This is a genomic window from Pseudomonas sp. ArH3a (genome assembly GCF_022648765.1).
GTDB lineage: Bacteria > Pseudomonadota > Gammaproteobacteria > Pseudomonadales > Pseudomonadaceae > Aquipseudomonas.
In genome coordinates this window covers 3,048,527-3,104,421 of the sequence record NZ_CP080330.1, presented here as the reverse complement: position 1 = coordinate 3,104,421, position 55,895 = coordinate 3,048,527, and the positions used below count along the sequence as shown (strand labels likewise).

Here is a 55,895-nt window from a genome sequence, read left to right as displayed (position 1 = left end):
ACCGCAAAGGCCGGGGCCAATGCCCAGGCGGCGTGTTTTGCCGATGCTGCCACTTACTTGACCTCGTTCAGGTAACGGGCGGCGAAGGCTTCCTGCACAGCGGCCATTTTTTCGTAGTCCACCACGCCGGCACGGGCGTAGTCGCTGTCGGGCAGGAACTGCGCGGCGACGTCGGCCGGCATTTTCATTGGGCGCACCGGGCGCAGGTAGGCCTTGGCCCAGAGGGCCTGGCCTTGCTCGGAAAGCACGAAATCGAGGACCTTTTCAGCGTTGGCGCGGTGCGGCGCATTGGCCACCGCGCTCATCACGTACGGCACGCTGATGCTGCCTTCTTTGGGGATCACGAACGCGACGTTGGCGTTGTCCTTGTAGCGCGCGCGGTAGGCGTTGAAGTCGTAGTCCACCAGGATCGGCAATTCACCGGACAGCACCCGCGCATAGGCGGTTTGCTTGGGCACGATGGGCGCGTTTTTCGCCAGCTTCTGGAAGTAGTCGATGGCCGGGGCAAAGTTATCCAGGTCGCCGCCCAGGGCACGGTTGATCGCCACGGCGCAGACGTAGCCGACGAACGCGCTGGACGGGTCGAGGTAACCGACCATGCCTTTGTATTCAGGCTTGAGCAGGTCGGCCCAGCTTTGCGGCACCGGCAAACCGCCCAGCGCATCGACGTTGACCATGATGCCCAAGGTGCCGGTGTGGATCGCGAACCAATGGCCGGTCGGGTCTTTCAAACCAGCGGGAATCTGCTCCCAGCCTTTGGGTTTGTAGGTGCCGACCACGTCGGCTTTTTGCGCCTGCAAGCCGAAGGTCACGCCGTAATACACCACGTCAGCCACCGGCGCGGCCTTCTCCGCCACCAACTGCGCCAGGGACTGCCCGGAGTTCTTGTTGTCCAGTGGCACTTGCACGCCTGTGTTGGCGGCGATGGCCTTGAGTTGGCTGCCCCAATCAGCCCAGTCGGGTGGGCAGTTGTAGCAAATCGCCGTTTCGGCCGCCTGGGCCAGGTGGGCCATGCCGCACAGCAGCACGGCTGCCAGGGTTTTACTGAACGCGCGCATCAAGTGTCTCCTCAAGGGGTTGAGTGCTTTCGCCGGGCCGGATATGGCACGGCAGGCAATGGGAAATCGGAGCGTTACCGGCAATTTGCGCCAGCAGTTGATCAATCACGGTGCTGGCCAGCAGCCCGATGGGCTGCACCACGCTGCACAGGGTCGGGTGCATCTGGGTGCCGAGGGCGATGCCGTCAAAGCCCATTACCGAGAGTTGCTCGGGCACATTCCAGGCGTTGCGGCGCAGCTCAGCGATCAAGCTGATCGCCAGGAAATCGTTGGAGCACACCAGCGCGGTGGGCGCGTGGGGGCCTTGGAGGAACGGCTCGATCACCTTGAACTCGGCCTGGGTGTGGGCCGGCATTTCGATCACCGGGCGGCTGTCCACACCGAACTCGCGCATCGCGTCGCAATAGCCGGCGTAACGCAGGCGGGCCCGGTCGGACTGCAACGCGGGGCCGGCGACCATGCTGATGCGCCGGTGCCCCGCTTCCAGCAAATAACGTGTGGCCAGGGCCATACCTGCACGGTTGTCGACCGACACGGCGCTGTAGTTGGGGTTGCTCGGTTGGTGATAAGCCAGCACGAACGGCGTTTGTTCGCTGGCGAGGCTGTTCAGCACGCTATTGCTTTCGGCATCGGTCACCGTCAGCACCAAACCGTCGACGCGCTGGCGCAGCAGTTCCTCCACCACGATGCTCTCGCGTTCGCTGCTGTAGTCGGTGGTCGCCAGCACCAGGCTGTAGCCGCGCAGCCGGGCGGCACGTTCCATGGCCTGGAACTGTTCGGCGAACACCGGGTTGAGCAGGTTGGGCACCACCACGCCAATCAGCTGGGTGGTTTGCAGGCGCAGTTGGCGGCCGAGCAGATTCGGTCGAAAGCCCAGCTCGCGGGCGGCGGCGAACACCTGCTCACGGGTGGCCGGGCGCACTTGGTCGGGGGAAGCAAAGGTGCGGGCGGCGGTGGCGCGGGATACGCCGGCCAGCTGCGCAACGTCTTTCAGGTCAGTCATTGTCACTCGCTTGAGATCGATCTCATTGGCGAGGACAGTAACGGCGGAATATGGCAGCAAAGTGGTGGACAGATGACGGTTTGATGTCGGCCGAATGTGCTGCCGCGCTAGCGCCCCGCAGATCATCTGCCTTTATACTGCGCACCCTGCCCTATTGCTCAAGGATGAATCATGCGTGTCATCGTCATTGGAGGCCTGGGCAACTTCGGGCTGCGTATCTGTCGGCGTCTGGCCTCGGAGCCTGGCATTGAAGTGATTGCGGCCAGCCGCCGCTCACACTCAGGCCTGCACACCCTCAGCGACGGCCAACAGGTCGCGACCCTGCCCCTGGACATTGGCGCCGCCGACTTCGAACAGCGCCTGGCGGGCGCCAAACCTGATCTGGTGATTCACTGCGCGGGGCCCTTTCAAGGCCAGGATTATCGCGTCGCCAAGGCAGCCTGCGCGGCCGGGGCGCATTACCTGGACCTGGCCGATGGCCGCGCGTTTGTCGCCGAGTTCGCCGCCAATGTCGATGCCGAAGCGAAAGCCGCCGGCGTGCTGGCCATTTCCGGTGCCAGCAGCGTGCCGGGGTTGTCCTCGGCGGTGGTCGATCAGTTGGCCCAATCCTTTACGCGCATCGACAGTATCCAGACCGTGATCGCCCCCGGCCAACAAGCCGTGCGTGGGGTTGCGACCATCCAGGCGGTGTTTGGCTATGCCGGCCTTGGGTTCGAACGCTGGAATGGCGGCGCCTGGACACGACAATTTGGTTGGCAAAACCTGCGTCGCTTTCACTTCGAAAGCATCGGTAAGCGCTGGGGCGCGGCGTGTGATGTGCCGGACTTGGCGCTGTTCCCAGAGCGCTATCCCGGCGTACGCGACGTGGCCTTTCATGCGGCGCTGGAACTGCCCGTCCAACACGTAGCGCTGTGGTTCGCCGCCGCGCTGCGCCGCCTCGGCGTGCCCTTGCCGATCAGCCGTTACGCCGCACAGCTTGATGCATTTTCCAGCCGTTTTCTCGACCGCTTCGGCAGCCCGACCGGCGCCATGCAAGTGCGCGTGCAGGGCCTGCGGAGCAACGGCCAGTTGGGTACCCTGACCTGGCACCTGACCGCGCCGGGCGGTGACGGCCCGGAGATCCCGTGCATGGCGGCCTTGCTGATCGCGCTCAAGCTGGCAAAAAAACAGCTGCCGCAAACCGGCGCGTTCGCGTGCCTGGGCTTTTTGCAGTTGGATGAGTTCACCGCCGAGTTCGAGCGCTGGGGCTTCACCACCGCCATCATCGAGGACGCGCCATGAGCCAACGCCGCATCACCTTGGTCATGCCGGCCAGCGCCGCCGACGCCTTCGAGGCGTTCCACAACCACAGCGTGCGTATGCAATGGGACACGCTGCTGTCGCGCGCCGGTGTCGAAGGCGGTGGCAGCCATCCCTATAAAGGCGCGATCACCTTCAACCAGGGGCGTGGCTGGAAGCGCTATTTCGCCCTGCGCACGCGCTTCGTCAACTACGTGCCGGGCAAGGTGGCTGCCGCGGTATTGGTGGAACCTGCCGGCTGGTTCGACCAGTGGTCGGCGTCCATGCGCCATCGCGACCTGGATGGCGCCACCTCGGAGCTGATCTATACCTTTAACGTCGGCCTGCGCCCGCGCTGGCTCGGCTGGCTGCTGAACCCGTTGGCCAACCGCCTGTTCGAGCACGAAACCCGTCAACGCTTCGCCGCCATGGCGGCGTATTTGCGCAGCCATACGTTAAACAGTCACGAAGTTTCGCCAGAGTCACCGGCGACCGTGAATCGAATCGCGGCAAAATCCGCCCGCTAACCTTTCGATCTGATCCAAGTGCGGGCACAATGCGTGTCCTTTTTTGGCAGGCACCGCCGCAGGCTCTCAAAAATGATCAAAACGCCGTACTACCTCATCGATAAACAGAAACTTCTGGTCAACATGCAGAAGATTGCTTACGTGCGCGAACAGTCCGGCGCCAAGGCTCTGCTGGCGCTCAAGTGCTTCGCCACCTGGTCGGTCTTCGACCTGATGCAGCAATACATGGACGGCACCACCTCGTCGTCGCTGTATGAGTTGAAGCTCGGCCGCCAGAAGTTCGAAGGCGAAGCGCACGCCTACAGCGTGGCCTGGGCCGACGATGAAATCGAAGAGATGCTGGATAACTGCGACAAGATCATTTTCAACTCGATCAGCCAGCTGCAGCGTTTTGCCGAGCGCTCCGAGGGCAAGACCCGTGGCCTGCGTGTGAACCCACAGGTGAGCAGCTCCGACTACTTGCTGGCCGACCCGGCGCGCCCGTTCAGCCGTTTGGGCGAGTGGGACCCGGTGAAGATCGAAGGCGTGATCGAACAGATCTCCGGCTTCATGTTCCACAACAACTGCGAGAACGGCGACTTCAGCCTGTTCGACAAGATGCTGGGCACCATCGAAGAACGCTTCGGTGAGTTGCTGCACAAGGTCAAGTGGGTCAGCCTCGGCGGCGGCATTCACTTTACCGGTGAAGGCTACGCAATCGACGCGTTCTGCGCCCGTTTGAAGGCGTTCTCCGAGAAGTACGGCGTGCAGGTCTACCTGGAACCCGGCGAAGCGGCGATCACCAACAGTGCGTCCCTGGAAGTCACCGTGCTCGACACCCTCTACAACGGCAAAAACCTCGCCGTGGTCGACAGCTCCATCGAAGCCCACTTGCTGGACCTGCTGATCTACCGCCTCAACGCCAAGCTGGCTCCGAGCGAGGGCGAACACACCTACATGGTGTGCGGCAAATCCTGCCTGGCCGGGGACATCTTCGGCGAGTATCAATTTGATCGTCCGCTGGCCATCGGCGATCGGCTGTCGTTCATCGACACCGCAGGCTACACCATGGTCAAGAAAAACTGGTTCAACGGCCTGAAAATGCCGTCCATCGTAGTGAAACAACTCGACGGTACAGTCGAGGTGGTTCGTGAATTTGGTTACGACGACTACCTGTCCAGCCTTTCGTAAGCTGGCGGATATAGGAGAAATAAAGCAATTGAAAAAGAACGTTCTTATCATTGGTGCAGGAGGTGTCGCCAAGGTGGTGGCCCACAAGTGCGCGCAGCACAACGACGAACTCGGTCGTATTGCTATCGCGTCGCGCAACATCTCCAAATGCCAGGCCATCATCGACAGCGTCAAGGCCAAGGGTAGCCTCAAGGTTCCCGCCGACATCCAAGCCTTCGCGCTGAACGCCCTGGACGTGGAAGCGACCAAGGCCCTGATCCGCGAGACCGACTCGCAGATCGTCATCAACGTAGGTTCCGCCTTCCTCAACATGTCGGTGCTACGCGCCTGCATCGATACTGGCGTTGCGTACCTCGACACCGCCATCCACGAAGAGCCGGGCAAAGTCTGCGAGACCCCGCCGTGGTACGGCAACTACGAGTGGAACCACCTGCAAGAGTGCAAACAGAAGAACATCACCGCCATCCTTGGCGTGGGCTTCGACCCGGGTGTCGTCAACGCGTATGCCGCGCTGGCGCAGCAACAGCATTTCGACCGCATTGATTCGATCGACATTCTCGACGTCAATGCCGGCTCCCACGGCAAATACTTCGCCACCAACTTCGACCCGGAAATCAACTTCCGCGAATTCACCGGGCAGGTGTGGAGCTGGCAGAACAGCCAGTGGACCAGTAACACCATGTTCGAAGTCAAACGTACCGACGACCTGCCGGTAGTCGGTTCGCAAAACCTGTACCTGACCGGCCACGATGAAGTGCACTCGCTGTCGAAAAACCTCGACGTGCCCAACGTGCGTTTCTGGATGAGCTTCGGCGAACACTACATCAACGTGTTCACCGTGCTGAAAAACCTCGGCCTGCTCTCCGAAAAACCGGTCACCACCGCCGAAGGCCTGGAAGTGGTGCCGTTGAAAGTGGTCAAGGCCGTACTGCCCGACCCGTCTTCGCTCGCCCCAGGCTACACCGGCAAGACCTGCATCGGCGACCTGGTCAAAGGCACCAAAGATGGCCAGCCACGTGAGATGTTCATCTACAACGTGGCTGATCACGAAGAAGCCTTTGCCGAAACCGACAGCCAGGGCATCTCCTACACCGCAGGCGTACCACCGGTGGCCGCAGCGCTGCTGGTTGCACGTGGCGAGTGGGATGTGAAACACATGGCCAACGTCGAGGAACTGCCAGCGGAGCCGTTCCTCAAAGCGCTGGACGTGATGGGGCTGCCGACTCGAATTAAAGACGAGAACGGTGACCGTGCTTGGGATGCGATTGCCTAAAAGGCCGTGGCTGACTGAACAAAAAAATGCGCCCTCAGGGGCGCATTTTTTGTTTGGGCACAGAGAGATTCGTCAGCACACTGAGGATCTAAATGTCGAATCGTCGCACCGCAGCTCCCACATTTGGATCTCTTGCGTCACTGCTGCTCAACCGCCCGGCTTGAAGCGACGTCCTGCGGCGGCAGTAACCAATGCCGCGTGGTGGTCCACCCCAGAAAGACTCTCGCGCCGTCCTCAGTTGGCGCGTGTTGAGGCAACACTTCGCCGGCGCAAGCCTTGCGCAAGCCGCTCATCAGCGGCAGGAATGTTTCTCGAAAAGCCACTGGCTGCGCGGCGAAACAAGCCTCGACTGACGCCAGGGCATCTCTGCACTCATGCTCATCAAGCATAGCCAGATAGAACACCATCTGGCGCCAGGCATAGGCCGTATTTTTGAGCATTATCAACCGAGCATGATAGTGCTCAATCCGCATCTGCTGCCGTTTGCAGATCCACTCAAAACACGCCTGCACCATGCGGCCTAGTCTCGGCCGCAGCAAAACCTTCAACCCAAGTTCTTCAAACAGTAACGCGAGGTTTTGCGTGGTTAAAATCTGCTGCTGCTCAAGAATGGTGCCGTTGGTCGCCGGGTGCCACGTACCCAACTCGGCCCCTGCACGCTTTGCGCACAACGTCGCGAAAGCATCGCTTGCCACTCGCGCACGTCGCCGACCTCGGGTAACAAGGCTCGCCAGCTCATCGGTATCAATGTCGTAATAGCGTGCGTAAAGGGAGCCTGCTAACACCCGGCCTGCTCGCCTGGCGGCATCGGCAAACTTATCGGAAAACTTACCCATGAAGATATCTGCTGCGACCTCTTCCACAAAGGGCAAGTCCAGTTCCGCAGTGTCCGCCAGTGCTGAAAACTCCTGGAGAAGCTTGTTAGGCAGAATGGCGTATGGGAAAGCAGAAAGCGTCAACGCCGATGACTCAACCAGCGCCTGCTTGGCAGATCCCGCCACCACAGCACCGGCCTGGCGGTCGCCTTCAATGACGGCAACCCAAGGCAACTCACTGAGGCCAACCTGACGCTGAAGGTTCAGCAGTAATAACGAACGCCGTCGACGGAACGCGCGATAGGTAGAGGCGTATACCCCTCTCAGCGCTTCATCGCGCAACCCTGAGCTACTCAGTTGCGCTGTCATCGCGGGCAGCACCCGCGCGACGGTATCACCTGAAGTAATCAGCCCATGCTCGATCAATTCGCTGATCGTCCCACTCCGGCATCGCTGAAGACGGCGCTGGATCGCTGGTGGAATGGCAACGCCCTCGCCTTGCCCAAACGCCGATGCCTCCTCAGCAGTGATCGGTGCTGCCAAATCAGCAAAATCCGAGAGACCACCTTGCGCGGGATACGTTGAGAGCCGATTCGCCACAATACGAGCGATGAGGTGATGCTCTGGCCCCGCCACCTGACTAAGTTGATTCGCACGCAACGCACGGTGAGAGGCTGAACCCGGATCGCCATGCTTACGCACAAAATCATCGACGATTTGCCGTATGCGACCGACTTGACGCCCGGTGAGTGATTGCGCGTCGCGGGCGCATTGCCCAAGTAAAGAAAACAGTTCCTCCACGCGATCCGAAGAGCGCCTGTCGATACCGAGCCGCTTAAAATCCAGCTCTAACTCGGCCGCCTGCTCGCGCCACCCACTCGGGTAATTACGGCACGGCCAGCCAGCCTCATAGGTCAGGAGGAAATGCGAAACAGCTGAATCATAAAGCGGTAAACGCGTTTCTATCGTGTGTTTCTGCACAACGATCTGAGCCTGGGAAGGCAAGTTTGAAAGCAACTGCTTGATATCGCCAGCGTCCACAATATGAACCTGCGCGGCAGAGATCGGCAACTGCGTAGAGATCGATGGGAAGAAACGCAGTCGGTCAAAGAACGGCCCAATCACGTCTATCAGCGCCCGAGCCTGCTCGGTGCGCTGCTGCCCGACTAGCCAAGCTACTGTCAGTAACGCGGCCTCTTCCGGCACATCGACCGCATAATCACAACGGGCTAAACGTGAGTGCAGCGCCTCAAGGCCGTCATCCGTGAGATGCCAGGCATTGATATCGAGCCGTTCAAAGCCTGGACGAATACCTGGAATAGAGGCGGCCAGTTCACGCTCATAGTCCGTCAGTTCGCCACCTGCCAACAGATTGCCGGTAGCAAAACCGCCCGTAACGACCTCTAGCGTAACCCAGGCTGGAATCTCAGCAATCGGTGTGCGCGAGCCATACTCGACGGAGCCTTGCAGCAGGTTCCCAATGACCTGCTGCCAGCGTGAGATACGTCTGCGGGCGTTAAAGCGAGCGACTGGACCGCAATCCACATCGTGCGCGAGCAGCGCTTTCGACAGTTGGAAAACTGCATAACCTGCGTCCATGCTAGTCACTCTGTGTGATCTGGAGGTCTGCCCAGATTGCTGTGTATGTGATGGGTCCGGAGGCTGGATTCGAACCAGCGCCCACCCGGTTAAGAGCCGAGTGTTCTACCGCTGAACTACTCCGGAACAGAGGGCGCATTGTCGAGCAACGCCTGAAAAATGTGAAGGGCCACGAGCTTCATTAAGATTTAACTCAAAAAAATGCGCATTCTTCCTACCTGCACCCTCGAAGCCATCTCTGAATGACTCCAGGTTTCGTTGTTGCATGGAGTGCAGCGGTTATAAATCGGCGCCGTGGCGCAACACAGCCTGCTGGATAAGTTGAAGACCAAAACAGTCTAAAGAACTGTCAATTCTCACAGGTTACTTAATCCACAAACTGCGCTAGCTTAGCCGGTCCAGAGGTCAATCATCGATTGGCTTACCCATTCAGCATGAGCGAAAGGACTCGTCCATGAACCGGAAAAAAGATCCAAACAGCCTTGCGGCACGCGCCGCCGGGCTGGTCTACAGCACCGGCTGCTACCTGATCTTCCTATGCACCATTCTCTATTTGATAGGGTTTGTAGGCGGCGTAGTCGTGCCCAAACACCTCGACTCCGGCCCTCTTGTCGATTGGCCACTGGCAGCCACGGTCAACTGCTTGCTGATCATTCTGTTCAGCGTCCAGCACACCGTAATGGCGCGTAAAAGCTTCAAGCACTGGTTGGCAGCATTCGTCCCCGCAGCGGCTGAACGCTCAACGTATGTATTGCTGAGCAGCCTGATGCTCACGTTGATGTTCTGGCTGTGGCAACCGCTCACGCTCACGGTGTGGCAGGTGGAGCCCACCTGGGCCACAGCATTGTTGACCGTGCTGTTCTGGCTGGGCTGGGGCCTTGTGGCGTTGGCAACCTTGCTGATCAGTCACTTCGAACTGTTCGGACTCAAGCAAGCCATCGACCGCTGGCGCAACACGCCACAACAAGCGCCGGTGTTCAGAACGCCATGGTTCTACAAGGTCGTGCGCCATCCGCTGTACCTGGGGTTTCTGATCGCCTTCTGGGCCACGCCACATATGACGGCGGGCCATCTGCTATTTGCGGTGGGCATGACGATCTATATCTTTATCGGCGCCTACTTTGAAGAAAAAGACTTGGTGGTGCTGTTTGGTGAACGGTACCGGCGCTACCAGCAAGAAGTCAGCATGGTATTGCCCCTGCCGAAGAGCAGCGTCGCGGCACAGAGAAAAGAGCATGAGTAAGCACAAGCCCAGCCCAGCAAAGAAGCCGTCCGAGAGTTCATCAGAAGAGGCAGCCCACACGCCACGAGCACGAAACCGTTTAGGCATCACCGCCCACCTGCCCAGCTGGGTGTTCGCGCTGCTCATCGCACTCTGCGCCATCGGCGCACTGCAAGACCGCATCCGCCGCGTACGGCCGGCGTACGCCGCGCTGCTGTGCGTCGGGGTACTCTTGCTGTTATTGGCGGGCTGGGTACAGTGGTTTGCGCCTGGCTCATAGCTCGCAGGCGTCACCCTCGCCATCAAAAAAATAGATGCTTTCGTGCTTGTAACCCCAGCGGCCTGCGCGCTCACGGATATGCGGCTCGAAGGTAAAACACGCTACTTTGCTGCGGTTTGGACGACATGATTAGGCGGTTTGGGCATGGTCGGCATCTTCCTTGAGTCGGTGCAGCTTACGCGGTTGCAGAGCGCTCGACGCCGGGGGCTCTCGGACATTTCCCACAGTGGTTTCAGGTTGTCGCTCGGAAGTGCGCTGACTAACCTCTTCGACGTCGCTGCCGATTCAGCGACCGGATTTGACCGTCCGACTCCAAAAGAGCAAATGCGCTAACACCGATCTTGGGCGTTTTTTTTACGCCTGATGTATCGTGTCGCGGCAGCTGTGCGCGGGATACCTTCGGGTATGCCGGTGTTGCTCTTTTGGCCGGTCGGTCAACCCGCGTATAGCTGCCACCCTATTTCGTTTGACCGCGAATTGTGGCAGTTCCATTTATAAAGGAGCTTGACCATGATTAAAGACAGCCCAAATCCCCCAGGCCAGCAAGACTTCGACACCAGCACCCTGCACGAAGTGGCCTACCGCGCGATCAGCCACTACCTCAACCCCGGCAAACCCATTCCCGAACCCAGCGAAGGTATCTTCACCGTGCGCGCCGACCTGGGCACCGAAACCTTGCTGGTCAATGCTTCCCAGGACCTGGCGTCCGTCTGCGAAATCGCCAACCATATGGCCTTTGAAATCGAGGGTTCGCAACGCAATGTCGCGCTGGGCATTTGCAGGATGCTGGAAGGCGTGCAGTTGCTGGTAGACAAGGCCTTGAACATAGCCCACCCAGCCGCATAAAGATCGTCCCCCTGCGCAGCTAGGGAATGCCGCCCCGGACGCTTTCATCGATGCATAACAACGTGACGCGCAGCGTCACAGGATGCATGCCCACGCAGAGCGTGGGCACGATCACTCGGTGGCCTGAGATGGACGAGATAAAGCGCCTGAGCTATCTTCTGGCGCTCTATCGAAAGCCCGAAACAGGAAGTTACCGCTTGAGCACGTCACCCCGACTGCGAGGCCGCACCTTCGCCCTCCTCGCCGGCATCGCCTTTATTGCCGTCGACCAGTTGGTAAAGCTACTGGCCCTGGTTTCACTGCAAGCCAGCAGTTTTAAAATCGGCCCCAACCCAATCAACCTGGCGCTGGAGCTGAGCCTTAACCCCGGCGCATTCCTCAGCCTGGGCGCCGCTTTGCCGCCGCAGGTTAAACAGCTGATCTTTATCGCAGGCGTGGCCATCGTGGTCGCGTGGGCTACGTGGTGGTCGCTTTCCAATTGGAACCAGCCGCTGCGTAAGGTCTTGCCGCTTTATGCGATTGCCTTGGGCGGTATTGCCAACTTGATCGACCGCGTATTTCGGGACGGTCATGTGGTTGACTACATGGTGCTGAACGTCGGGCCAACGCATACCGGCGTGTTCAATATTGCCGATATTGCGATTACTGCTGGGGCGTTGTTCTTGATGTTCGATCTGTTCGTGAAACCGCATAAAGCTTAGGTATCCATGGGGATCTACGGCCCCCGCCGTCAATCCCCAGCCCCTCAAAACACCGACCACCCAATCCGCTCACTCAACAACTCCAACGCCTTCATCCCCGCCAGCGAATTCCCCGCTGCGTTCAACTCCGGCGACCACACGCACACCGTAAACTGCCCCGGCACCACCGCGACAATCCCGCCGCCTACCCCGCTCTTGCCCGGCAAGCCCACGCGATAAGCAAAGTTGCCCGCCTCGTCATACAGCCCGCTGGTGGCCATGATCGAGTTGACTTGCTTGGTCTGGCGCGCGGTCAGGATCTGTTCGCCGCTGTGGGCGCTTACGCCCTCGTTGGCGAGGAAGCTGAAGGCGCGGGCCAAGTCCAGGCAGCTCATCTGCAGCGCGCAGTAGTTGAAGTAGCTGTGCAGTACCGCATCCACGTCATTATGAAAATTGCCGAAGGACTTCATCAGGTACGCCATGGCCGCGTTGCGCGCACCGTGTTGGGCTTCGGAGTCGGCGACGACGCTGTTGACCAGAATGTGCGGGTTACCAGACAGGCGCCGTACGAAGTCGCGCATCGACAGGATCGGCACGGCGAAGCGCGATTGGTTGATGTCGCAAATCACCAGCGCGCCAGCATTGATGAAGGGGTTGCGCGGGCGGCCGCGCTCGAACTCCAGCTGCACCATGGAGTTGAACGGTTGCCCCGACGGCTCGTGGCCCAGGCGTTCCCAGATGGTTTCGCCACCGTGGTCGATGGCCTGCACCAGGCTGAACACCTTGGAAATGCTCTGCACCGAAAACAGGGTATCGGCATCCCCGGCGCAATAGGCCGAGCCATCGTTGCCGTACACGGCGATGCCGAGTTGGTTGGCGGGCACGTCGGCCAGCGCGGGGATGTAGTCGGCGACTTTGCCCTGGCCGATCAGTGGACGAACTTCGTCGAGGATCGACTCGAGCAGCGCCTGCATGTCTTGTCCGGTCATGTTTCTTTGAATCAGTGATAGCGGGGCGCGGAGGATACTTCAATGCGCCCGAAAGCCCCAGACTATCTCCACCACCCGCTCGGCAATCACCAGGTAAACCAGGATCAGCAACAGTTGCAGCGCCAGGTGATACCGCAGCTTGGCCAGCCGGCGAATGCCGTCGCTGATGTTCAACACCATCAACACGGCGGACAAAATAATCAGGCCCCAGCCCGCCACGCTGGAGGCGAACACGCCGATAAACAGTTCACGTTGCCCGAGCAAGGTATTGGTCCCCGCCGCAAACAGCAGCGCGCACACCAGCAGGTTTTTTACGTTGTCGAAAATCTGCGTGCTCAGGTCGTTTTCCAGCAAAGCTAAATAGCGTTTCCATAAGGTGTGCATGGGTCAGTTCCAGGTAGGGATCGCTCGCCAATCAAAGTAGTCCAATCGCCCGTACACTGCACTACTGCGCTGACTCCATGAGGATTTTTGCATGAAATTGATGATTGGCTTGGCCGCCCTGCTGTTGGTATCGGCCTGCTCCACCCACTCGCCCACCGCTGCACCGGCACAGGACGCCGCCGCGTCCACCTGCCTGGCGGGCGGTGGCACGATGAGGCAGGTCGGCAAGTTGCAGAGCTGGAAGTGCATCACGCCATACAAGGACGCGGGCAAGGCCTGCACTGATTCGAGCCAGTGTGAGGGTGAGTGCCAGACCAGCGTGACCACGCAATCGGGTAACGGCCCTGTAGCGGGCACGTGCCAGGTGGACAACAGTCACTTCGGCTGCTCGGCGACGGTGGAGAAAGGCAAGCTGGGCCGGGCGATTTGCGTGGGCTGATGGGCGCCACCTGACGCAGGTGGGAGCGGGCTTGCCTGCGATGAGGCCGTGCCAGCTGGCATTAGTGTTGCTGACCCACCGCCATCGCAGGCAAGCCAGCTCCCACAAGGTTTCTGCGGTGCAGCTTGGAGGTGCGCCACATCGGAGGGCCGGTTGGTTTGCGTGGACTAATGGGCGCCACCTAACCCATGTGGGAGCGGGCTTGCTCGCGAATACGGTGAGTCAGCCAATGAATCTGTTGACTGATACGCCGCATTCGCGAGCAAGCCCGCTCCCACATTTTTTACCGAGTGCACTTCAAAAGTGAAGTGCGCCCCAAAAGTTGGACAGCTAATGGTTAGGCGACCGCGGACCGGGTTATGAAAACGCAAGCGCGTTACCTGGCGGACCGCGCCGGAGCGGCGAATGCCACGCCAGCCGCCATTTCACTGCACTCAGGCACCTGATCAGCGCTGCACCGGGATGCGAATATCACCGCCACGGCACTGGCTCTTCACGCTCTTGGGGCAACCGGCAAAGCGCAGTTCCTTGCTCAGGCACACGCGCACTTCAGACAACTCCTTGCCCTTGCAGATCACCGCCATGCCATGGTCGCCCATGGCCGGGTTGCTCTTACGGAACAGCGCCGCGATTTCCCCAGCTTCCAGGTAATTCGGTACGTTGAATGGCTGCAATTGCTGCGGAATCTGCACCGCCGCCAATGCCTTATCGGTCGCCTCCAGGTAACCCGAAGCGTCCAGCCCGCTGCACGTGCCGTGCTTGGTCCATTCATGCTTGAGCAAGGCCTGGGTGGGAAACATCAACGCGCCTTTGGCCAAGTCCTCTGTCGACAGTCGCGATTGCGCATCACACGACGCCGGCCAGCCGCCTTTGGCGTATTGCGGCCATAACCCATGCAGCACAAACCCATAGCCTTTGCCTGTGCACTGTTCGTTGCCGGGGTGCGTCAGGCAGAAGGTCGGCGACCACGACAACGACAGCACATAAAAATCAAAATCCCCCGCCGGCCGCTGCTCCCGGGGTGCCGCTTGCGTCGCCATACTGGCCAGCACCAGGCAAATTGCCATCCATGTTGTTTTGTAGTTCATCCCTCTAATCCTTGAAAAAAGTAAGCCGCTATTGTTGAAACCGGCGGCCATAAACGATAGTGGCCAAAGCAACACAACGAGTTGGAAATCTACTCAGGACGGTTGGGATTGCGCTGCAATACTTTGTCCAGAATTCGATCGGTCTTCAACGCCTCGATCGCCAGCGAAGGATGCTCGGCTTCGCCACGAATGTGCGCGTTCATCGCCAGCACATGATGCCACTGGATATGTTCGTGGTGAGGCACTTCGAGCACTTCGTTAACCTCGCCCTCAAGGCGCAACGGCTGGTTTTCGAATACCGCAAAGGTGATGCGGCCACGGCTGCCGATCAGCTCGACGCGGTCTTCGCGACGGTCCGCGACGAAGTTCCAGCACCCCATGCCCAGCGCACCTGAGCCGAAGGTCCAGCAGGCCGTCACTGCATCTTCCGCCGCATACAGCCCGGCCTGGCGCGCGGTGAACCCGGTGACTTCGACGATATCGCCGGCCAGGTACTGCAACAGGTCAAACCCGTGGCTGGCCAGGTCGGCAAAGTAGCCACCGCCGGCGATCGTCGGGTCAGTGCGCCAGTTGGCGGCGCTGGTGTCGGCGGCGGCTGGCGGCTTGGTAAACGTCCAAATCACTTGGCGCAACTCACCGATGCGCCCGTCGCGCAGCCAGTCACGTACTTGCTGGAAACGCGGCAACGAGCGGCGGTAGTAGGACACAAACAAGTGCAGCCCGGCGCGCTCGAAGGTGCGCTGCATCAACGCGCTTTGCTCGGCGTTGAGGGCCATGGGTTTCTCGACGCAGCAATGCTTGCCGGCCGCGGCCACCATCAAGCTGTATTCGAGGTGGCTGTCAGGCGGTGTGGCGATGTACACCGCGTCTACTTCGGGGTCGTCAATCAGTGCCTGGGCGTCGGTATAGAAACGCGCAATGCCATGGCGTGCCGCATAATCGCGCACGGCCGCCTCACGGCGCCCCATCACCGCCACCAGGGCCGAGCCTGGCGCTTTGTAGAAAGCGGGTCCACTCTTCAACTCAGTTACATCACCACAGCCGATCATGCCCCAACGTACGGTAGTCATCTGTTGTCCTCGTCCGTTTTCATCAATCGGTCAGTATCCACATCCCCACCCCTGTGCGCCATAAGCACTTAGCATGACAATTGCATTACACTTTTATGACACTCATCCCGCGCGGGGGCACACTCGATGAAAATAAGAGCCACGGTCATTTGCGAACACGAGGGGCATATCCTCTTCGTGCGCAAGGCCAGATCAAAATGGGCACTGCCCGGCGGCAAGGTCGAGCGTGATGAGCGCCCGGTCGGTGCAGCCGAGCGCGAGCTGGAAGAAGAAACCGGGTTAAACGTGGACGGCTTGCTGTACTTGCAGGAACTTAAGGCCCGCGACACCGTGCACCACGTGTTCGAAGCCTCGGTGGTAAACATTGCCGACGCGCGGCCGCGCAACGAGATCGTCGCTTGCCGGTGGCACGCCTATGGCGCCCTGGACGAACTGGACACCACCGACGCCACCCGGCACATCATCAGATCCTTCCTACGTCGCCTGTAATTGCGCGCTCTACACGCTGCTCAGCAAACCTCGCTTCATTACCTCACTTGCTTTCTGCCGTTCGACAAAGGATTTGACGAACGCGGCAGCGGCTGAAGATTTCGTCTTCGCTCGTCCAGCCTGTTTAATCGGGTCATCGCCGATATTTCCCTTTCCCTCGCAGGACGTTTCCGAGAAAACCCCAACCGCTTGCGCCTCCCAAATCAGCTAGCTAGTCTCCACCCGTCACTGCCAATTCAGTGACCGGGTTTAGCAGCCTGTAAATGACTAGTCGCGACGCTTCATTTTTTTGCAGCGTTTTTAACTGACTAGAGGTACTTCATGATGAACACAGGAAACGCGGATCAACCGTTCAGAGACAGTGACCAAACACTAAAGTACGCCGCGTATAAGCGCGCCCTGGATCACTATCTCTCCCCTGCTCCCTCACCCGACACGGTAGAACCGATGCTGTTCACCGTTGACCCTGAAACCAGTTTTGAAAGTGCTTGGGTGCATGCCAGCAGCTTGTTGTGCTGTGCGTCTGCCACAGCGCAAGAGGCTGGCGAGCGATTGGACGGGACGTCGCAAACACTGGTGATTTCGGTGCTGCATCTGGTGGATATGGCGAGGGCTTTGGTGGATCGAGCGGTGGAGTGTGTAGAACCGGGTTGAGGTAAGGTAGACCGAGGCGCCTGTATCGCAGGCAAGCCAGCTCCCACAGAAAAGCAGAGCATTGAGTGGTGACAGCTAAACTCGGTCAAAATTGTGGGAGCAGCAGTGCGCCGATTCGACTTGCTCGCGAATGCAGTGGGTCAGTCAGCTTATTTGTAACTGAACCACCGCATTCGCGAGCAAGCCCGCTCCCACAGTTGGATCCCAGTACATCAGACAGAGTGTGTGTTGCTGTGCTTCTGCTTCTACCACTCAGGTGGTTGAGACGAGTATTACTCAGGGGATGGCGGCGCTTGATGAAATGTTTGAAAGCATTGCGACGGGTTTTTACAGGTGGCGGCGTTCAAGGAGTAACGCCGTACACACACTGAGGAAATATCATGACCCGTCGCCTTTATAGGCTGGTTGCCGCCCTGTTGATCGTCAGCCTCAGCGGCTGCGTAATCCTGCCGGAACACCGGCATTGCTGCTGGTGCTACTACGGCGCAATCACTGCCCCAACCAGCACCGTCAATAGCTAGCCGAATGCCGCAAAGCCACGACGCCCGGCCTTGAGCTCGGTGCGCAGTTCGCCAATCAGGTTGGCGATGGAACGCACGCTGTCCAGGCCTTGGGGCGAGACCCGGGTCAGCAACAGGTCGACACGCCCGGACGCCGGCTCGAACACGCTGATGCGCAACGAGCCGTCGCTGTTGAGGCTGCAATCACACGACAGCGGCAGGAAGCCTGCGGCCATGATGCGGTTGAGTTCGGTGATCGGAATCATGACAAAACCCCGTCTCTGGGTTCGACCCTGTAGGTGTGATGCATCCAGCATAGATAAGCTTTTGCCGGCCACTGAACAATTAATTCAAAAGTGATACATGTGCCGCATTTTGCCGTGTAAACGCTGGCGTGCTGGCGCCAAAAACCCAGCACGCGACCTCTCGTCTGCTGCGATGCCGAAGGCTTGACTCTCGGCGTCGTTCAAAACACGATCTTGGCTCTTTGCCATCATTCCGAGCCGCCGCCATGAGCCTGACTCCACCGAGCCCGCCCGACAGTGCCGTGTACAAAACGCTGCTGGAGTCAACCAAGGCCATCCCCTGGCGCATCGATTGGCAGACCATGACCTTCAGCTATATCGGCCCGCAGATCGAAGCGCTGCTGGGCTGGGCCCCGCAAAGCTGGGTGAGCGTGGACGACTGGGTCGAACGCATGCACCCGGACGACCGTGAATACGTGGTGAATTTCTGCGTGTCGCAATCGCGCGCCGGTGAGGATCACGAGGCCGACTACCGCGCGCTGACAGTAAATGGCGACTATGTGTGGATCCGTGATGTGGTGCATGTGGTGCGCAAGGGCGATGAAGTTGAAGCGTTGATCGGCTTCATGTTCGATATCAGCGAGCGCAAAAAGACCGAAGAGCACCTGATCCGCCTGCAGAAACAACTGGAGGAATATTCTTTCCAGGACGGCCTCACCGGCATCGCCAACCGGCGCATGTTCGACACCGTGCTGGAGCGCGAATGGGCCAGCGCCCAGCGCAGCCAGTTGCCGCTGTCGTTGATCATCCTCGATATCGATTTTTTCAAGCAGTACAACGATCACTACGGCCATATCAAGGGCGACGAAGCCTTGCGCCAGGTGGCGCGCACCTTGTCGCTGGCGGCCAACCGGCCACGGGATTTCATTGCGCGTATCGGCGGCGAGGAGTTTGTGTGGTTGCTGCCGGAGACGGATGCGGCGTCGGCGCGGCAGGTGGCACGGCGTTGCTTGCATCTGATTTGCCAGCAGCAGATCAAGCATGGTTTTTCGGCGGTTTCCAAGCTGCTGACCCTGAGCCTGGGGGTCGGTACGCATATCGTTACGCCCAACAGTAATATGCTGGCGTTTATCGAGTCAGTCGATAAGTTGCTGTACCAGGCCAAACGTAATGGGCGTATGCGGGCAGAGTTTGCCGCCAGTGAAGTTTGACGCCGAGGTCAAATTTCGGGCAAAAAAAATCTCAAGTAGCTGATGGAAACTTGGGATTTAAAAATGCATAAACCGTGGGAGGTGAACGCCCGGCTATAGTATCGATTGAGAAAAGCCGGAACAAGATTATTTTAATCCTTTCGTCGGATTAAAATCGTCGTAAGTCATTCAATAACCACATATTTTTTAAGGTAGACGGGATTATAAGTGCCACTTTTTGGTGCAAGTACCGCTTATATTTCCTTGTATTAAAAATGGTTATTACCTAATGCGATGTAACGCTGTTGGAGGACTGCCCATTGAATTGACGGCACGTCTCGCGAAGTTCAGCGCTGTTTGACGCCGCCGCGCCGGCCACTCGTTCCACTTGCCTGCAAAGGGCCAAACGCTCGACCACCTCTGCCCGTTCCCGGTCGACTTGGGCATTAAGCCGCACGAAATAGCCGCCCAGTAACACCGCGACGCACACAACCCCAATCGCAAAGTAGCGAAAGCTGTAGGACGAAGGGGCTGGTGATGGGTTCATGGCATTAAGGCACCCTGCTCTTCTCATAACGAACGTCATCACCCTCGACGCGGTCAACCTTCGACCAGCCCAGCCGTTGGTAAAAACCGTTAGCGCGGATTTCGTCGCGCCCGTCCGTGACCAGGTACAGCGTGTCGTGGCGTTCAAACAAGGCTGCTTCCGCCACCGCCATCAATCGGCGGCCCAGGCCACGGCCTTCGAAGCCGGGCTGTACGAACATCGCAAACACCTCGCCTGCGGCCAGGTCGACCATGGAAAAGGCGGCGGGCTGACCTTCCACTTCGGCGATCCACACGCACGGTGCTTCGCGGATGCTATCCGCCACCACCTGTGGGGTAATCCCCAAGTCGTTCATTTGTTCGCGGCTCAGGTGGTTTTGCACCACCGAGGTGCGGATAGCGAAGAGCGTGTCGATATCGTCCAGTGTCGCCACACGTATCAGCGTTTGCATACAGGCCTCCTGTTGAAGGATGCAATTGTATGCACATAGAAACATAAGGTTTGTGGTGGATTTGTAAAACGCGCGGCCTACAAGGGCTGCGCCTTTTGCTGACGGCGAAACTGCCCCGGCGCGAAGCCATGGGCCTTGCGGAAACAACGAGAAAAGTACGCTTCATCGGTAAACCCGCAGCGCTGGGCGATAACTCCGATCATCTGCGCACTGTTGAGCAACAAAGTGCGCGCCAATTGCATGCGGCGATCAAGTACCCAGTGGGAGAACGGTTTGCCGGTCTCCTTGCGCAACAGGTGGGTGAGGTAGTTGGGCGATAGGAAAGCAGCGGCGGCGGCATCCGTCAGGTTGAGGGTCGGCTCGTGCAGATGCTCGCGGATATAGCCCTGCACGCGCGCCAAGGCATCCTTGCGCCCGCGTCGAGTGGCGTTGTTGGCGGCAAATGCTTGCAAGGGCTCGGCGTACTGCTCGCAGACCAGGCCGATCAGTTGGAACACGTAGCCTTTTAACCGCTCGCGCGCGCCGAAGGTGCGATGGGCGTCCAAGGCACGCATATGCGTGAGCCAGGTGTTCACTTCGTCGAAGGCGGCGTCGTCGAGGATGAAATCCAGCTGCTCCTGAAAGCGAAACGGTGACAGCTCCGGCGCCTGGCCGATGGGGATGTCTTCCAGGTCCAGCGGGTCGCAGGTCAGTTGCGGCAGGAAAAACGCCTGGCTGAAGTTGATCAGCATGAACTCGCCGTCTTCAGGATGGGGAATCACGTGCAGGCGATGGGGCAGGATAAACGCCAGGGCCTTGTGCGGAAACGGCCGCACCGCGCCGCCGATATGCTGCACGGTGTCGCCGCCCAGGTTGATCTGGATCTGGAAGTATTCATGCCGATGCGGGCTGGTCAGCGCCGCCCGCCCGCGCTTGTCGCGGATATAGAAGTCGGGGCGGTCGCTGCGCTGCTCCATGCCATAGGTGGTGACGCGGGTGCCTGGCATAACGGTCTCTCGGGTGGCCTGGGCACCACTTTAGCCTCAACCTTGGCCGAGGGTGAAGCTCAGCTCGCCGATGCCGTCGATACCGGCCGTGACCACATCCCCCGGTTGCAATGCACCGACGCCTGCGGGTGTGCCCGTGAAGATCAGGTCGCCGGCCTTGAGCGCCACGGATTTGGAGGCGTGGCTGATGACTTCGCTGACGGACCAGATCTGATCAGCCAGGTCGCCGACTTGGCGTTGTTCACCATTGACCTTCAGCCAGATTTTGCCGCTGGCCGGGTGCCCTACCACACTCACCGGCTGCAAGGCCGTGCTGGGCGCCGACTCATCAAAGGCTTTGGCCCATTCCCACGGGCGCGAAAGCTTTTTCGCCTGGGCTTGCAGGTCGCGGCGAGTCAGATCGATGCCGACACCGTAGCCCAAGATGTGGGAAAAGGCGTCTTCAGGACTGATATCCACCCCGCCCTTGCCAATGGCCACCACCAGTTCCACCTCATGGTGCAGGTCGGCGGTCAGCGGCGGATACGCGATCACGCCTTCGGCAGGCACTACCGCATCGGCCGGTTTCATAAAGAAGAACGGCGGCTCGCGATCCGGGTCATGCCCCATCTCGCGGGCATGTTCGCTGTAGTTACGGCCCACGCAAAACACCCGGCGCAGCGGGAAACGCGCCGCGCTGCCTTGGATCGCCAGGGATGGAAGCTGCTCGGGGGTGAATACGTAATCAGTCATGGCCTGTGCCTCGTGGTTTACCTGGCGCCAGTATGGCGAGCGGCGCCAGGGCGAAGTTGGACAGGCTTACGCAGATTTTGCACTGGCCGGTGCAGGTAATGGGTTATTTACGCGCCACCTTATAACGCAGGCAATCCTGATAAAAACTCTGGCGAATCGCCTCGGGCTTGAGCCGTGAACGGCTGTCATAGGTCTGCTCGGTGATGCCCATGGCCATCATGCGCATCCAGGATTTGCTGAACTTGATGGTCTGGATCTTCTGCCGCGCGGCATACAGCGACACGCCCGACAGCTTGAGTTCCTGGGCCCTGGCGGCGGTGCCCGCGCCCCAACTGCACATGTACTTGTCACCCTCGCGCAGCTCCCGTGCCTGCACGGCAGCTGCACCGCCTGCCATGGAGCAGGCGATCAGCATGATACCAACAGTGCGCATTTGCATTCCCACCTAACCACCTGAAAATAAAAGCGATTCTGGCGAGGATTTTGTTACAAAGGGGCCATTAAATTGCCTTATCGGCTGAGCCGAACGAGCTTGCTCGCGCGGGGCTGCGAAGCGGCCCCAACACCTGACACCTCAGTCTGTCGGGTGTATACGAGTGTCCTGATGAGGGGCCGCTTCGCGCCCCAGCGCGAGCAAGCTCGCTCGCCACAAAAAAGCTTGCTCATCCAGTTACCACTGATAAGTCGCACTCGCCTGCACGGTGCTGTTGGACTTGCTGGCGCGATTATCCAGGTAGCCGTAGGCCGCGGTGATGTCCAGGTTATCGTTGAGGCTGGCCTTACCTTCCAGTTCAAAGCCACGCGATTGCGGGTTGAACGACTCTGCGTAGCTGGCATACGGCGCCAAACCGTTATCGAACAGATAGACCACGCCGACGCGGCCGGTAAACGCCTTGCTATCCAGGGACGACTTGCTCTTGGCACCGGAGCGGCCATGGGCGCAAATCGGGCACGGATGAGCGTGTTTTTTTATTTGCCGCGTTTTTGCGCAATCAGTTGGATCGCTTTTTTGTGTAAGTCTCCTGGCTAGTTCTTCGCGGTTTTTACCCGCTTAAAGTCGTCCCTTTCTGATTTTCCCAGCCGTTCATCCAGGCGCTTTTTCCTGCGGCATGCTCCGACGCCTTGCCATTTTGCCGAGACGTCACGGATGACCAACGCTGCCCACATCGCCTTTATCGAACATGAACTCAACGGCTTCCATCTGAGCCTGGCGGAGTATCGCCAGCAGATGGGGGCCTGGTACGCGCGGGCGCTGGACTCGGTCAGCCACGCAACGGATTTGCCGTCACTGCTGGGCATGGATCGGGTGTTGCGGGTGGGGGCCTCACAGACCACGGCCAGCATGACCGACCCGGATGTTCTGGGCACCGTCGTCATGTGCCCGCTGGGCGGCGAGCTGAAGATCGAGAGCCTATTCGAGTCAGTGTACGACGTGCCGATCGGTGACATCCCGGTTGAGGTGATTCGGCTGGAGGACGGCAGTTCCACCGTTGTCATGCTCGATGAGCACGGCAAAGGCTCGCATACCTGCGTGGCCGGCGGGCGGTATCAAGTGCGGGTGCAAGGCGGCGCGTCGACTCAACAGGTGGACGCGTTGTTTGCGTCCTACGCCGGGCTGACGGCGGACCTCGAGCAATGGCTGCGCGAGCAATGGAACGACTTCAAACCCTATTGGCAGCAATCGACCGCCAGCGCGATTGGCAGCGGCGTGCTGGCCGGCAGCTGGGCGGCGATCCGCGACGTGTGGGACAGCATCAAGCTGGTGCAGGCGATTCTTGAAGACCCGCTGAAGTACGTCGAACAACTCGGCAACGAGGCGGCCAAGTTGGCGCAGTTGGCCACCGATGCACCCAAAGTCATGGAAAAGGCCATGTTGCTCGCCAGCGATGAGGCCGCGCTGTACCTGATGGTGCGCACGGCGATGCTGTGGCTGGACGCACTGCCGCCTGGCGAGATCGCCGAGGTGGCGGCGGGGTTTGTGGTGTCGCTGCTGATCGACTTGGTGATTGGCGCAGTGTTGATGATCGCACTGCCAGCGGCGGGTGTGGCGTATCTGAGCTTGCGGCTGGTCAAGTATGGCGCGCGGATTCTTGAGGCGGCCGTTGGCTTTGTCAGGAGCCTGCTGGCGATTCTGACCCAGTTCATGCAGGCGGTGGATCGCTATAAGGCCGTGGCGGTTCGCGGCGTGGTCGGTGGGCTGAAGCAAGGCACGATGCAGATGCGCTGGCGGGCGCGGCAGAACGCGGTGTTGAAGCACAAAGAGCATGTGGATGATGTGCCTGTTGCGGGGAAGAATCCGCAGGGAGATGCGGCGGCGCCTGCGGATAAGACGGCCACTAATGGCTGCCCGGTGTCGATGGTCACCGGCGAGGAGTTGCTGACTCTTACCGATGGCGCGCTGGATGGGATATTGCCGTTTGAGTGGACGCGGTTGTACCGCACCAGTGCGGTGGAAGTGGATTGTGGGTTGGGGTTTGGTTGGAGTCACTCGCTGGCGCAGCGGTTGGTGGTTGCGGGGGATTCGGTGGTTTGGACGGATCATGAGAACCGCAGTACTGAGTTTCCGTTGCCTACTGTGGCTAGGCCCGCGATTACCAACAGCTTGGCGGAAGCGGCGATTTACTTAGGGTCGCTGCCTGATGAGTTGGTGCTGGCTCAGGCGTCACGGTTTTATCACTTTCGCGACGGTGTGCTGACGGCGATCAGCGATGCGTATGACAACCGGCTACGGGTTTCTCGTGATCGTTTGGGGCGGGTTGAGCGGCTGGATAACGGTGCGGGTCGGTCGCTATTTCTACGCTACGAACTCGGTCGCATTGTTGCCGTTGACTATCAGGTTCATCGTGCCAAAGGGCGTGAACCGTATGTTTGGGTGACAGAGCAGAACGTCGTTTCCTACAGCTATGACGAAGCTGGACGACTGGTTTCAGCGACTAACGCTGTAGGCGAAAGTGAGGTTTATCGGTACGACGATCAGCACGTCATTCTTGAGCGGCAGCTGGCCGGTGGGGCGAGTTTCTTTTGGGAGTGGGAACGGGCTGGTAAGGCGGCGCGGTGTGTTCGGCATTGGGCCAGCTTTTCACAGATGGACACGCGTTATGCGTGGGAGGACGGCGGCAAGGTTACGGTTCACAACGCGGATGGTAGCCAGGAAGTTTATGTCCATGACCAGCGGGCGCGGCTGGTGCAGCGCATTGATCCGGATGGCGCTGAACATTTCAAATCCTACGATACCAAAGGCCGGCTGACGGTCGAGCAGGACCCGCTCGGGGCGGTGACGGCGTATCAGTACGACGAAGCCGGACGTTTGGTGGCGCTGTTTCCGGGGGAGGATGAGCCGACTTCCTACGAGCATGACAACGGGTTCGTACGGGTCGTACGGCGTGGTGAGGCGGTTTGGAAATATGAGCGTAATGATCAGGGCGACGTCACGCGTAAGACTGATCCTGATGGCCACGTTACGGACTATACGTACAACAAACACGGGCAACTGATTGGGGTTTGGTACCCAGATAACGGTTGTCACCGGCTGGTTTGGAATGAGCGTGGGCAGCTCGTTGAAGAACAACTGCCGAATGGCGGTATCAAGCGGTATCGCTATGACGATCTTGGACGACAGGTTGCGCGTGAGGATGAGCATGGCGCGCTGACCCAGTACCAGTGGGACGGTGTGGGTCGGTTGGTTCGCGCCGTACTTCCAGACGGCGCCACGCGGGAATACAGCTACAACCCCTACGGAAAAATCACCGCCGAACGCGATGAACTCGGCCACGTCACCCGCTACGAATACGCCGACGGCCTGCACCTGATAAGCCGCCGTATCAATGCCGACGGCACCCAGGTCAAATACCGCTACGACAACGCCCGGTTGCTGCTGACCGAGATCGAAAACGAAGTCGGCGAAACCTACGAACTTGATTACCACCCCAACGGGCTGATCCAGCAGGAAATCGGTTTTGACGGGCAGCGCACCGCCTACGTTTACGATCTCAACGGCAACCTGCTGGAAAAGACCGAACACGGCGACGACGGCAGTCAGCTTCTTACCCGTTACGAGCGAGACCCTTCCGGCCGCCTCGTACGAAAAACCCTGCCCGACGGCTGTGTTGTTGACTATGCCTACGACCGCCAGGGCAACCTCCTCAGCGTCGACGACGGCCACTGGGCGCTAGCCTACGAATACGACGCCCAAAGCCGCCTCACCGCCGAACACCAAGGCTGGGGCACCTTGCGCTACGGCTACGACGCCTGCGGCCAGCTGAAAAACCTGCGCCTGCCGGACAACAATCGTCTCACCTTCAACCACGACAAAGGCGGCCACCTCGCCACCGTCGAGTTAAATGGTGCGCTGCTAACCTCCCATCTATTCAAAACCGGCCGCGAGCATCAACGCCAACAAGGCCAGCTCCTCAGCCACTACCACTACGACGAGCAAAACCGCCTGCACGCCCACGCGGTGACTCAAGAAAACCATGACCTCTATAGCCGCCACTACGACTACGACAAAACCGGCAACCTGACCCGCCTGCTAGACGCTCGCAAAGGTGAACACCACTACCACTACGACCCCCTCGCCCGCCTGACTCGGGCCGACCACTCGCAAGACGTGCAGGAACGATTTGGCCATGACCCGGCGGGCAACTTGCTGATGCAGGATCGACCCGGCCCGGACATCGTGGCGGGGAATCGGTTGATGATTCAGGGCGATCATCATTATGACTATGACGCCTTCGGCAACCTCATTCGCCAAAGACGCGGCAAGGGACACCAACTCGTCACCGAATACCGCTACGACTGCCAACACCGGCTGATCGGCATTACCCAACCGAACGGGCAAACGGCCAGCTACCGCTATGACCCGTTTGGGCGGCGGATCAGCAAAACCGTCGACGGCATAACCACGGAGTTTTTCTGGCAAGGCGACAAGCTGATTGCGGAACATCACGCAGATCGCCATCGCAGTTACATCTACGAACCAGACAGCTTCCGTCCGCTGGCACTGCTGGCAGGCTTTGGCCCGCAAGACACCCAACCCTTCCACTACCAACTCGACCACCTCGGCACCCCGCAGGAACTCACCGCCCCCAACGGCGAAATCGTCTGGTCAGCGCATTACCGCGCCTACGGCCAAATCAGCCGCCTCGACATAAACAAGATCGACAATCCGCTACGTTTCCAGGGCCAATACTTCGACCCGGAAAGCGGCCTGCACTACAACCGCCATCGCTACTACAATCCAGATATTGGTCGCTACCTCACGCCCGACCCGGTGAAGCTGGCGGGCGGGATCAACGCGTACCAGTACGCGCCCAACCCTACGGGATGGGTAGATCCGCAGGGTTTGGCATGTACTCCGCATGACTGCCCTCAACCTGTTGCTGGCGGAACCTGGCGATTTAATTCCGACGTAGACGTTGATAGACGGAAGGAGTTCGGCAATGCTTACGAACAAATGCACAAGGGATTGAACGAGGCCTTCGGTAGAACAGGCTTATCCAAAGAGGACTTTAAAGTGACTAAATGGGGAAAAGATCAGTATGGAAAATCTTTCCCAACAGAATGGCGAGTTTCAGATGGGCCAAATAAAGGCGCAGAAGTAAACATAGATAACCCTTTGCTGGTTCCAAGTACCAACGGCCCACGCTCACCTCATATCGGTTACCAGACTGCCGGAAAACGCGGTGCCGGGGGAGCAAAGAGAGGCCATATTTTGCTAAACATAACCCCAGTCAGCCGTTCCAGAATTGGTGTTAATCAATGAGTTACCTAGAAACAGAAATCAACGAAAGCTTAGAAAATTTAGGTATTCAGAATAAAAAAATTAGCGCCCCAGACCTGGATATCTTGATTACCTCTATTGCCAAAGTTTTTTTCTGCGAAGGTGCTAATTTTCTTGATCCAATTCAGTTACGGGTTAAACGTACGGAATACAATCCAAATTTTTGGCAAGAAGTATCATGGCGTATTCAAAGTGATCAGTTGATTTTCCTCGTCTGCGACACTTCCTACAGAGCATGGGAAATCGGCCCCCCCCAGCAACTTGAACGTATTTTATCTGATACAACCGGGTATCCATTTTGGGTGACGGATGTGAGCTTTTCATTTTTGATCTACATGGATGACCATGACTGCGTTAGTTGGGCTTAAACCTAAGACAGCCGAGCTCACCCCCACGCCACCACCAACAACCCCACCCCCAACACCAAACACAACGGCGAATAAAAATACGTATCCAGCCTTGCAAACCTCGACCCACCCACCTTCTTGAAAAACCCCACCAACTCCGAATCCCCAATCGCCCTGGCGAACATCACCACGGCTATCGCACTGATCCCCCATTGCAACGCCCCATGGGACACCGGCGAAAAATACAGACCGGCTCGCAGGCAGACGAGCAGCGCTATCGCGACCAAGCCCATTGCGACCAGGAACGTGCCCAGCGCTGAGGGCTTGAACGCCGGTCGGGGGCCGTGGGCGAATTCGCCGGGCAGTTGGGGGATGGCGGCAAGGCTGCCGAGTTTGCCGCCAGCGGCCCAGTATAGGTGCACCATGCTGATGCAGGTAAAAACCCCAACGATCCATCGCGCGATGACAAAGCTCATGGCGGGCGCTCCCTGAAAATGTGCGAGTGATGATAGTCGCCCTGAGATTTTTTGTGGGTATTTCGTCGGCAGGTGATGGTAAAGTGCCGCCCCATGAAAATCGCTCGTGCCGACCGCTCGCTCATTGCCTGGATGCTCTATTGCTGCGTCCTGTTCAATGTGTTCGCGTGCAGTATTGGTCATGGGCAGATGGTGGGCATGCAGCTCAACGGTATCAGCGGGCAGTTCTGTACGGTGGACCCGCGTACCCAGGCGCCCAAGCAGAGCAACTCCACGGATGAGAACCTGCCGACGCTGTCGAAGGCGTTTGGTTGCCCGCTGTGTTCGACCGGCGGCATGGGCCCGGCGCTAAGTTCCAGCCTGAATGTGGCGGTGTTGCCGCAACCCCATGCGCCGCCACCGGCGGTGGTTCTCGCCGCTGATATCCCTGCCCGTTTCACCTGGCCCACGGCCAACCCGCGCGCGCCTCCCGCTTTCGCCTGACCCCTTCGCTTTCTGATCTGCACCGGCCAACGTTCCCATTGGGGAATACGCGCGGCTGTGCGTTGTTTTTCAAGCCAAGTTTTTCAGGATTCAACCATGAAACATTTACCCTTGTTGGCGGGCCTGTTCGGCTGCCTGCCTGTCTGTGGCTGGGCGCTCGAGTTGGCGCCTACCACCATCGATGGCGAACAAACCGCAGAGCCCGGCCTGACCCTGGATCAATCCAGCGGCATGGCGTCGCGCCTCGGCCTGAGCGTGCGGGAAACCCCGGCGTCGGTGGCCATCGCCACTCGTAACGATATCGAGCGCCATGGCGCCAAGACCTTTCGCGATGCGGCCAACACGTTGCCCGGCGTCAACGCCAGCGCGCCGCCGGGGTTTGGCGGGTTTGTGTCCTACCGTGGGTTTACCAGCAGCCAGATCACCCAGATGTTCAACGGCATCAACGTCGCCACCGGCTTGGCACGCCCAGTGGATGCGTGGATCTATGACCGCGTTGAACTGGTCGGCGGCCCCTCCTCCTTGATCAATGGCGCCGGCTCCGTGGGCGGTTCGCTGAATTACGTGACGAAGTTGGCAACCCGCGAGGAACAAGCCGCCGAAGGCCAGCTCACCTATGGCAGCTACGACACCGCCGGCATGGCTTTCGGCCTCAACCACGCGCTGACAGAACCGGGCGCCGAGGTGCAGCATTACGCGCGCCTGGACGTCAGCCGCAACACCAATCACAGCTACATCGACCGCGACCAGCGTGAAGCCTGGAGCCTGGCGTTTTCGCTGCTCAGTGACCTGACCCCCAACCTGTCCCACACCCTGGCGCTGGAATACCAGGACGAACAGGAAGACAGCCCGTACTGGGGCACTCCGGTGCTCAACCCCAAGGCCGGTGAGCTGAAGATCGACCGGCATAACCGCTTCAACAACTACAATGTTGCCGATGGCCGGTACGAACAGCGCACGATCTGGGCACGTTCGATCATCGACTATCGAATCAACGACAGCACCACGCTGAAGAACACCCTCTATCACTTGGACAGCCAGCGCGATTACCGCAACCTGGAAACCTACCAGTACAACGCCGACAACAGCGCAGTGAACCGTTCGACCGCTTACCAAGTGCGCCATCAGGGCGCACAGAACGGCAACCAGTTCGAGTTGCGCCATGACGACACATTCTTCGGCCTGTCCACCACCTGGTCCGGCGGTTTTGAGTACAAGGTCAACAGCACCACCAGTTACCCGCTGAAACAACCGGGCAATAGCACCGTAGACCCGAACAACTACAACCCTGGGCACTTCTACGACATCCCCGGCACCAAACCCGGGCTTATTAAGGACAAGACCAACGAAGTCACCACCAAAGCCTTGTTCGTGGAAAATCGCCTTGGCCTCACCGATAAATTGTCACTGCTCACCGGCCTGCGTTACGACGCTATCGACTTGGACGTAACCAACCACAGCAAAGTGACGGCCACCAACCCACGCCACTTCAAGCGCAGCTGGGAACCGGTGACCGGGCGTGTTGGACTGACCTACCAGTTCATCCCCTCGGCTAATGTGTATGTGCAATACAGCACGGCGGCCGAGCAGCCATCGACCACCACTCAAGTGTTCGACGTATCAACCGGCAAACAGTGGGAAGTGGGCAGCAAGTTTGAGTACCTGGAGGGTCGCGGTTCGGCCACGGTCGCGGCCTACAAGATCGAGCGCAAGGATTTCGCCGTCACCGACCCGCAAGACCCGAACAACAGCATCCCAGTGGGGGCGCAGTCGTCCAAGGGGATCGAGTTGGCCAGCTCATTGCGCATCACACCGAAACTGTTGGCGGAAGGTAACTTTGCCTGGGTGGATGCTGAATACGACGACTTCAACGAGAAAATCGCCAGCGGCGCCGTGGTCTCGCGCAAGGGTAATACACCGACCAACGTGCCAAAACGCGTAGGCAACCTATGGCTGACCTATGACTTCACGCAAGATTGGCAAGGCGGCGTGGATGCGCGGTATGTCGCACAAGTGTATGCGGACAATGCCAACACCATGACGGTGCCGGCCTACACGTTGTTCGGAACGTTCCTGCGCTACAGGGTCGACTCGCACACCTCGGTGACCGGCCGCGTGCGCAACCTGACGAATGAGGTGTATGCCGAGTTTGCGCATGTGTCGCCGGCGTATTACCTGGGGTCGCCAAGGACCTTCGAGGTGGCGATTCAAACCAAGTTCTAAGCCTGCCATGCAATCAACTGTGGGAGCCGGGCTTGCCCGCGATGGCGGTGTGACAGTCAACACATACATGACTGATACACCGCCATCGTGGGCAAGCCCGGCTCCCACAGGGTTCTGCATACCGTGTTAGCGCAAACTCGCTTCAACCTTCTGCGCCACATCCGCCGTCAACCACGCCTTCCACACCTCTGGATGCTCCTTGAGAAACACCTGAGCCACTTCCCGTGGCGCCGTGTGGTTCTCGCTCATCGCAGCCAGGGCTTTGTTCAGCGGCTCGATAGGAAACTGAACCTTGGTAAAAAACTCGGCGATCTGCGGGTGTTCCTGCTGGAACGGCGTCGACACGCCAATGCTCAGCTTGGACGCCAACGACCGAGTCGGCCTAGGGTTGGGGTTCTCCGCGTCGGTCAGTGTCTTCCAGGCATCGGCGTCAAACGGTGGTTCTTCCAGCTGGATCAGTTTGTAGCGCCCCATCAAAGGCGTCGGCGACCAGTAGTAGAACAACACCGGCTTGCCTCGACGAATCGATGAGGCAATTTCGGCATCCAGCGCGGCGCCCGAACCACTGCGAAAGTTCACATAGCTGTCGTCCAGGCCGTAAGCCTTGAGCTTTTGTTTGTTGACCACTTCCGAGGTCCAGCCGATCGGGCTGTTGAGAAAGCGCCCCTTGCCTGGAGATTCCGGGTCCTTGAACACGTCCTTGTAACGCGCCAGGTCCTGTACGCTTTTAAGCTCGGGGGCCAGAGGCTTGAGGCCTTTGGCAGGGTCGCCCTTGACCACGTATTCCGGCACCCACCAGCCTTCCGTAGCGCCCTTGACTGTGTCGCCCAGGCCCACCACCTTGCCTTCGGCCTCGGCTTTGATCCACACCGGGCTGCGGCCGGCCCATTCTTCACCGATCACCTGGATGTCATTTTTTGCCAGGGCCGTTTCCAGGGTGATGGTGGTGCCGGGCAAGGTGTCGGTGGGCAGGTCGTAACCCTTCTCGACGATAAAGCGCAGTACTTCGGTGATCAGGCTGCCGCTTTCCCAGTTCAGGTCGGCGAAATGCACCGGTGCCTGGGCAGCCGATACCGGCAATGAAACCACCGACAGGCTCAAGGCCGTCAGGGACGCTGCCAATAGGGTTCTCAATCCTTTCATGCCTTTGCACCTCGCGTTTTCGCAGCCATAGCGGACGGCTTTGCTGCCAATGCGCGAAGCCTCTGAATAGTTAAGTCAACTCAACTGTAGTAGAGGTTCCGAGAGAGCATAAATACACCCGAGGTTTATCGACTACTCACTGGCCTTGAACGTTACCAATTCACCCTTGCGCCACTTGGCGGCCTTGCCGGTCACGGCCTTGAGGGTTTTGGTCAGGCCTTCCTGCAGTTGTTCGTTGGCGGCAAATACCAGCATCACGCTGTGGCCTTCCTTGAACACGATGCCTTGGCCTTCGGCCGAGGAAACAAAGGCGTAATCGCCCAAGCCATACACCGTCAACTTGATATCGCGGAACTTCAATTCGAACTTTCCACCTTCGCGACTGGGCAACACGGCTGCGCGAAAATGATCGCCCACCTTGAGTTCCAGGTGTTGCTTGTCATCCACGACCAGCGCCGTCTCGGTATCGATTTCGGCGATGTAGATGCCTTCCGGCGTCTGCTCTGTGATGTAAACGAAACGGGATTGAAACTGCTTGACCAACTTTGCGCGCAAATCACCCAACACGAACAACGCGTGCATATCCAGATTACTGACTGCCAAGGAAACGCCCCCACATCAAAAAAGAGTACCAACCGCCAGAGCGGGCAGCACAAAAAAACGGCCGTAACGGCACGATCACACACGCGTTAAAAAACTGAAGAGATCCTGCTGCCGCGTCGTAAGACTAGTACAGACATGCGAGACGGACCTGACGAAGGTCTTCAGGCCCCACAGCAAATCACAGGTTCAACGGTCCGAGAATACGGGCCGACCAGCTTCAGAGAATAACCCAAATAAAAAGCGCAGTTTCCGACATCAAACACATAACAAAATACTTGGCATGGAACCAAGCATCGACTGCCAACGACAATACTAAAACAGCAACAGGGGACAAAACCACCCGAAACGCTGCTGGTGGGTCAACAAGATCGATCGACAGGAGCTGACCATGCAACCACGTCAACACGCCGTAATGTCTTCCAGCACTCGCTCATCATGCCCAGACGAGCGCCAATACTACTGCTTGCAAAGCGACAGCGGGTACTCCAATTCTGTTCTTTACCAAGTTGTACCTGCTGGGCGTAATTTCTTTCATATCCTGGAAGTCACCAGCGGCAGGATCAAAGGCTTTCGCAGCAACCACATCCAAGCCTGCGAGTTGGCCAAAAAACTCGAAGCCAGCCTGCACACCCCTCACGCAGGGCTCGTTTCGTCATCTGGATGACTTTACTGCGCCGTCGCCCCTCAACAACTGCCATACTACCGCGTCCATTGAAGTTTGCCCCATAGGGGTCAGGTTTCATCAGTGCAGTTACCTTGAAGGGAAGGCTATACGTGACGGAATTTGATATTGGCGAATTTTTTATCCATGGCGATGCGAGGGAAGTAGACGGTGAATTTCAAGCGGTGATCATCATGCGGGCCAAACCACCGCTGACCACTGTCACAGCACACCAGGTAGAAAAAGACCGTTGGTTCAAAACTGTCGACGCCGCCGCAACTGCGGCAAAAGATGCCGCCAAGGCCCTGAAAACCGCTGTGGACTCAGGTGCACTCAATTCCTGACACGCCGATAGAACTCTGCCGCGCACCAAGCCTCACATGCACAACGACCATCACCTTGCATGGAGACTGAAATATGGACGCGCCAATCCCGACGCTCGAAACCCTGTTTGAACAACTGGGCCTGGATTCGACCCCCGAGGCCATCGACGCATTCATCGGCGCACACCCGCTGGGCGAAGATGTGAAACTGATCGATGCGCCCTTCTGGACGTCGCAACAGGCGAATTTTCTGAAGGAAGAGCTGCGTGAGGACGCCGAATGGGCCATCCCCGTGGACGAGTTGAACCAGCGCCTACATCAATCCCAGTAATACCCCTCAATGTAGGCTGTCTGACTGTTCCAGGCGCAACAGCGCTTGCCAGGCAGCCCTGCATTCCTGCGCTTCATCACGGCTGGCGAACGCCGTGCCGCGCTGCTCGCCATTGATCAGCACCACCCAACAGGCTTTCTGACCCAACGCACGCAGGGTTTCGGGAACACCACTGCCGATCATCACGGCGACATCGACTTTGTTTTGCATGGAGCTTCTCCGCAGCATTAGTTAGCTGGCTAACAATGTTGGCCATGCTACGGTTTTATTCCAGTTGGAAAAAGCTATCCCAGGAATAGCTTCATTGCATAATCAGCAACAATCCCTAACGCGCGACCTTTGCCCCTTCCGGTTTATAGCCCAGGCGCAACCCACCCCAATGCCGGCCATTGACCATGATCGGCACCGACAAGTCGTGCATCAACTCGCCGGTGTCACGGGTATAGGTCTGCAACAGCACAGCCTGCTGATGACTGCCGCAACGAATGCCCGTGCGGTCTTCGAACTTACGTTTGGTGCGGTTCTGCACCGCGTCGATCTGCGCGTCACCGGTCAGGGCGTGAGAAAACGCCTTGTTGTGCGTCGGCACGTAACCTTGAGGTGTGCAGGCAATCGCAAACACTAAACCTTCATGACGCGGCAGCAGCGCTTCCTGGATCGCCGGCAATACCTGGTCGGTGTAACCGTCAAAACGCGTGTGATATTTGCTTGGGCTGGTATTCGGGATCGGCGTGTAACTGCGGTCAAACAAGTCCTGCAGGCTGATACGGTTTTGCACTACATCGGCCTCGAACTGTTCGCTAATGCGGTTTGCGCCTTCGCGGGCCAGGTCGTAGATACGCTGGTGATAGTCATCCAACCCGACTTCGGCCAAGCGCTCGCTGATGGTTTCGGCCTGCCCTTCCATCTGCACCGCCGCATCGGCCAGTTGGCGGGTTTGCAGGTCGCTCACGGTCAGGTCGCTGCGCATCTGCTCCACGGCATGGAACAAGCTGTCGAGTTGCACACGGTTGGTGTCGGTGCCCTGGGCAATCTCATTGACCTGCCCTTCCACGTCCGCCGCCAGGCTGGCGATGCTCTGCAAGTGTTCGCCTGCGTGTTCCACTTGTTCGACGCCGGTGTGCAGGTCCGACGACAACTGGCGAATCTGCTCGACCACTTGCGCGGTGCGATGCTGGATATCAGCAACCATCACCCCGACCTCATCGGTGGCCATGGCCGTACGCCCGGCCAGGCCACGCACCTCGTCGGCAACCACAGCAAAGCCGCGCCCGTGCTCACCGGCGCGCGCGGCTTCAATGGCCGCGTTCAATGCAAGCAAATTGGTTTGGCTGGCGATGGATTGAATCACCAAGGTCACGCGCTGGATTTCTTCACTGCGCTGGCTCAGCGCCTCGATCAATTCGCGGCTGGCATTGGCGCGTTGGCTGAGTTGGTGCATGCGGGTGATGGACTGGGCCAGCACTTCGCGCCCTTCGGTGCTGCGTTGGTGAGCCTGGGTGGCTGCGCCCAGGGCTTGGCGGCTGAGCTGCGAGGTGACCTTTTCGGTACCGATCATGACTTCGGCGCTGCTAACAATTTGCTTGGCCGCGCTCAACTGTGACTGCAAGCGTGCCGCCAGTTGCTTGACCGAATAGGCCACGCCGGCAGCGGAAAGCGCGTTATGACTGGTGGTGTAGGAGAGATCGCGGGTCAGTTCACCCATCGCATCGGACGCGGCTGACGGCGTGAGTACGGGCTTTTGAGTTTTAACGCGAGGCAGCCAGATCACCAGCAAGGCCAGTGGCAGGCACAGGTAGATCGGCCAGCCGGCAAACGCCAGGCCCAGGAGTACCAGCACCAGGGCGGTGCTCTGCAGGAGCGGCATCAGCCAGCCGGGCAGCACGCGCGCCACCGTCTGCGGTGGCACTGCTGCGCCCATCAGAGATCCGTCTCCAGCCATCATCGTTACCCCACTGTTTGTCGTTATTGTTGCTGCATTAAACGCCACTATCAGGCCATTATCTATGGGCTATTAGTGGAGGCGCTTGCAACAGATCAATAGACCTGGGCGTAACCGGTATTTCTCTTGGGCGCTGCATGCACAGCGCCCAACTTCAGCCCATCAGGCTTGGCGCTGGTGCTTGTCGATCTGCTCGTGGCGCTCTTGCGCTTCGATGCAGTACTTGGTGGTCGGGCTGATCAGCAGGCGCTTGAGGCCGATAGGCTCACCGCTGTCGTCGCACCAGCCAAAGGAATCTTCCTTGATGCGTTCCAGGGCGCGCTCAAGCTGCGGCAGCATGCGCTGGTCGCGATCGATGGCATTAACCAACCAGGTGCGCTCTTCTTCCACGGAAGCGGCATCAGCCGGGTCAGCCGGGGTGTCCAGGCTTTCGATGGCGATGCGGTTCTGTTCAATGCGCTCGTGGTGTTCCACTTTCATGTCTTGCAGCAGCTGCTCGAAAAAAGCGTGCTGTTCGGCATTCATGTAGTCATCCGCCGGCATGGCCAGCAACTTTTCCTTTGTCATTGATTTCTCTATAAAAAATACGTGCATTAAGGCGAATAAGGGAGCGTTTCGGCAGACCGTTGCAGGCCTCGGAAAGGCGCCTTCCATTTCAAGCGCCACCCGGCACTCAATTTACGAGGGGCGGCAGTCTAAGGCCGACTTGAGGGCTCAGCAACTGAAATGACAGGCATTTTTTCCCAATTAACCTCCAAAGGCACCAGGACGGGCTTGGCGAATGGTCATCGGAGTGCGTTTATAGCAAGAAATTCAGTGTTGTGGAGCTATATAGAAGACAAACGGTTAGAACTCGTTGGCGCCGGCCCCCTATGTGAGAGCGGGCTTGCTCGCGAATGCGCTGTATCAGTGCCAGATATACCGACTGACACTCAGCATTCGCGAGCAAGCCCGCTCCCACATTTTGCCATGCGGCAACCCTCAAACCACTCAGCGTTTGAGTTTGCGCTTGTTGCGATACTGGTCGATCACCACCGCCACCACAATAATCAGGCCCTTGATGATGTCCTGGATATACGCATCCACCCCGACAAAGGTAAACCCGCTGGCCATCACGCCGAGGATCAACGCGCCGATCACCGTGCCGGTGATACGCCCTACCCCGCCCGCCAGGCTGGTGCCGCCGATCACGGCGGCGGCAATCGCATCCAGCTCATAGGACATGCCCATGCCGGCCTGGCCCGTCGCGGCACGTGCCGAGGCGACGACGCCAGCCAAACCCGCCAGCAACCCGGCGATGCTGTAGACGATGATCAGGTGGCGCTTGACGTTGATCCCCGAGGTGCGCGCCGCCTGCATGTTGCCGCCGATGGCGTAGGTGTACTTGCCGTACTTGGTGTAGCGCAGGGCGATATGGAAAATCACCGCCACCACCAGAAAGATGATTACCGGCATCGCGCCATGACCGATGGCGGTGTAGGAATCCGAGAGCATGCTCACCGGCTGGCCTTCGGTGTAGTAACGCGCCAGGCCACGGGCCGACACCATCATGCCCAAGGTTGCGATAAACGGCGGAATACCGGTCACCGCGATAATGCTGCCGTTGATCGCCCCCGCCAGCAGCCCGACCCCGAGGCCCATCGCCACCGGGATCCACACCGGCAAATCCGTCAGGCTGGGAAACACCGCCCGGGAAAAGTCGGAAGTCTGCGCCAGACTCGCGGCGATCATCGCCGATAACGCCAGCACCGAGCCGGAAGACAAGTCGATACCGGTGGTAATGATCACCTGGGTCACGCCAATCGCCAGCAGGCCGATAATCGACACTTGCAGGATCATCAGCACCAGGCGCTGGGAGTTCATCAGGAAGCTCTGGTCGCGCACGATCCAGCCGAACACTTCAAACACCAGGCCGATACCGATCAGCACCAAGAAGATGCTTAATTCGGTGGGCAAACGCCTGCGGTTCTTGACCGGTGCCGTGGCAGGCTTGTTGTCTGTTATTGCGTTCATTGCCAATCACCTTCTTATTCTGTGGCACAGGCCAACCGCAGGCCCACGCTGCTGTTCGTCAGTGGACTACGGTCAAACCGGAGGCCAGATGCATGACTTTTTCCTGGGTCGCATCCGCGCGGTCCAGGGTGCCCATCAGTTCGCCCTCGTGCATCACCATCACCCGGTCGCTCATGCCCAGCACTTCGGGCAGCTCGGAGGAAATCATGATCACCGCCATGCCTTCGCTGGCGAGAAAAGAGATCAAACGATAGATCTCGGCCTTGGCACCGACGTCGATGCCCCGGGTGGGCTCATCGAGAATCAGCAGCCGTGGGTTGGTCATCAGCCAGCGCGCCAGCAAGGCTTTCTGCTGGTTGCCGCCGGACAAGGTGTCGATGCACTGCTCCAGCGACGGGGTTTTCACCCGCAGCTTCTTGCACATGTCTTCGCACAGGGCGCGCAGGGCTTTCTGCTGGATGAAGCCGTTGCCCGAATAATGCGGCAGCACCGCCATTTCCATGTTTTCCAACACCGACAGGCACGGGAACAGGCCGCTGAGCTTGCGGTCCTCAGTCAGCAGCGCAAACCCTTTCTCGATGGCCATGTGCGGGTCGCTGATGCGCACCGGCTTGCCGTCGAGGGTAATTTGGCCGCCGGAGCTTGGGGTGATGCCGAAAATGGTTTCGGCCACATTGGTGCGCCCCGAGCCCATCAACCCGGCGATGCCGAGGATTTCACCGGCGTGCAGGTCGAAGGACACGTCCTTGAACACGCCGTCCAGGCGCAGGTCGCGCACCGACAGCAGCAGTTCGCCAATGGGCGTCTCACGTACCGGGAACAACTGGCTCAGCTCACGGCCGACCATCATCGAGATCAGGCTGTCGCTGTTCATGCTGTCGGCGCGTTGCAAACCGATGTACTGGCCGTCACGGAACACCGCCACTTCATCGGCGATGGCGAACACTTCGTTCATTTTGTGGGTGATGTAGACGATGCCTTTGCCCTGGGACTTGAGGTCGGCAATGATCGAAAACAGGTGGGCCACTTCCTTCTCGGTAATGGCCGACGTGGGTTCATCCATAATCAGGATGTCGGAGTCGTAGGACACCGCCTTGGCAATCTCGACCATCTGCCGTTCGGCGATGCTCAGGTTGCCGACCTGTTCTTCAGGGTCCAGATTGATGCGCAACCGCGCCAGCAACTCAGCCGTGCAGCGGTGCATTTCACGGTGGTTGACCATGTGCAGGCTGTTGAGCTGCTCGCGGCCGATCCAGATATTTTCGGCGATGCTCATGTGCGGCATCAGGTTAAGTTCCTGGTGGATCATCGCGATCCCCGCCTTTTGCGCCGCCAGCGGCGTTTCAAACACAATCGGCTTGCCACGCAGGCGAATTTCCCCGGCGTCGGGCTGATAGATGCCGGCGATGATCTTCATCAGCGTCGACTTGCCCGCACCGTTCTCGCCCATCAGCGCCAGCACGGAACCGGGGCGTACGCGCAGTTGCACATCGGCCAGGGCCACAACGCCGGGAAAGCCTTTGCTGATATTGAGGATTTCCAGCAGGTAGGGTTCTTCCAGCGACGGCGGCTGGATACCGGGAGGCTGCGAGACAACCGCTTGAGCAAGCATATCGGGTACTCCATCAGCAGGGCGACCGTGGCCGCCCTGCTCGCTTATTGTTGTTATAAAGGGCTACTTGAAGTCTTTAACATTGTCCGGGGTGATCAGCTTGAACGGAATAATCACGTTCTGCTCGACCGGCTCGTGCTTGGCCATCTTGCGCGCGGCTTCCACCGAACCGACTGCCTGCCCTTTCGCATCCTGGAACGCCGACGCGGCCATGTCGCCCTTGGATATCGCGTTCAAGCCGTCCGGCGTACCGTCGACCCCAGCGATCAGCACAGTGCCAGGCTTGGTGCCCGCCGACTTCAAGGCCATGGACGCACCGATGGCCATCTCATCGTTGTTGGCCAGCACTGCATTGAACTCACGGCCTTGGGTCATCCAGTCGTTGACCAGCGTCATGCCGCGGTCACGCAGCCAGGTACCGGTCTGTTCCTGTTCGATGGTGATGCCCGGGTATTTGGCCAGGACTTCTTTCACGCCCTTGGTGCGGTTGGTGGTGGAGTTATTCGCCAGGTCACCCAGCAGGATCACGATCTTGCCTTTGCCACCGAGTTTGTCAGCGATGTATTGCATTTGCAGGCGACCGGCCTCGACGTCATCGGACGTCACCGCCACCACATCTTTAGGCAGGTCTTTCTGGTCGGGACGGCGGTTGACGAACACCAGCGGAATGCCAGCCTTGGTCGCTGCACTGATGATGTTCTTGGTCGAGGCGGTATCCACCGGGTTGACGATAATTGCGTCGACTTTCTGGCTGATAAAGTTCTCGACCTGGCTCAGTTGCTTGACCACGTCGGCGCGGGCGTCCTCAAACTGCAATTGCACACCGTCGCCCTTGGGATAGGACTTGGCTTGCTTGTCCATGTCTTCGCGCAGGTAGGTCAGGAAGGTGTCATCGAAGGCGGACATGGTCACACCCACTTTGATGTCGGCAGCCGAGGCAAAACCGCTGGCAAGCAGCATGGACAGGGCCAGCGCGGTGAAACGAATCGGGGTCTTCATGAACGGTCTGTCTCCAATTTCTTGTTGGTTTTTTGGACGTTGCGTTTTTCAGAGCGCGCAGGTCGACAGTCGCACGATCGGTGCCCCCGGAATGCAGCACACCAGGGCGCCTTTGTTTTCGACGCAGAGCACATTAAGGAAGGAAAAATAAAACGGCCGGGCGCGGGGCAGACCGCTTGGCGCTTTGGAGGGGCGTAAAACTCGCAGTACAGCGTTGAAGATTTTCATCTGACGGTACCTGGTTGTTTTTGATCTTGTTTTTGTTGAGTCGCCTGGATCAAGCCCGAGGCGTACTTTTTGCAACCTGGAAAAGACTTTATTAGAAAATAATTTCCATATCAACCTGTTTTAGAATTTTATTCTATTTTTGTCGAAACCACCTGTTGCCGCTCGTTACTAAGGCGTGCGGCGTCCAATATACGGGTGGTTTCCAGTGCGTCATAGGCGTTCACCGGCAGCGGTCCCTGCCCTTGCACAGCGCGTTGCAACTGCTGATAGAACTGCGTCCAGCAGCCTTTTTCCGAGGGCACCCGTTCGCGCTCCGCGCCTTGTTCAAACCAGCCCCAGCGCCGATGCTCTTCCGCGCCCCAATGCTCGCCTTCGGTTTTCGGCGATTTGCCGGCCATCAGCGCGTCCTCCTGGCCGTCCAGCCCTTCCACGGTGTAACAACCGAGGGTGCCACTGACGCGAAAACGCGGGGCCTGGCTGTTTTGCAGCGCACTGCCCCACAGGTGGGAAATCACGCCGTTGGCGTGGGTCAACGAGACAAAAAAACCGTGGTCGAGGCTGGGGTGTTCCGGGCTGAACTGTAATTGCGCGAACACCCGGTCCACCGGGCCGAACAACTGCATCGCCTGGTCCACCAAGTGGCTGCCAAGGTCACGCAGCCAGCCGCCGCCGCTGGCATTGCCCACGGCTTGCGGGCTGAAGCGCTCAACCCGCGATTCAAAGCGGGTGATCTGGCCCAGGGCACCGGCGTCGATCAGTTTGCGCAAGGTCAGGAAATCCGAGTCCCAGCGCCGGTTCTGGTAGACGCAGAGCTTCACGCCTTGGCGTTCGGCAGCAGTGATCAACGCCTGGGCCTGTTCGGCGTTGCTGGCGAACGGTTTGTCGCTGACCACGGCAACCCCGTGTTCGATAGCTTCCAGTACCAGTGCCGGGCGGCCCTTGAGCGTGGTGGAAATCACCAAGGCATCCACGCCGGCTTCGACGATCTGGCCGATGGAGTCGAACGCCTTGAGGCCCGGGTGGTCAGTCGCCAGTAGCTGACGGCGTTCCGGTGAACGCGTCACCACGCCGACAAAGGTCGCGCCGGGCAACGTCGCAATCAATGGTGCGTGAAAGAAGCGGCCGCCATGGCCGTAGCCGACTAGTCCAATTCGCATACATACACTCCTTCTAGAACTGAAAACCCAATCAAATGTGGGAGCTGGCTTGCCTGCGATAGCAGTGTGTCAGTCAATGAACCCGTCACTGAAAGACTGCTATCGCAGGCAAGCCAGCTCCCACACCGACTGCATTCCACCTGTCTAAATATGATTAGCCGTAGAAGCGTGGGCGATCCGGCAAGCTCACCTTGACGATCTGCTCACTGCTCTGCGCTTCGATACACGCATCCGCCGCGACCGCTGCGACGAAACCATCCCACGCCGACGGCCCACCCACTTGCCCGGCGCGCACGCTATCGATGAAGGCCTGCAACTCGACGTCATAGGCGCCGATAAAGCGGTCCTTCCAATCCATCAGAATCGCATTCGACAGCTTGGCCCCGCTGCGCAGCTGCACCTGCGAAGGCTCCGGCAGTTTGGCGATGCCGGTCTCCCCCACCACTTCGCACTGGATGTCGTAGCCGTACTGACAGTTAACAAACACCTCCACATCGATGCGCGTGCCCTTGGCGGTTTCCAGCAGCACGATCTGCGGGTCACGCAGGTGGGCCAGGGCCTTGCTCGACTTGCGCGGAAACACCACCTGCACCGACACGTAGTCGTCGTCGAGCAACCAGCGCAACACATCCAGCTCGTGGATCAAGGTGTCGGTGATCGCCATGTCGGTCTTGTAGTTCTCGCCCACCGTAGGGTTGCGGTGCGCGCAGTGCAGCATCAGCGGCTCGCCGATCTGGCCGCTGTCGATCACGGCCTTGAGGGCGCGATAGCCTTCGTCATACGGGCGCATGAAGCCCACTTGCACCAGGCGCTTGCCGAAGGCAATTTCGGCGTCGACGATCTTGCGGCAGCCTTGCGCGGTCACGGCCAAGGGTTTTTCGCAGAACACCGGCTTACCCGCAGCGATGGCGGCAAGCACGAATTCCTCGTGGCTCGGGCCCCAAGAGGTCACCAAAATGGCCTCGACTTGCGGCGAGTTGATCAACGCATGGCCGTCCGCGTACACCTCGGCGGTAAGGTTCAAATCCGCCACCACCTTGGCGGCTTGCTCAAGGTTGATGTCGGTTACCGCCACCACTTGGCTGTTGAGCAGGGTCTGGCTGCAACGACGAATATGGTCACGGCCAATCGCACCAGTACCGATGACACCGATCCGCAACGAATTAGTAAGCAAAGACATGCAAACACTCCTCTTGTTATTAGTACTGCCGGGCTTTCGCCAGCTGTTCATTGAGTTTTTTCGCCGCGGCATTCGTGCGCTCACTGGTGGACACCTGGGCCACACCCACCCGCCACCACGACAGGTAGCCGTGAATCATGGTCTTGGGCAGTACCTTGATATCAATCAGCGTCGACACCGTTTGCGTGCGCGCATCGGCCAGGGCCGCGTCGAGTTGCTCCACGGTGCTGACTTTGTAAGTCTTGCAACCATAGGCCGCCGCGCTCATGGCGAAATCCACCGGTACCAGGCCGCCGTCAAGCTTGCCGCTCTCGGGGTCGCGGAAGCGGAATTCGGTGCCGAAACTGCCCATGCCATTGCCGATCTGCAGGTTGTTGATGCAACCGAAGGCCATGTTGTCGAGCAGCACCACGTTGATCTTGCGCCGCTCTTGGATCGAGGTGGCCAGCTCCGAGTGCAGCATCATGTAGGAGCCATCGCCGACCAAGGCGTAAACCTCTTTAGACGGTTCGGCCAGCTTCACGCCGAGGGCGGCATTGATCTCGTAGCCCATGCACGAATAGCCGTACTCAACGTGGTAGGTGTTGACGCCCTTACTGCGCCAGCTGCGCTGCAAGTCACCGGGCAGGCTGCCAGCGGCGGCGACGATGATCGCGTCATCGGCCAGGCTGGCATTGAGCACGCCAAGTACGCGGCTCTGGGTCAGGCACGAGCCGGTCAGTTCGATAAATTCGCGCAGCACCGCGCGGTCCAGGTGGTCATCGACCTCGGGCACAAAGTCGTCGCCCTGGTATTGAACCTGATGCACGCGGTCCACTTCCGCATCCAACTGCGCCTTGGCGTCGCGGATCTGCTCGCCCCAGCCGGCGCGGTAGTCGCCCAAGGCATCCGCCAGCGCCTCAAGGGCGACGTGTGCGTCCGCCAGCACTTGTACACCGTCGAGTTTCAAGGCGTCGCAAGGGCTGATATTCAGGTTGAGGAACTTCACCTCGGGGTGCTTGAACAGCGACTTCGATGAGGTGGTGAAGTCGGTGTAACGCGTGCCGATACCGATGATCAGGTCCGCTTCGGGCGCCAGCAGGTTGGCCGCCAGGCAGCCGGTTTCACCGATGCCGCCGACGTTCAGCGGATGGCTGGACAGCACCGCGCTCTTGCCCGCCTGGGTCTCAGCGAAGGGAATATCAAAGCGTTCGGCAAACGCCTGCAGCGCGGCATTCGCGCCGGAGTACTTGACCCCGCCGCCACAGATGATCAGCGGCTTGCGCTTGCCCCGAAAGGCGGCCACCGCGTCAGCGATCATCGCTTTGGTCGCCGGACGCCGCTCGATACGGTGCACACGTTTTTGCAGGAAGTAGTCGGGATAGTCCCAGGCTTCGGCTTGCACATCCTGCGGCAAGGCCAAGGTGACGGCGCCGGTTTCCGCCGGGTCGGTGAGCACGCGCATGGCGTGGATCGCCGCCGTCATCAGTTGCTCGGGGCGGTTGATGCGGTCCCAGTACTTGCTCACGGAACGGAAGGCATCGTTGGTGCTGATGCTCAGGTCATGAAACTGCTCGATCTGCTGCAGCACCGGGTCAGGCTGGCGGCTGGCGTAGACATCGCCGGGCAACAGCAATAACGGAATACGGTTGGCGGTGGCGGTTGCAGCGGCGGTGAGCATATTCGCCGCGCCCGGGCCTACGGAGGCGGTGCACGCATAGATCTTGCGGCGCAGGTGCTGCTTGGCAAAGCCGATGGCAGCGTGGGCCATGCCCTGCTCATTGCGACCTTGATGCACCACCAGGTCGCCGCTGTCCTGCTCCAGCGCCTGGCCCAGGCCGAGCACGTTGCCGTGGCCGAAAATGGTAAAAACCCCGGCGACAAACTTGCTCTGCACGCCATCGACTTCGATGTATTGGTTATCCAGAAACTTCACCAGGGCCTGGGCCATGGTCAATCTTGTTGTGGTCATCACTTGCACCTTGAGTAAATGCAGATCCATTGATCAACAGAGATTTAATGTGGGAGATGGCAAGCCAGCTCCCACAGGTTGATCGGCGTCAGGTCCGGTTTTTTTGTAAATGGGCGATGCTTGCCCCAATGGCTTGCTGGATGTCGGCTAGGCCATGCACGCTCTCGGCAAACGGTTCGAACGACAGGTAGCCGCCGTACCCAGTGCTGAGCAAGGTATCGATCTGCGCGGCATTGCCGAGGATATCGCCCTCGCCCACCAGCACGCGGTGGCCGTCGCGAATGGAGTTGAGCGGTGCTACAGCATCTTCGACGCCGGAGATATGCACCAGGCCGGTCAGCTGCGGGAAGAACGCCTGCTCGCCGGCCAGGTGATGGTGAAAGGTGTCGTGCACCAGGCGGAACACATCCAGGCCGCCGACGGACTGGATCGCGTCCACCGCCACACGCTTGCGGCGCAGCGCAGAGCCTTCGAAACCCAGCGGCTCGATAAAGCCCAGAAGCCCGTATCCGCGCAGGATCGGCGCCAACTCACTCAGCGCGGTGCGCAAACCGGCCGCGCGCTGGGCTTCGTTGCGCGTATCGCCGCACTCATTGAGCGGGCACATCACCAAGCCTTGGGCCCCGCATTCACGGGCATAAGTCGCGAGTTTGATCGCCTGGGCGCGGCGCTCGTCATTCCACACGTCAAACGGGTACAGCGCGTTGATCGACAGCACCGTGATGCCCTGCACCTCGCACAACTCGCGCACGCGGCTGGCCGGGGTGCCGTATTCGATTTCGTTGCCTTTGAGGTCGTTGCGAATCTCGATGGCATCGCACTTCAGGGCCGCCGCCAACTGAATGAAATCCGGCAGGGAAAGGTTGGGCGCGACCATGCGGTTAAGGGCAAAACGTAACGGCGACTTCATTATTGTTCTCCGTTCAAACCGGTTACAGGTCCAGCAGCCAGCTGTGCTGTGGGTCGTTATGGAAATGCCAGGCACGCTTGGGACCGGCCATCACGTTCAGGTAATAAGACTCGTAGCCGTACGGCACGCTGACCGGGTGATAACCCTTGGGCACCACCACCAAGTCGCTGTTTTCCACGGCCATGGCCTGGTCGATGCTGCGATCGTCGGTGTACACCCGCTGGAACACGAAGCCCTGGGGCGGGTTGATCTGGTGGTAGTAGGTTTCTTCAAGAAAACTCTGGTGCGGCAGGTCGTCGGTGTCGTGCTTGTGCGGCGGGTAGCTCGAGGAGTGCCCCGACGGCGTGCGCACTTCCACCACCAGCAGCGAATGGGCCGGCTCGCTGTCCGGCAGGATGTCGCACACATAACGGGTGTTGGCGCCTTTGCCGCGCACACTGCGCTTGCATTGCTCGGGGCGGATCAGGCGCGGTGCAAAACCGGCCGCTCCCGGCGCGGCGCAGACAGCGATTTGCACATCGCTCAAGGCCGTGATCTGCGCATCGGTGCCTGGCGGCAGGTAGGCGGCGAAGGGTGATTTGTCTTCGAATACCGACTGGCGATCACCGAGGTTCTGCCAGTTGAAACCCTCGCCTTCGATATTCACCCGGCCGCTGAGCAGAACCAGGCACAACTCCTGATCACCGGCCGTGACCGGCAGGGTTTCACCGAGGCTCAGGCGGTAGGCGGCAAAGCCTACGTACTCCAGGCGCCCTTCTTCCAGGGCGACCATGGTTTGCCCGCGTTTGCTGCTTTTGACCAACAGGCTCATCACTTAAGTCCTCTCGTTGAGCAGCGCGCGCAAGGTGTCATAGCCCTTTTTCGCATAGATATAGCTGGGCGCCACGGCCGGGTCCTGCTCGGCTTCCACCACCAGCCAGCCCTCGTAGTGGGCCGCCAGCAGCACATCGAGCAGTTCGCCAAAGTCGATATCGCCATCGCCGGGCACGGTGAAGGTGCCGTTGACGATGCAGTCGGGAAAGCTCCACATCTGGTTGCGCGCCAGTTGCACCACCGGTTTGCGCACGTCCTTGAAATGCACGTGGCAGATGCGCTCGATGTGTTTGCGCAGCACCTCGATGGGTTCGCCGCCGCCCATGTAGCAGTGGCCCGAATCGAACAGCAGGCCGACTTCCGGGCCCGTTCGTTTCATAAGCTGGTCAATGTCTTCGGGGGATTCGACGTAAGCGCCCATGTGGTGGTGGTAGGCCAGGCGCACGCCTTGGGACAAGGTGAAGCGCGCCAACTCCGTGAGTTTATCGGCGTAGTCCTGCCAGGCGTGTTCGCTATGGAAACGCGGGCGCTCGATCAGGCGCACCTTGGCGCCCTGGATCGAATCGGCGACTTCGCCGTAGACCAGCACCTTGGCGCCGTTGAGCTTCAGCAGCTCGACGTGGCCAGCGATGGCCTCGATTTCTTCCGCCACCGAGCGCCGCGCCAGGCGGCTGGAGTACCAGCCGGAGACCAGCGCCAGGTCATAGGGGCGCAGCACATCGCCGACGCCTTTGGCGTCCTTGGGGAATTTGCCGTTGAGTTCAAAACCTTCGTAGCCGATCTCCTTGCCTTCGCCCAGGGCGGTGCTCAAGGGCGTTTCACCGCCCAGGGCCGGCAGGTCGTCGTTGCTCCAGGAGATCGGGTTGATGCCAATTCGGATTGCGGGCATGGCTGCACCTTTTTGTTGTTTTTCAGCTATCACTGAGGTCTGGCTTTATGTGGGCGCTGGCTTGCCTGCGATAGCATCACATCGGCTTGGCAGGTGGACCGAGTCGCCTGCATCGCGGGCAAGCCCGGCTCCCACAAAAAGCAGCTCCCACATTGGATTGCATTTCAAGTTGAAGACTGTGTTTAGGTTCGGGCGCTGCGCCAGGCGTTGATGAGCTGTTCGAATGTACCCTGCACCTGCTGGATCAGGGTTTCATCATCAATTTCCCCCGCCATCCACGCGCGGCTGGGTTCCTGGAAAATCGTGCGGCCCACGGCGAACCCCCGGCAGGTAGTGCTTTGGCTGGCTTGCTGGAAGCCGTCGGCGAGAAACTCGGCCGAGGCGTTCAGGCCCAGCAGCACTACGCCACGGCAGTACGGGTCACGTTCCTGGATCAGCTCATCGAGCTTTTTCCAATCCTCGGCCGACTGCGCCTCGATCTTCCACCACGCCGGGTAGATGCCCAGGTTGTACAGGCGCTTGAGGCTGCGATAGAGCACATCAGGATAGGTCGACGGGTGATCCTTGGGCGGGATGACTTCCAGCAGCAGCTCATGGCCGCTGACCAACGAGGCCTCGTACACCGCTTTGAGTTGCGCTTCCTGTTCCAGGCGCAGCATCGGCTCGTCATCGGGGTGGTATTGCACCAGGCACTTGATGATCTGTTCTTGGGGCCAGGCGATCAGGTTGCTGCCCACCGAACGGCCGTGCTCGAACGCCAGCGGGCGCGAGTTCTGCACTTCTACCGGGCGGGCAATCCACCAGCCGCGACCGCTGGCGGCGTTGAGCGCGTCCTGGCCGAAGCGCTGATCGGCCAACAGGCCCACATCGGCGTCGACACCTTGCTCGCGCAGTTTGCCCTCGACGCGTTCGATGGCTTGGATAAACAGCTGCTTGATGTCGCTGATACGTGCCGTGTCCTGGCCGCCTTTTTGCGCCAGGTCCACCAGTTGCCAGCGATGATCGAAGGCAAACACGAACAGCTGCTTCCAGGCTTTGCGCGGCACCGTGACGCGGTGCAGGCGTTGCAGGGTTACGTCTTGATCGGGCCGGGTGATAGGCACCGGGCTGTTGAACAGGTAATCCAGTTCGGCAGGTGTAGGCATGGCCGGTGCGCAGGCGTGGCGGGACACCACCAGGCCGCCGCAGGCATTGGCCAACTGGCTGCAACGTTCGTCGCTGGCATCCTTGAGCCAGCCGCTGAGGAAGCCCGACATGAACGCATCGCCGGCCCCCAGCACGTTGAGGACTTCAACGCGCACGCCGGGGTAGATTGCGCCGTCTTCCAGCCGCGCCGCAATTGCGCCGTGGATCACCGTGCAGCCCTGCGGGCCGAGCTTGACCACCAGGGTTGCCGGGGTCAGGTCCCGTACGGTGCGCAGCGCGGTGAGCAAATCTTCACTGCCGCCGGCGATCAAAAACTCTTCTTCGGTGCCGACGATCAAATCAAAACGAGGCAGGATTTTCTGCACGTGCTGGCTGACGTTCTGGTCGGCAACAAACCGTGTTTCGCCATCCGCCTTGCCCGCCAGGCCCCACAGCACCGGGCGGTAGTCGATATCCAGTACGCGCTGGACGTTGTGCTTGGCCGCGTAATCCAGGGCCTGGATGCTGGCCTCGTACACGCCGTCGGTGGAGAAATGCGTGCCGGTGATCAGCAAGGCTTTGCTGGAGGCAATAAAGGCTTCGCTGATGTCTTCGGCGCGCAAGGCCATGTCGGCACAGTTTTCGCGGTAGAACACCAGTGGGAAGGTTTCGCGGTCCTTGAGGCCCAACAGCACCAGGGCGGTGAGGCGTTCCGGGTCGACCTTGATGCCGCTGACATCGCAGCCTTCTCGGGCCAAGGACTCCACCAGGAAACGGCCCATGTGGTCGTCCCCTACCCGGCTCAGCATTGCTGACTTGAGCCCCAGCCGCGCGGTGCCGAAGGCGATATTGGCGGAGGACCCGCCGAGGTACTTGGCAAAGCTGGACACGTCCTCAAGCCGCGCACCGACTTGCTGTGCATAGAGGTCGACGCCCAGGCGCCCGAGGCAAATCAGATCCAATTGACGCCCACTGGCAAAACGAGTCTGGCCCATGCTGGCTCCTGTTATTTTTATCAGCCTGCGTGGTGCCGCCGTGGTGACGGCACACGCTCTTGGTGCAAGCAGACTAGAACGTCCGGCGGCCGCAATCAATATTTATTCCATAATTATTTTTAGTAGAATATTTTTTCCAATAAGCCAGCATAATGGCATGCCAGCCGTCCTGCATCGTTTCAGCAGGCCACGGCCGCCGTGATGCCGGGGTATTTTTTTGCGCCTACCCTGTAGACTTGCGCCCACCCATCAGCGCCTCAGAAGAACACGCCAGAAGGATTACCCATGTCCCGCACCGATCCCGAGACCACCCTGGAAGACACTATCGCCAGCCCTCCGATCAATGCCGAGCGCCTGTTGCAGCTGATCACCGACGAATACGAGAGCCTGCCGCGCCAGCTCAAGCGCATCGCCAGCTACATGAGCCAGCAGAGCGACCGGATCATGGTCGACCGTATCAGCGACATCGCCCGCGAATGCGAAGTGCACCCCTCGGCCATCGTGCGGTTTTCCCAGCGCTTCGGTTTCAGTGGGTTCAGTGAAATGCAGGCGCTGTTTCGCGAGGCCTACACCCACAAGACCACGCCGGTGCAGAACTACCAGCAGCGTATCCGCAGCATGATCGCCAACAAGTCGCAGAAGGCCAGCGGCGGTGACCTGGCGCGTGAGTGCGTGAACGCGACCCTCTCCGGCATCGAACGCCTGGGGCTGGAGCTGGATGATGTGGCCTTCGAGAAAGCCGTGGACCTGGTGGTTAACGCCGACAATATCTACGTGGTCGGTGTGCGCCGCTCCTTCGCGGTGGCCGATTACCTGGTCTACAACCTGCAGCACACCAACAAGCGCATCCATCTGATTTCCGGTTTGGGCGGCAGTTATCGCGAGCAGATGCGCAGCGTGCGCGCCAATGACCTGGTGATTGCGATCAGCTTTACGCCGTATGGCAAAGAGACTCAGCACTGCTTGCGGATTGCCCAGCATCATCAGGCCAAGACCTTGATCATTACCGACAGCAACCTGTCGCCCCTGGCCAAGCGGGCGAACGCGGTGCTGTTAGTGAATGAGGGGTCGTCGTTTGCGTTTCGCTCGTTGAGCGCCACGTTGTGCCTGTGCCAGGCACTGTTTATTGCGGTGGCGTATCGGTTGGAGTTGAAGGTCGATGAGATTCATGAGCAGGTGGGGTTCGACGACTGACCGGGTGACACTGACAAGCCCGCTCCCACATAAAGCCAGTTCCTACAGTTTGCTCAGTACCTGGTTTTGGGGCGGCGTAGCAGTTTGTAGGCGGCTGGGATTACGAAGAGTGATAGCAACGGCGCGGTGAGCATGCCGCCGATCATCGGCGCGGCGATGCGGCTCATGACTTCGCTGCCGGTGCCGCCGCCCAGCAGAATCGGGAGCAAGCCGGCGATGATCACGGCCACGGTCATGGCTTTGGGGCGCACGCGCAGTACTGCGCCTTCGGTGATGGCGGCCAAAAGGTCGCCGTCCTTGCGCGCCGCCCAGGCGTTTTTCAGGTACAGCAGCATGATCACGCCGAACTCCGCCGACACACCCGCCAACGCGATAAAGCCCACGCCCGTGGCCACCGATAAGTTGAAACCCAGCCAGTACAGCAACCACACGCCTCCCGTCAGCGCAAAGGGCAGCGTGGCGATGATCAGCAACGCCTCGTCCACACGGCGGAAGGTCAGGTACAGCAAGACAAAGATGATCAACAACGTCGCCGGCACTACCAGCTTCAGGCGTTCATTGGCGCGTTCCAGGAACTCGAACTGCCCCGAATAACTGAGGCTCATGCCCGGTTGCAGTTGCACCTGCTGGTTGATTGCTTCACGCAGGTCTTTGACCACCGACGCCAAGTCGCGGTCGCGCACGTCGATGTAGACCCAGCCCGAAGGCCGTGCGTTTTCACTCTTGAGCATTGGCGGGCCGTCACTGACCCTGAGCCTGGCCACCGTGCCGAGGGTGATCTGGCTGCCTTGCGGTGTATAGATCGGCAGGTTTTCCAAAGCAGTTACCGAGTCGCGCCATGCCTTTGGGTAGCGCAGGCTGATGGGGAAACGCGCCAGGCCTTCAACGGTCTCGCCAATGGTTTCGCCGCCAATCGCTCCCGACACAATCGACTGCACATCGGCAATGTTCAGCCCGTACTGTGCTGCGGCTGCACGGTCGATGTCCACGTCTATATAGCGCCCGCCGGTCAGCCTTTCAGCCAACGCCGAACTCACGCCGGGCACCCCCTTGGCGACCTTCTCCACGGCCTGGGTCACCGCGTCGATCTGCATCAGGCTTAAGCCTGCGACTTTCACGCCAATCGGGCTTTTCACCCCAGTGGCGAGCATGTCGATGCGGTTGCGGATCGGTGGAATCCAGATGTTGGTCAGGCCCGGCACCTGCACCGTGCGGTCCAACTCTTTGACCAGTTTGTCCGGGGTCATACCCGCGCGCCATTGGTCCCGGGGCTTGAATTCGATCGTGGTCTCGAACATCTCCAGTGGCGCCGGGTCGGTAGCGGTTTCGGCGCGACCGGCCTTGCCGAACACATGGGCGACTTCCGGCACACTTTTGATCAGGCGATCCGTGCGCTGTAGCAGTTCACCCGCGGTTTGCGTCGACAGCCCCGGTAGCGCCGAAGGCATGTAGAGCACGTCGCCTTCATCCAGCGGTGGCAGGAACTCACCGCCCAGTTTCGACAACGGCCACAGCACGCTGGCGACCATCAACAGCGACACCAGCAAGGTCGCGCGTGGCCAACGTAGCACCGCGTCGAGGGCCGGTTGATAGAGCCTGATCAGGCCGCGATTGAGCGGGTTGCGTTGCTCGTCAGGGATACGCCCGCGAATCCAATAGCCCATCAAGACCGGGACTAGGGTCACCGACAACCCGGCCGCCGCCGCCATGGCGTAGGTTTTGGTATACGCCAGCGGGCCGAACAGCCGGCCCTCCTGCGCTTGCAAGGTGAACACCGGGATAAACGACAGGGTGATGATCAACAGGCAGAAAAACAGCGCCGGCCCGACTTCCACTGCTGCATCGGTCACCACCTTCCAATGCGCGTCGCCCTTTAAATCTCGCCCTGGATTGGCGTAGTGCCAGGCTTCGATTTTCTTGTGGGCATTTTCGATCATCACCACGGCCGCATCCACCATCGCGCCGATGGCAATCGCGATGCCGCCCAGCGACATGATGTTGGCGTTGATCCCTTGGTAGCGCATGACAATAAACGCGATCAACACGCCCACCGGCAGCGAGATGATCGCCACCAGCGATGAGCGCAGATGCCAGAGGAAAATCCCGCACACCAGCGCCACCACCAGGAACTCCTCCAGCAGCTTGTGGCTGAGGTTGTCCACCGCGCGGTCGATCAGTTTGCTGCGGTCGTAGGTGGCGACGATTTCCACGCCGGGCGGCAGGCTGCTTTTCAGTTGCTCCAGCTTGGTTTTGACTGCAGCGATGGCTTCACAGGCATTTTTGCCGCTGCGCAGGATCACCACACCGCCGACCGCCTCACCTTCGCCGTCGAGTTCACTGATGCCCCGGCGCAAGTCCGGGCCGAGTTGAATCGTTGCTACATCGCCGAGGGTGACCGGCACATTGTTGCTGTCGAGGCGCAGTGGAATAGCGCGGAAATCGTTGAGCGTTTTCAAGTAACCGGACGCGCGCAGCATGTACTCGGACTCGCCCATATTCAGTACCGAACCGCCAGTTTCCTGGTTGGCCTTGCCGATGGCGTCCGCCACTTGCGCCTGGGTGATGCCACGACTGGCAAGGGCCAGCGGGTCAAGCTGCACCTGGTACTGCTTGACCTGGCCGCCGATGGTCGCGACTTCCGCCACATTCGGCAGGGTCTTGAGTTCGAACTTGAGAAACCAGTCCTGCAGCGCGCGTAACTGCGCCAGGTCGTGCCGCCCCGTGCGATCCACCAGCGCGTATTGATAAATCCAGCCAACCCCGGTGGCGTCCGGCCCCAGCGCCGGTTTAGCCGACGCCGGCAGCCGCGCCTGCAACTGGCTGAGGTATTCCAGCACCCGCGAACGCGCCCAATACAGGTCGGTGCCTTCGTCAAACAGCACGTAAACATAGCTGTCGCCAAAGAACGAAAAACCGCGCACGGTCTTCGCCCCCGGCACCGAAAGCATGGTGGTGGTCATTGGGTAGGTGACCTGATTTTCGACAATCTGCGGCGCCTGGCCCGGGTACGGCGTGCGGATGATCACCTGCACATCCGAGAGGTCCGGCAAGGCATCGACCGGCGTGTTTTGCACGGCCCAGACGCCCCACGCAGTGATGAACAGCGTGGCGAGCAGTACCAGAAAATGGTTGGCCACCGACCAACGAATCAGCAAGGCGATCATGGCTGAGCTCCGGGCTGCATGCTCATTTCAAAAGTGCCGGACGCTGGCGATACTAATCCGCGCAAACTTGCTTCAGAGTCCAGCAAAAATTGACCGGACGCGACCACCTGCTGGCCTTCCTGCAAGCCGCTGCGGATCACGGTCTGGTCCTGGTTCTCGGCGCCCACCTCGACTTCCAGCGGTCGAAAGTGCCCGCCTTCCTCGGCCAGCATCACCAACACGCGCTTGCCGGTGCGGATCAACGCTTCGCTGGGCACCTGCAACACCGCTTGCCCGCTGGTTTGTGCCAGGCGCACCTGGGCGGTCATGCCGGGGCGCAAACTGCCGTCGGCATTGGGCAGTTCGACGCGAACCTGCACGGTGCGGCTGTCGATGGCGTTGGCCGGCAGGATCGCGCTGACGCTGGCGTTGACCGTTTTGCCCGGCAACCCGACAAACTGCGCCGCCACGCGTTGCCCCACGGCCAACGCCGCGCCTTGAGCCTGGGGCACAGCGACCTGCAACCACACCTGATCCAAGCCATTGACCCGTGCCAGGGTCTGCCCCGCCGCTACGGTCATGCCTTCGCGCACGTCCAGGGTTTGCAGCGCGCCGCTCAACGGCGTGGTGACGGTCAACACCGACTGCACCTGGCCGCTGCGTTCCATCTGGGTGATCAGCCCGGTAGGCATGCCACTCAAGCGCAGGCGTTGGCGGGCAGCCGCCAATAAACCACTGTCAGCGGTATGACGCAGGGCGAGGAATTCTTCCTGGGCTGCGGCCCATTCCGGCACCAGAATGTCCGCCAACGGCGCGCCGGCCTTGAGCACATCCCCCGGCGCCCGCGCGTAGACCCGTTCGACAAACCCGCCGACCCGCGCTTGCACCACGGCGACATCGCGCTCGTTGAAGGCGAGGATGCCGGACAGGTCCAGGGTGGACGTCATCACGCCACGGCTGACCGTCGCCAGGCGTACGCCGATGTTCTGCGTCTGGCGTGGGTCGATCTGCACACTGGGCGTGTCAGCAGAGGCACCCTCGGCGTAACGCGGCACCAACTGCATGTCCATGAAAGGCGACTTGCCGGGCTTGTCGAATTTCTGTTGCGGGAACATCGGGTCGTACCAGTACAAGGCCTGCTTGTCGTTTTTGGCCGGTTCAGGCGCGCCCGGCTGCAACTGCGCCAGCCCGTAGCCCGCGCCCAGGCCAAGAGACAACAGCACTGCCGCGATTCGATTATTCATGGGTGGGCTCCCAATAGGCGAAGTACAGCTGGGCGCCGATCAAGGCGCGCTGTTCGATGGCTTCCAGCTGTTTGAAGCGGGCTTCGACCAGCTCGCGGCGGGCGCTGACCACACTCATCAAGTCGCCCTTACCCGCGCGATAACTGGCGAGGCTCAGGGCTACCTTCTCTTGCGCCAGCGGCACCAGGCTGTCCTGGCCGCGTTGCACGGCACGGTCCAGGCGTTGGTAAACCGCCAAATCGTCATCGAGCAGCTGGGTATGTTCACGGGTGGCGGCTTCGCGTTCAGCGTCGAGTTGGTCCAGCTCAGCCTGTTTGGCGGCAATGCCCGGGGTTTGCCGACGGCCGGGAAAAATCGGTAGGTCGAAGCTCAATTGCAGGCTGACCATATCGCCGTATTCGCGGCCGCGGTGTTGGTAGTCCACTTCCCAACTCCAATCCGAAGTCTTCTGCGCCTTGGCGTCCTGCAAACGCGCTTGCGCTTCGCGGGTACGCGGCACGAAGGCTTGCAACTCGGGATGTTGATGCAGGTTGTGGCTCAAACCGTGGCTGTCGAAGGTCCAGTTGGGCAACTGGCCGCTGGGCGCTTCATTAGCGGCCGGGCCGATCCAGCGTTT

The 55,895-nt window shown here is 59.7% G+C and carries 55 protein-coding genes, 1 tRNA gene and 1 pseudogene (2 of these 57 running past the window's edge); 21 read left to right on the top strand and 36 right to left on the bottom strand.

Going from position 1 to position 55,895, the window contains the following annotated elements:
* The 3 genes in view from K0P33_RS14190 to K0P33_RS14180 are tightly spaced (each overlapping or abutting the next) and all read right to left on the bottom strand, a layout consistent with a single transcriptional unit that may run on beyond the window.
* Positions 1-53, bottom strand: the beginning of a protein-coding gene (locus tag K0P33_RS14190; protein WP_242155797.1) for an ABC transporter permease. 766 nt of this gene lie to the left of the window's left edge; only the first 53 of its 819 coding nucleotides appear in the window; it begins with the start codon at positions 51-53; its stop codon lies beyond the left edge, outside the window.
* Complete coding sequence (locus K0P33_RS14185; protein ID WP_094952699.1) at positions 54-1,058, bottom strand: ABC transporter substrate-binding protein; 1,005 nt, start codon at positions 1,056-1,058, stop codon at positions 54-56.
* Entirely contained in the window at positions 1,042-2,061 is a 1,020-nt protein-coding gene (locus K0P33_RS14180; RefSeq protein WP_094952698.1) for a LacI family DNA-binding transcriptional regulator, read from the bottom strand. Before K0P33_RS14180 ends, K0P33_RS14185 begins: the two co-directional genes overlap by 17 nt.
* Before the next feature lie 171 nt (positions 2,062-2,232).
* Here K0P33_RS14180 and K0P33_RS14175 point away from each other — a divergent pair, with 171 nt between their 5' ends.
* From K0P33_RS14175 to K0P33_RS14160, 4 genes are all read left to right on the top strand, one after another.
* Positions 2,233-3,342, top strand: coding sequence for a saccharopine dehydrogenase NADP-binding domain-containing protein (locus K0P33_RS14175; protein ID WP_242155796.1), 1,110 nt, complete (start codon positions 2,233-2,235; stop codon positions 3,340-3,342).
* The gene (locus K0P33_RS14170; protein ID WP_242155794.1) at positions 3,339-3,866 is read left to right on the top strand and encodes a hypothetical protein; all 528 of its coding nucleotides are present in this window, start codon (positions 3,339-3,341) and stop codon (positions 3,864-3,866) included. Before K0P33_RS14175 ends, K0P33_RS14170 begins: the two co-directional genes overlap by 4 nt.
* Before the next feature lie 72 nt (positions 3,867-3,938).
* Positions 3,939-5,036 (top strand): carboxynorspermidine decarboxylase, encoded by a 1,098-nt coding sequence (locus K0P33_RS14165; RefSeq protein WP_094952696.1) that lies wholly within the window; start codon positions 3,939-3,941, stop codon positions 5,034-5,036.
* Positions 5,037-5,064: 28 nt separating this feature from the next.
* On the top strand, positions 5,065-6,309 hold the full coding sequence (locus tag K0P33_RS14160) for a saccharopine dehydrogenase family protein (RefSeq protein ID WP_094952695.1): 1,245 nt from the start codon (positions 5,065-5,067) through the stop codon (positions 6,307-6,309).
* A gap of 137 nt (positions 6,310-6,446) precedes the next feature.
* On the opposite strand, the gene K0P33_RS14155 is transcribed toward K0P33_RS14160, so the two are convergent.
* Together K0P33_RS14155 and K0P33_RS14150 are read right to left on the bottom strand one after the other, a co-directional pair.
* Complete coding sequence (locus K0P33_RS14155) at positions 6,447-8,723, bottom strand: hypothetical protein (RefSeq protein ID WP_242155792.1); 2,277 nt, start codon at positions 8,721-8,723, stop codon at positions 6,447-6,449.
* Positions 8,724-8,774: 51 nt separating this feature from the next.
* A tRNA-Lys gene (locus K0P33_RS14150) sits at positions 8,775-8,849 on the bottom strand.
* Positions 8,850-9,177: 328 nt separating this feature from the next.
* Between K0P33_RS14150 and mddA the strand changes: the two genes are divergently transcribed.
* From mddA to K0P33_RS14130, 4 genes are all read left to right on the top strand, one after another.
* Complete coding sequence (gene mddA, locus K0P33_RS14145) at positions 9,178-9,966, top strand: methanethiol S-methyltransferase (protein WP_242155791.1); 789 nt, start codon at positions 9,178-9,180, stop codon at positions 9,964-9,966.
* On the top strand, positions 9,959-10,225 hold the full coding sequence (locus K0P33_RS14140) for a hypothetical protein (protein ID WP_094952692.1): 267 nt from the start codon (positions 9,959-9,961) through the stop codon (positions 10,223-10,225). The genes mddA and K0P33_RS14140 overlap by 8 nt, the downstream gene beginning before the upstream one ends.
* A gap of 510 nt (positions 10,226-10,735) precedes the next feature.
* Positions 10,736-11,071: a hypothetical protein gene (locus tag K0P33_RS14135; protein WP_242155790.1), complete on the top strand. Its 336-nt coding sequence runs from the start codon at positions 10,736-10,738 to the stop codon at positions 11,069-11,071.
* Positions 11,072-11,268: 197 nt separating this feature from the next.
* Complete coding sequence (locus K0P33_RS14130) at positions 11,269-11,772, top strand: signal peptidase II (RefSeq protein ID WP_242156042.1); 504 nt, start codon at positions 11,269-11,271, stop codon at positions 11,770-11,772.
* 44 nt (positions 11,773-11,816) lie between these two features.
* Here the strand turns inward: K0P33_RS14130 and glsB are convergent, their stop codons facing one another.
* Entirely contained in the window at positions 11,817-12,725 is a 909-nt protein-coding gene (gene glsB, locus K0P33_RS14125) for a glutaminase B (RefSeq protein WP_094952688.1), read from the bottom strand.
* Positions 12,726-12,779: 54 nt separating this feature from the next.
* Positions 12,780-13,124: a hypothetical protein gene (locus K0P33_RS14120; RefSeq protein WP_242155789.1), complete on the bottom strand. Its 345-nt coding sequence runs from the start codon at positions 13,122-13,124 to the stop codon at positions 12,780-12,782.
* A gap of 91 nt (positions 13,125-13,215) precedes the next feature.
* Here K0P33_RS14120 and K0P33_RS14115 point away from each other — a divergent pair, with 91 nt between their 5' ends.
* Complete coding sequence (locus K0P33_RS14115) at positions 13,216-13,563, top strand: hypothetical protein (protein WP_242155788.1); 348 nt, start codon at positions 13,216-13,218, stop codon at positions 13,561-13,563.
* A 446-nt stretch (positions 13,564-14,009) separates the two neighbouring features.
* Here K0P33_RS14115 and K0P33_RS14110 read toward each other — a convergent pair whose 3' ends face one another.
* Positions 14,010-14,651 (bottom strand): ribonuclease T2, encoded by a 642-nt coding sequence (locus tag K0P33_RS14110; protein WP_094953545.1) that lies wholly within the window; start codon positions 14,649-14,651, stop codon positions 14,010-14,012.
* Positions 14,652-14,740: 89 nt separating this feature from the next.
* On the bottom strand, positions 14,741-15,721 hold the full coding sequence (locus K0P33_RS14105; protein ID WP_094953546.1) for a Gfo/Idh/MocA family oxidoreductase: 981 nt from the start codon (positions 15,719-15,721) through the stop codon (positions 14,741-14,743).
* Positions 15,722-15,847: 126 nt separating this feature from the next.
* Here K0P33_RS14105 and K0P33_RS14100 point away from each other — a divergent pair, with 126 nt between their 5' ends.
* The 3 genes from K0P33_RS14100 to K0P33_RS14090 all read left to right on the top strand — a co-directional run bounded on the left by K0P33_RS14100 (position 15,848) and on the right by K0P33_RS14090 (position 17,385).
* Positions 15,848-16,210, top strand: coding sequence for an NUDIX domain-containing protein (locus tag K0P33_RS14100; protein ID WP_242155787.1), 363 nt, complete (start codon positions 15,848-15,850; stop codon positions 16,208-16,210).
* 321 nt (positions 16,211-16,531) lie between these two features.
* Positions 16,532-16,864 carry a DUF3077 domain-containing protein gene (locus K0P33_RS14095; RefSeq protein ID WP_242155786.1) on the top strand — a complete coding sequence of 111 codons (333 nt, stop codon included), beginning with the start codon at positions 16,532-16,534 and terminating at the stop codon, positions 16,862-16,864.
* A gap of 380 nt (positions 16,865-17,244) precedes the next feature.
* Entirely contained in the window at positions 17,245-17,385 is a 141-nt protein-coding gene (locus tag K0P33_RS14090; RefSeq protein WP_242155785.1) for a hypothetical protein, read from the top strand.
* Here K0P33_RS14090 and K0P33_RS14085 read toward each other — a convergent pair.
* Entirely contained in the window at positions 17,382-17,630 is a 249-nt protein-coding gene (locus K0P33_RS14085; RefSeq protein WP_094953548.1) for a DUF1652 domain-containing protein, read from the bottom strand. The genes K0P33_RS14090 and K0P33_RS14085 overlap by 4 nt on opposite strands.
* 245 nt (positions 17,631-17,875) lie before the next feature.
* Here K0P33_RS14085 and K0P33_RS14080 point away from each other — a divergent pair, with 245 nt between their 5' ends.
* Positions 17,876-18,820 (top strand): sensor domain-containing diguanylate cyclase, encoded by a 945-nt coding sequence (locus K0P33_RS14080; RefSeq protein ID WP_242155783.1) that lies wholly within the window; start codon positions 17,876-17,878, stop codon positions 18,818-18,820.
* Between the two features lie 265 nt (positions 18,821-19,085).
* On the opposite strand, the gene K0P33_RS14075 is transcribed toward K0P33_RS14080, so the two are convergent.
* The 6 genes and pseudogenes from K0P33_RS14075 to K0P33_RS14050 form a co-directional block, all read right to left on the bottom strand.
* Positions 19,086-19,346, bottom strand: a complete 261-nt coding sequence (locus K0P33_RS14075) for a hypothetical protein (protein ID WP_242155781.1) — start codon at positions 19,344-19,346, stop codon at positions 19,086-19,088.
* 4 nt (positions 19,347-19,350) lie between these two features.
* A complete protein-coding gene (locus tag K0P33_RS14070) occupies positions 19,351-19,797 on the bottom strand; it encodes a GNAT family N-acetyltransferase (protein WP_094953551.1) in 447 nt (148 codons plus the stop codon).
* Between the two features lie 77 nt (positions 19,798-19,874).
* Entirely contained in the window at positions 19,875-20,783 is a 909-nt protein-coding gene (locus tag K0P33_RS14065) for an AraC family transcriptional regulator (protein WP_242155779.1), read from the bottom strand.
* Positions 20,784-20,819: 36 nt separating this feature from the next.
* On the bottom strand, positions 20,820-21,515 hold the full coding sequence (locus K0P33_RS14060) for a fumarylacetoacetate hydrolase family protein (RefSeq protein WP_242155778.1): 696 nt from the start codon (positions 21,513-21,515) through the stop codon (positions 20,820-20,822).
* 103 nt (positions 21,516-21,618) lie between these two features.
* Positions 21,619-21,948, bottom strand: a complete 330-nt coding sequence (locus K0P33_RS14055; RefSeq protein ID WP_242155777.1) for a hypothetical protein — start codon at positions 21,946-21,948, stop codon at positions 21,619-21,621.
* A gap of 261 nt (positions 21,949-22,209) precedes the next feature.
* Positions 22,210-22,443, bottom strand: a pseudogene (locus K0P33_RS14050) (TonB-dependent receptor); the annotation flags it as partial.
* Positions 22,444-22,662: 219 nt separating this feature from the next.
* On the opposite strand from K0P33_RS14050, the gene K0P33_RS14045 reads away from it, so the two are divergent.
* Together K0P33_RS14045 and K0P33_RS14040 are read left to right on the top strand one after the other, a co-directional pair.
* Positions 22,663-27,276: a polymorphic toxin type 47 domain-containing protein gene (locus tag K0P33_RS14045; RefSeq protein WP_242155776.1), complete on the top strand. Its 4,614-nt coding sequence runs from the start codon at positions 22,663-22,665 to the stop codon at positions 27,274-27,276.
* Entirely contained in the window at positions 27,273-27,662 is a 390-nt protein-coding gene (locus K0P33_RS14040) for a hypothetical protein (RefSeq protein ID WP_094953793.1), read from the top strand. The genes K0P33_RS14045 and K0P33_RS14040 overlap by 4 nt, the downstream gene beginning before the upstream one ends.
* 17 nt (positions 27,663-27,679) lie before the next feature.
* Here the strand turns inward: K0P33_RS14040 and K0P33_RS14035 are convergent, their stop codons facing one another.
* Complete coding sequence (locus K0P33_RS14035) at positions 27,680-28,117, bottom strand: DUF3995 domain-containing protein (RefSeq protein ID WP_094953794.1); 438 nt, start codon at positions 28,115-28,117, stop codon at positions 27,680-27,682.
* Between the two features lie 93 nt (positions 28,118-28,210).
* Here K0P33_RS14035 and K0P33_RS14030 point away from each other — a divergent pair, with 93 nt between their 5' ends.
* Both K0P33_RS14030 and K0P33_RS14025 read left to right on the top strand, forming a co-directional pair.
* The gene (locus tag K0P33_RS14030) at positions 28,211-28,600 is read left to right on the top strand and encodes a DUF2946 domain-containing protein (RefSeq protein ID WP_094953795.1); all 390 of its coding nucleotides are present in this window, start codon (positions 28,211-28,213) and stop codon (positions 28,598-28,600) included.
* Between the two features lie 96 nt (positions 28,601-28,696).
* Positions 28,697-30,823 (top strand): TonB-dependent receptor, encoded by a 2,127-nt coding sequence (locus K0P33_RS14025; protein WP_242155775.1) that lies wholly within the window; start codon positions 28,697-28,699, stop codon positions 30,821-30,823.
* A gap of 126 nt (positions 30,824-30,949) precedes the next feature.
* On the opposite strand, the gene K0P33_RS14020 is transcribed toward K0P33_RS14025, so the two are convergent.
* Together K0P33_RS14020 and K0P33_RS14015 are read right to left on the bottom strand one after the other, a co-directional pair.
* A complete protein-coding gene (locus K0P33_RS14020; RefSeq protein ID WP_094953797.1) occupies positions 30,950-31,966 on the bottom strand; it encodes an ABC transporter substrate-binding protein in 1,017 nt (338 codons plus the stop codon).
* A gap of 132 nt (positions 31,967-32,098) precedes the next feature.
* Positions 32,099-32,548, bottom strand: a complete 450-nt coding sequence (locus K0P33_RS14015; protein WP_176463024.1) for a hypothetical protein — start codon at positions 32,546-32,548, stop codon at positions 32,099-32,101.
* A gap of 409 nt (positions 32,549-32,957) precedes the next feature.
* On the opposite strand from K0P33_RS14015, the gene K0P33_RS14010 reads away from it, so the two are divergent.
* The 3 genes from K0P33_RS14010 to K0P33_RS14000 all read left to right on the top strand — a co-directional run bounded on the left by K0P33_RS14010 (position 32,958) and on the right by K0P33_RS14000 (position 33,884).
* A complete protein-coding gene (locus tag K0P33_RS14010) occupies positions 32,958-33,233 on the top strand; it encodes a hypothetical protein (RefSeq protein WP_242155774.1) in 276 nt (91 codons plus the stop codon).
* A gap of 110 nt (positions 33,234-33,343) precedes the next feature.
* Complete coding sequence (locus tag K0P33_RS14005) at positions 33,344-33,574, top strand: hypothetical protein (protein ID WP_094952520.1); 231 nt, start codon at positions 33,344-33,346, stop codon at positions 33,572-33,574.
* A 73-nt stretch (positions 33,575-33,647) separates the two neighbouring features.
* Positions 33,648-33,884 carry a DUF2789 domain-containing protein gene (locus K0P33_RS14000; RefSeq protein WP_094952519.1) on the top strand — a complete coding sequence of 79 codons (237 nt, stop codon included), beginning with the start codon at positions 33,648-33,650 and terminating at the stop codon, positions 33,882-33,884.
* Positions 33,885-33,890: 6 nt separating this feature from the next.
* Here the strand turns inward: K0P33_RS14000 and K0P33_RS13995 are convergent, their stop codons facing one another.
* From K0P33_RS13995 to iolC, 14 genes are all read right to left on the bottom strand, one after another.
* Positions 33,891-34,094, bottom strand: a complete 204-nt coding sequence (locus K0P33_RS13995) for a hypothetical protein (protein WP_094952518.1) — start codon at positions 34,092-34,094, stop codon at positions 33,891-33,893.
* 115 nt (positions 34,095-34,209) lie between these two features.
* Complete coding sequence (locus tag K0P33_RS13990) at positions 34,210-35,805, bottom strand: methyl-accepting chemotaxis protein (protein WP_242155773.1); 1,596 nt, start codon at positions 35,803-35,805, stop codon at positions 34,210-34,212.
* Positions 35,806-35,988: 183 nt separating this feature from the next.
* On the bottom strand, positions 35,989-36,393 hold the full coding sequence (locus tag K0P33_RS13985; protein ID WP_010564800.1) for a TraR/DksA C4-type zinc finger protein: 405 nt from the start codon (positions 36,391-36,393) through the stop codon (positions 35,989-35,991).
* A gap of 423 nt (positions 36,394-36,816) precedes the next feature.
* Complete coding sequence (locus K0P33_RS13980) at positions 36,817-37,839, bottom strand: ABC transporter permease (protein WP_094952516.1); 1,023 nt, start codon at positions 37,837-37,839, stop codon at positions 36,817-36,819.
* 58 nt (positions 37,840-37,897) lie between these two features.
* On the bottom strand, positions 37,898-39,451 hold the full coding sequence (locus tag K0P33_RS13975) for a sugar ABC transporter ATP-binding protein (RefSeq protein WP_094952515.1): 1,554 nt from the start codon (positions 39,449-39,451) through the stop codon (positions 37,898-37,900).
* A 63-nt stretch (positions 39,452-39,514) separates the two neighbouring features.
* On the bottom strand, positions 39,515-40,450 hold the full coding sequence (locus tag K0P33_RS13970) for a sugar ABC transporter substrate-binding protein (protein ID WP_094952514.1): 936 nt from the start codon (positions 40,448-40,450) through the stop codon (positions 39,515-39,517).
* Between the two features lie 48 nt (positions 40,451-40,498).
* Positions 40,499-40,678 carry a hypothetical protein gene (locus tag K0P33_RS13965; protein ID WP_242155772.1) on the bottom strand — a complete coding sequence of 60 codons (180 nt, stop codon included), beginning with the start codon at positions 40,676-40,678 and terminating at the stop codon, positions 40,499-40,501.
* Between the two features lie 128 nt (positions 40,679-40,806).
* Positions 40,807-41,835: a Gfo/Idh/MocA family oxidoreductase gene (locus tag K0P33_RS13960; protein ID WP_242155770.1), complete on the bottom strand. Its 1,029-nt coding sequence runs from the start codon at positions 41,833-41,835 to the stop codon at positions 40,807-40,809.
* 154 nt (positions 41,836-41,989) lie between these two features.
* Complete coding sequence (locus tag K0P33_RS13955; RefSeq protein WP_242155768.1) at positions 41,990-43,015, bottom strand: Gfo/Idh/MocA family oxidoreductase; 1,026 nt, start codon at positions 43,013-43,015, stop codon at positions 41,990-41,992.
* A 19-nt stretch (positions 43,016-43,034) separates the two neighbouring features.
* Positions 43,035-44,966 carry a 3D-(3,5/4)-trihydroxycyclohexane-1,2-dione acylhydrolase (decyclizing) gene (gene iolD, locus K0P33_RS13950; RefSeq protein ID WP_094952522.1) on the bottom strand — a complete coding sequence of 644 codons (1,932 nt, stop codon included), beginning with the start codon at positions 44,964-44,966 and terminating at the stop codon, positions 43,035-43,037.
* An 88-nt stretch (positions 44,967-45,054) separates the two neighbouring features.
* A complete protein-coding gene (locus tag K0P33_RS13945) occupies positions 45,055-45,876 on the bottom strand; it encodes a TIM barrel protein (RefSeq protein WP_242155766.1) in 822 nt (273 codons plus the stop codon).
* A 22-nt stretch (positions 45,877-45,898) separates the two neighbouring features.
* Positions 45,899-46,687, bottom strand: coding sequence for a 5-deoxy-glucuronate isomerase (gene iolB / locus K0P33_RS13940; protein WP_242155765.1), 789 nt, complete (start codon positions 46,685-46,687; stop codon positions 45,899-45,901).
* A gap of 3 nt (positions 46,688-46,690) precedes the next feature.
* Entirely contained in the window at positions 46,691-47,578 is an 888-nt protein-coding gene (iolE, locus tag K0P33_RS13935) for a myo-inosose-2 dehydratase (RefSeq protein ID WP_094952508.1), read from the bottom strand.
* Between the two features lie 182 nt (positions 47,579-47,760).
* Positions 47,761-49,698, bottom strand: coding sequence for a 5-dehydro-2-deoxygluconokinase (gene iolC, locus K0P33_RS13930; RefSeq protein WP_242155764.1), 1,938 nt, complete (start codon positions 49,696-49,698; stop codon positions 47,761-47,763).
* 285 nt (positions 49,699-49,983) lie between these two features.
* Here iolC and K0P33_RS13925 point away from each other — a divergent pair, with 285 nt between their 5' ends.
* The gene (locus tag K0P33_RS13925) at positions 49,984-50,892 is read left to right on the top strand and encodes a MurR/RpiR family transcriptional regulator (RefSeq protein WP_017136418.1); all 909 of its coding nucleotides are present in this window, start codon (positions 49,984-49,986) and stop codon (positions 50,890-50,892) included.
* Positions 50,893-50,945: 53 nt separating this feature from the next.
* Here K0P33_RS13925 and K0P33_RS13920 read toward each other — a convergent pair whose 3' ends face one another.
* The 3 genes in view from K0P33_RS13920 to K0P33_RS13910 are tightly spaced (each overlapping or abutting the next) and all read right to left on the bottom strand, a layout consistent with a single transcriptional unit that may run on beyond the window.
* Positions 50,946-54,056, bottom strand: coding sequence for an efflux RND transporter permease subunit (locus K0P33_RS13920; RefSeq protein ID WP_242155763.1), 3,111 nt, complete (start codon positions 54,054-54,056; stop codon positions 50,946-50,948).
* A complete protein-coding gene (locus K0P33_RS13915; RefSeq protein WP_242155762.1) occupies positions 54,053-55,279 on the bottom strand; it encodes an efflux RND transporter periplasmic adaptor subunit in 1,227 nt (408 codons plus the stop codon). Before K0P33_RS13915 ends, K0P33_RS13920 begins: the two co-directional genes overlap by 4 nt.
* On the bottom strand, positions 55,272-55,895 hold the 3' portion of the coding sequence (locus tag K0P33_RS13910; protein WP_242155761.1) for a TolC family protein. Its footprint extends 615 nt past the window's final position; only the last 624 of its 1,239 coding nucleotides appear in the window; its start codon lies beyond the right edge, outside the window; its stop codon occupies positions 55,272-55,274. Before K0P33_RS13910 ends, K0P33_RS13915 begins: the two co-directional genes overlap by 8 nt.

Excerpts from the sequence above, each read along its gene's own strand:
- K0P33_RS13965 (WP_242155772.1), bottom strand. The coding sequence starts at position 40,678 with ATGAAAATCTTCAACGCTGTACTGCGAGTTTTACGCCCCTCCAAAGCG.
- K0P33_RS14095 (WP_242155786.1), top strand. The coding sequence starts at position 16,532 with ATGATGAACACAGGAAACGCGGATCAACCGTTCAGAGACAGTGACCAA.
- K0P33_RS14175 (WP_242155796.1), top strand. The coding sequence starts at position 2,233 with ATGCGTGTCATCGTCATTGGAGGCCTGGGCAACTTCGGGCTGCGTATC.
- K0P33_RS14165 (WP_094952696.1), top strand. The coding sequence starts at position 3,939 with ATGATCAAAACGCCGTACTACCTCATCGATAAACAGAAACTTCTGGTC.
- K0P33_RS13990 (WP_242155773.1), bottom strand. The coding sequence starts at position 35,805 with ATGGGCGCAGCAGTGCCACCGCAGACGGTGGCGCGCGTGCTGCCCGGC.
- iolB (WP_242155765.1), bottom strand. The coding sequence starts at position 46,687 with ATGAGCCTGTTGGTCAAAAGCAGCAAACGCGGGCAAACCATGGTCGCC.
- K0P33_RS14020 (WP_094953797.1), bottom strand. The coding sequence starts at position 31,966 with ATGAAAGGATTGAGAACCCTATTGGCAGCGTCCCTGACGGCCTTGAGC.
- K0P33_RS14120 (WP_242155789.1), bottom strand. The coding sequence starts at position 13,124 with ATGCACACCTTATGGAAACGCTATTTAGCTTTGCTGGAAAACGACCTG.
- K0P33_RS14185 (WP_094952699.1), bottom strand. The coding sequence starts at position 1,058 with ATGCGCGCGTTCAGTAAAACCCTGGCAGCCGTGCTGCTGTGCGGCATG.
- K0P33_RS14105 (WP_094953546.1), bottom strand. The coding sequence starts at position 15,721 with ATGACTACCGTACGTTGGGGCATGATCGGCTGTGGTGATGTAACTGAG.
- K0P33_RS13970 (WP_094952514.1), bottom strand. The coding sequence starts at position 40,450 with ATGAAGACCCCGATTCGTTTCACCGCGCTGGCCCTGTCCATGCTGCTT.
- K0P33_RS14035 (WP_094953794.1), bottom strand. The coding sequence starts at position 28,117 with ATGAGCTTTGTCATCGCGCGATGGATCGTTGGGGTTTTTACCTGCATC.
- iolC (WP_242155764.1), bottom strand. The coding sequence starts at position 49,698 with ATGGGCCAGACTCGTTTTGCCAGTGGGCGTCAATTGGATCTGATTTGC.
- K0P33_RS14140 (WP_094952692.1), top strand. The coding sequence starts at position 9,959 with ATGAGTAAGCACAAGCCCAGCCCAGCAAAGAAGCCGTCCGAGAGTTCA.
- mddA (WP_242155791.1), top strand. The coding sequence starts at position 9,178 with ATGAACCGGAAAAAAGATCCAAACAGCCTTGCGGCACGCGCCGCCGGG.
- K0P33_RS14010 (WP_242155774.1), top strand. The coding sequence starts at position 32,958 with ATGCAACCACGTCAACACGCCGTAATGTCTTCCAGCACTCGCTCATCA.
- K0P33_RS14155 (WP_242155792.1), bottom strand. The coding sequence starts at position 8,723 with ATGGACGCAGGTTATGCAGTTTTCCAACTGTCGAAAGCGCTGCTCGCG.
- glsB (WP_094952688.1), bottom strand. The coding sequence starts at position 12,725 with ATGCAGGCGCTGCTCGAGTCGATCCTCGACGAAGTTCGTCCACTGATC.
- K0P33_RS14110 (WP_094953545.1), bottom strand. The coding sequence starts at position 14,651 with ATGAACTACAAAACAACATGGATGGCAATTTGCCTGGTGCTGGCCAGT.
- iolE (WP_094952508.1), bottom strand. The coding sequence starts at position 47,578 with ATGCCCGCAATCCGAATTGGCATCAACCCGATCTCCTGGAGCAACGAC.
- K0P33_RS14180 (WP_094952698.1), bottom strand. The coding sequence starts at position 2,061 with ATGACTGACCTGAAAGACGTTGCGCAGCTGGCCGGCGTATCCCGCGCC.
- K0P33_RS14060 (WP_242155778.1), bottom strand. The coding sequence starts at position 21,515 with ATGACTGATTACGTATTCACCCCCGAGCAGCTTCCATCCCTGGCGATC.
- K0P33_RS14070 (WP_094953551.1), bottom strand. The coding sequence starts at position 19,797 with ATGCAAACGCTGATACGTGTGGCGACACTGGACGATATCGACACGCTC.
- K0P33_RS14090 (WP_242155785.1), top strand. The coding sequence starts at position 17,245 with ATGACCCGTCGCCTTTATAGGCTGGTTGCCGCCCTGTTGATCGTCAGC.
- K0P33_RS14065 (WP_242155779.1), bottom strand. The coding sequence starts at position 20,783 with ATGCCAGGCACCCGCGTCACCACCTATGGCATGGAGCAGCGCAGCGAC.
- iolD (WP_094952522.1), bottom strand. The coding sequence starts at position 44,966 with ATGACCACAACAAGATTGACCATGGCCCAGGCCCTGGTGAAGTTTCTG.
- K0P33_RS13955 (WP_242155768.1), bottom strand. The coding sequence starts at position 43,015 with ATGTCTTTGCTTACTAATTCGTTGCGGATCGGTGTCATCGGTACTGGT.
- K0P33_RS13980 (WP_094952516.1), bottom strand. The coding sequence starts at position 37,839 with ATGAACGCAATAACAGACAACAAGCCTGCCACGGCACCGGTCAAGAAC.
- K0P33_RS13995 (WP_094952518.1), bottom strand. The coding sequence starts at position 34,094 with ATGCAAAACAAAGTCGATGTCGCCGTGATGATCGGCAGTGGTGTTCCC.
- K0P33_RS14025 (WP_242155775.1), top strand. The coding sequence starts at position 28,697 with ATGAAACATTTACCCTTGTTGGCGGGCCTGTTCGGCTGCCTGCCTGTC.
- K0P33_RS13925 (WP_017136418.1), top strand. The coding sequence starts at position 49,984 with ATGTCCCGCACCGATCCCGAGACCACCCTGGAAGACACTATCGCCAGC.
- K0P33_RS14045 (WP_242155776.1), top strand. The coding sequence starts at position 22,663 with ATGACCAACGCTGCCCACATCGCCTTTATCGAACATGAACTCAACGGC.
- K0P33_RS14040 (WP_094953793.1), top strand. The coding sequence starts at position 27,273 with ATGAGTTACCTAGAAACAGAAATCAACGAAAGCTTAGAAAATTTAGGT.
- K0P33_RS14055 (WP_242155777.1), bottom strand. The coding sequence starts at position 21,948 with ATGCGCACTGTTGGTATCATGCTGATCGCCTGCTCCATGGCAGGCGGT.
- K0P33_RS14015 (WP_176463024.1), bottom strand. The coding sequence starts at position 32,548 with ATGCACGCGTTGTTCGTGTTGGGTGATTTGCGCGCAAAGTTGGTCAAG.
- K0P33_RS14085 (WP_094953548.1), bottom strand. The coding sequence starts at position 17,630 with ATGATTCCGATCACCGAACTCAACCGCATCATGGCCGCAGGCTTCCTG.
- K0P33_RS13920 (WP_242155763.1), bottom strand. The coding sequence starts at position 54,056 with ATGATCGCCTTGCTGATTCGTTGGTCGGTGGCCAACCATTTTCTGGTA.
- K0P33_RS14135 (WP_242155790.1), top strand. The coding sequence starts at position 10,736 with ATGATTAAAGACAGCCCAAATCCCCCAGGCCAGCAAGACTTCGACACC.
- K0P33_RS13945 (WP_242155766.1), bottom strand. The coding sequence starts at position 45,876 with ATGAAGTCGCCGTTACGTTTTGCCCTTAACCGCATGGTCGCGCCCAAC.
- K0P33_RS13915 (WP_242155762.1), bottom strand. The coding sequence starts at position 55,279 with ATGAATAATCGAATCGCGGCAGTGCTGTTGTCTCTTGGCCTGGGCGCG.
- K0P33_RS14115 (WP_242155788.1), top strand. The coding sequence starts at position 13,216 with ATGAAATTGATGATTGGCTTGGCCGCCCTGCTGTTGGTATCGGCCTGC.
- K0P33_RS14000 (WP_094952519.1), top strand. The coding sequence starts at position 33,648 with ATGGACGCGCCAATCCCGACGCTCGAAACCCTGTTTGAACAACTGGGC.
- K0P33_RS14100 (WP_242155787.1), top strand. The coding sequence starts at position 15,848 with ATGAAAATAAGAGCCACGGTCATTTGCGAACACGAGGGGCATATCCTC.
- K0P33_RS14030 (WP_094953795.1), top strand. The coding sequence starts at position 28,211 with ATGAAAATCGCTCGTGCCGACCGCTCGCTCATTGCCTGGATGCTCTAT.
- K0P33_RS14170 (WP_242155794.1), top strand. The coding sequence starts at position 3,339 with ATGAGCCAACGCCGCATCACCTTGGTCATGCCGGCCAGCGCCGCCGAC.
- K0P33_RS13960 (WP_242155770.1), bottom strand. The coding sequence starts at position 41,835 with ATGCGAATTGGACTAGTCGGCTACGGCCATGGCGGCCGCTTCTTTCAC.
- K0P33_RS13975 (WP_094952515.1), bottom strand. The coding sequence starts at position 39,451 with ATGCTTGCTCAAGCGGTTGTCTCGCAGCCTCCCGGTATCCAGCCGCCG.
- K0P33_RS14075 (WP_242155781.1), bottom strand. The coding sequence starts at position 19,346 with ATGAACCCATCACCAGCCCCTTCGTCCTACAGCTTTCGCTACTTTGCG.
- K0P33_RS14080 (WP_242155783.1), top strand. The coding sequence starts at position 17,876 with ATGAGCCTGACTCCACCGAGCCCGCCCGACAGTGCCGTGTACAAAACG.
- K0P33_RS13985 (WP_010564800.1), bottom strand. The coding sequence starts at position 36,393 with ATGACAAAGGAAAAGTTGCTGGCCATGCCGGCGGATGACTACATGAAT.